This is a genomic window from Nostoc sp., from assembly GCF_036917235.1.
Classification (GTDB): domain Bacteria; phylum Cyanobacteriota; class Cyanobacteriia; order Cyanobacteriales; family Nostocaceae; genus Nostoc.
This window is the reverse complement of sequence record NZ_JBALDU010000047.1, coordinates 1-57671: the sequence shown is the minus strand read 5'-3', so window position 1 is coordinate 57671 and position 57671 is coordinate 1. Positions and strand designations below refer to the sequence as shown.

Genomic DNA, 57671 nt, shown 5'->3' with positions numbered 1-57671 from the left:
TTGCAACATTTCCCGCAGTGTTTGTAGCACTTGGGCTTGAAACTCACTCCAGTTATTATTTTCTTTAGCGGTGACTGACGATAGCGTAGCGTTAGCGAGTCCGCGAGCGTCTAGCGCCTGGGGTGCTACTGAGTCTGGAGATTCCTGATGGGTGTCTTCTGCCAGATCGGGAATATCTCGCCGCATGAAAATTTCTGTAAGTGTGGAGACATTCTCTATAGAGGTTGTGAGTTCTGTTGCGTCATAAGTGCTGGCTACTCCACTCTTCGCTTGTTCTACAAGTAGTTCCAGATGCTGATATAGCCATTGAAAGACTGGCTCAGTTTCTGACATCAAAGTATTAGCTGCATCTTCAGAAAGACCATAAGGCCCACTCAAATGCTCTAACAGCGATTTTAGGGTATCAGAGACACCAAGAAATAAAGACTCTAACTTTTGGTCAATCTGAACCGGATTATCTTTGAGAATTTTGAAACAATCTTCCAGACGGTGGGAGGTATGCTGGATGCTAGTCAATCCAAGCATCGCCGCTCCTCCTTTGATGGAGTGAGCCGCCCGGAAGACCTCACTGATCATTTCCGGGTCGTTTAGAGTACCCTCTAAATTCAGCAAGCCCTGCTCAATGGTATTCAGGTGATCCCTGGCTTCTTCGATAAAGTAACCCAAAATCCGCTGTTGTTGTTCCGGCAGCATAGCAAAAGTTATGAGTTATGAGTTATGAGTTATGAATTATGAGTTATGAGTTATAAGATGTGAGTTGTGATTTTTATTTCTAACTCCTTACCCCTTACTCCTAACTTTTTTCCAAGTTACGAGTTGTGAGATGTGAGTTGTGATTTTTATTTCTAACTCCTCACTCCTAACTCCTAACTTTGTTACCTGGTTTCCATAGTTTCCACTCGGAAACGTTCAACGGAGGCGATCAAGTCACGGGATACACCTACTAAGTGTTGTAGGGCACCTGAAACTCGCTGTGCTTCTTGGGAAGTTTCTTGGGCGGTCAGTTCTACTGATTGCATTACATGAGCAACGGCGCGGGAGGTTTCCGTTTGTTCCACAGTGTCGCTGGTAATGGAGCGCACAAGAATATCGATGCGATTTGCCACTTGAATAATGTTTTCGAGCGATCGCTTGGCATCTTCTGCCAATTTTGTCCCTTTAATTACTTGTTGTGTGCCTTCTTCCATCGCGGTCATTACTGAGCCTGTTTCGCTTTGGATTTGCATCACAATTTGTTCAATTTCCTTGAGGGATTTAGCAGATTTATCTGCTAGCTGGCGCACTTCATCTGCAACGATCGCAAACCCGCGTCCCGCTTCTCCCGCTCTTGCCGCCTCAATACTAGCATTGAGTGCTAACAAGTTTGTTCTCGAAGCAATTTGAGAAATCAACGCCACAATTTTAGAAATTTCTTGGGAAGATTCCGCCAACCGCTTCACTTTGCGAGTGGTTTCGGCAACGGTTTCTCGAATTTCTAAAATCCCTGCTACGGTATTTTCTACTGCTTCGCCACCTTTCAAGGCGATCATACTAGCATCACGAGCAACGGTTTCGGCTTCCCGCGCCGCCTCTGCTACCCGCTGAATCGAGTCGGTCATCACCTGTACAGAATTCAGCGTTACTGCCAACTCTTCTGCTTGCCGCAAAGCATCACTAGATAAGGCTCTGGCAAAGGTTTCAGAGTTGGTTGCACCTTTTGTTACATCCTTCGCCGCCACTTTTACCTGTTGGACAATATCCCGCAGGTTTTGAATTGTTAGGTTAAAGGCGTCAGCTACGGCTCCCAGTACGTCAGCTGTCACTTCCGCTTGGACTGTTAAATCGCCTCTAGCAGCTCCTTCCACATCATCCAACAAACGAATTACCTGACGTTGCAGGTTTTCTTTGGCTTCCTCTTGTTCATCGGCTTTGCGTTGGGCTTCACTTGTGGTTGTGAAAATTACCCGCGCCATTTCATTAAAGCCAGTGGATAAATGCCCCAATTCATCTTCGGAATATACTGTAGCTTGAGCATTCAGATTTCCTTGACGTACAGCCTCAAACTGAGCTTGCAGGTCATCAGTTGTACGCCGAATTTGTTTAAGCGCCAGATTCCCCATGAAGCCTGCGGTAGCAAAACCTGCAATCCCAGCGGCTAGTGACATTGCCCAACCGGTGTTTCGTACTGATTCTCGTTGTTGGGGTGGCGAAAATGTGGTGGCGACAAAGCTAACTGTGGCTACAACCAGCGCTGAGACAATGCCCACACTTCCAGCAATTAGCCATTGTTTCCGTTCGATGGAGGCATTTTCTAATGGTGCTAACCATCCTTGCTCGATGCTGACGTTGGGTTCTAGTTTTGAGACATCTGTTTGGCTAAAGACTGGAACGGCTTCATGGGAACCAGTCATTGAGAACAGTTCCTCTTCGCGATCGCTAGCAGCTGCATTACTTAAAAAAGCCTCCGCGCTTTGAACGCGTCCAGTATCACTAATTTCTACTGGAGCAGAATGGATTGCTGCATTACTGAAGTTAGAATCTCCTTCGATCAGGTCAAACCCTGGAATATTGCCTAAATCATCAAATTCCTCAAAGTCATCTAAAAACTCGATATTGCTCTTAGAATTTTCTCCATTCAGTATATTGCTTGAGTCTTCATAAGAGTTTAAACCCTCTGAGCCAAAGGCAGACTCAAATGCTTCCATATCAAAATTTTCATCGTCATCGAAGCTATTTTTCCCGATGAATTCACCTGATTTAAACTGTTTTTCCTTCTGAGGTAAATTACTATTAAAAGATGATGTCTTATCAGGTAAATTCGGCTGAAAAGCTGATTGTACCTCTACTTGCTTTGGTGTTAGCCAACTATGGGATTCGGTTTCAGACAAGTTATTTTGACTGCCGTTTTCCAAGTTATTTGTTATTGGCGAATCATTGCTTAGTTCTTCTGAAACAATCAGTAAAGTTTCGTCTCCAAAACTAGATTTTTTATATTCTAAATTTCCCATACTCTGAGATGGAGAGTTTGCCTCACTCAACAAATCAGGGAAATTATTCTCGTTATTACCAGTTTGTAAATTAGAAGATGAAGAGTTAGTATTGTCAATATTTGAATTTACGTAAGGAGAATTTATCCCATCATCTGAGAATTGACTATTTGCTAATGATTCTTCGGAAATATCTTCTGAGATACTTTCCTGCCAAAAAGCAGGCAACTCTAATTCTGTGTTCTCCTCCCAGTTTTTATTTGACTCTTGCTCTTGTGACTCTTCATTCATGGCAAAAGGATCATCACCAAAAGCTATAGAAGAATCTGATCTTTTTTCTGTTCCAATACTATCTTCTGTGGGCAGATCGAATGGACTTTTTGAAGATGTATCTTCAATGCCATTCATACTTTCTTGATGCTCTCCAAAAAAGTTCAAATCAAGATTATCGCTGTCAAACTCCTGATTAGCGCTTAAATCTTCTAATTCTGATTCCCTATATGCCAGTGGATCGGATATCTCTGAAGAGTTTATTTCCTCTTGACTTTCTGATGGATCGATCTGCCCACTAAATGACTCTAAATATTGATTGATATTGTCAATTCCATTCTTGGCAAAACCAATAATTTCTCGATCGTTAGTCAAGCCTAACACCTGTTGATATTCTTCTTTTGCTACATCATAGTGCTGTAAAACATAGTAGATGTGACCCCTCAACAAATGGGTATTGGGGTCATCTGGTAAACTTTGCACCACTTGGTCAACTAAAGTGGCCGCAACCTCATAATTTCTTTGAACATAGGCGGTCATCGCCTGTTGATATGTTGGCTCGTAATTATCAATACTTGCTGCCATTTCCTCCTCCAATTTCATCCTGCCCACCTAGCACTTCGTACAATTGCCATTTGATCGAGCAGTCGTAGACACTGATTATTTTTAGCACCTAATGACCACTCTCCACGTAAAAAGGGAGCCATCGTATCTGGAACACTAGTTGGTGGCATCAGATTCTGGACATCCAACCAGTCCATACCACCGATTTCCTCTACTGCTAAACCCACTATTGTGTCTTGCTCTTCAATGGCAATCACCGAAATTTCAGCTCTATCCGTGTTTAATGCACCTGCTTCCCCCAGAAATTGACCCAAGTCGGCCACCCAAATAACTCGACCTCGTAAATTTAGAGTACCCAAAAGTAAAGGAGAAGCATTAGGAATCGGGGTGATTCTATCAGGACTTAGTTCAATTACCTCTCGGATGCCAGTTGCTTGTAGTGCAAACTCCTGATGCGAGGGAATGTAAAACCTCAAATGTAACTCACCTTCAGGACTTTCTACTTGTAATTCTGGTCGAAAGTGGTCTTGACCGCTGCCACTTAAAAAGTCCGGTTTGCTGACCATGTTGTTTTTATCCTTATCCTCGCAGCAGTTGTTTGACTGTTCCTACCAACTCGGTTGGTTGAAACGGTTTGGCTATGTAAGCGTCTGCACCCTGCTTCATACCCCAATAGCGATCGAATTCTTCGCCTTTAGAAGAACACATAACCACTGGGACATTTTGGGTTTTTGGATCGGATTTTAACCGCCGACAAACTTCGTAGCCGTTCATTCGAGGCATGACAATATCTAATACCACTAAATCTGGAGGTGCTATTTGAATTGCCTCTAATGCTTCTAATCCATCACTAGCATGGGTAACTGTTAGGCCAGTTGCTTTCAGGAGGTCTGTAATCATCTCCCTTTGCGCTATACTGTCTTCCACAATCAAAACTGTGCTCATAATTGTCTATTTACCTCCTGATTTAGACGTTCCTAATTGGAACATTCCCTGATTCCTCCGCAAGTATTAACTGTATAAATTAATTTTATGCCTTCACTATTTTCCCGGAGATTGACGTTTCACTCAGTTAACTGACTCTGTGATAACATCTTTTAACTCATCTTTTAGTAGATCAACAAATCTTTGATCTCTTTATATGCCTCATAGGTGAGAGAGATGAGGGAAAAATAATTAATGCCCTATGCCCAATTTTCATTGGTTGTTGAGATATTTTTCTACAAGCATAAGTAACTCCGTATCTGTAAACGGCTTTGTCAAATAATCTGTTGCCCCGACCATCCTAGCTTTGACTCGATCCATAAACCCATCTTTCCCAGTAAGCATGATAATCGGTGTCAGCCGAAATGCTGTTGAATGTCGCAGCATGGCGCAAACCTCGTACCCTTCTAATTCCGACATGGCAATGTCGCATAAAATTAAATCCGGTTTGAGTTGAAAAACCTGACTCAGTGCTTCTAAGGGATTGGTGAGAGCGATCGCTTCATAACCTTGTGGTTGTAGGATGGAATTTATAGTCTCACCGATGGCGATCGCATCGTCAATACATATTATCCGCCCCCTCGGTTTTTCCTTCAATTCCCAGTTATCCGTGTGTGTACTTGGGTAATTAGTCTCTGAATATACTAGTTGTAGCCAACTTTGTTGCACATAAGGATATATTGCCTTAGCGACTGTCAAAATGTCTCGGTTGAGATGGCGAGCTAGTTGTCGCAAGGATGTTTTACCATCAGCCCAATGTTGTAGCTTATTCACGGTTGCTTCTGGTAAAGAAGATTGTAGCTGAACTTTGTCAGATAGCACTGGCAATTGTTCTGGAGACTGAATGTGTGGATAGAGTTGCTTCCACTGTTGCAGCTGCTTAGTGATTTTTGTCACCAATGGAGCAATCTCATAAGTGTTTAATTGCGGGGCAAGTGCTGCACCCTGATGGAAAATGAAGTTACCTTGGCGTAAACTCAGCAAATCAAAGAGAGTTTCATGCACCAAACCGTAAATGATACTACCAGCTATCTTTGGGTTGATGATATTCCGCTCCAAGAGTGCCCAAAGATAGGCATACTCTGGCGCGTCGGTTGGTGTTAGGGAGGCAATTTGTTTGTCAGTGAGTCGCATCTCAACTCGATAATGACGTAAATAATCGCTAATTCTGGATAAACTACTCTCGCCTTCTTGGCAATAAATAATTTGACCATTCACGAAAAAGACGAACCAAGACTGTTGTTTAGGGCGATCAATGTTTGCTCCATCTCCACCCAGTTTGTTGTTATGGTGAGAGCTATAAGCTTCTACCCATAGTTGCCCTGTTCGCTGTCCCAATTCAATCAATTGCAGGATACTGCAAATATCAATTTCATTTAAATTTCCCTGCATTTAGCTAAAAAGTACTCCTTAGTATTGCTGAATTCTGAATCGTGAATTATGACTTCTTCTTTAGTATTGATTATGGAGTATTGAAAAGATTTTTACTTTGTTCTGATTGTCATTAGGGAATACATTAAACTATAAACCTTCATCTTTCGTAATACACTTTGACAAAGCTAGTGTTAACACGGAAGTCATCATCACTGTCATCAGTACAAAATATAAAGGCGCGATCAGATCGCTTCTATAAGTATCAAGACGTAACATCTTGCGTCTATAGTTTTGTCTGTCTTGTTTTCCTAAACCTTGGTTCAGGGAGACAAGTTAACAGAATTATTTAAGGTATATCTCAAAACACGAACTTTAAGTGCATCAATAAAGGACAAACGGTGTGCTGTATTTAGCAGAAGTACAAAAACAGAAAGGTGGTTTACTCAGTGGCGGTGGCAAAACCGAACTAAAACTGCTAGCTTGTCAGCGAACTGACCAGAATTGGAGTACTGTGTCGGAAGAGGTGATTGCCGCTGAGGACGCAAGCAAATTAAATGATGGCGCTTTGGTATTGGTTGAACTGAATCCGAATCGTCAAGTGCAGCGGATTCAAGAAGCAGGGCGTCCACTCGTCAACATTTTGCAAAATTTTTCCCGCCAGTTGGAGAAATTTAAGCTCAAGGAAGATGAGATCGATCAATGGAAACAGTCACTAACATTTCAGGCGCAAGAGTTGAATCGGCGTGAAATGGACATGGAGGTACGCTCGGAACAGTTGCAACAATTGGAAGATGAGGTACAACACCTGGAGGAGCAAAAACAGGAAGTTGACACCTCCCGCCAGGAAATTGAACGATTACAAGGAGAAATTGAGCGCAACCGCCAAGAGTTGGAAGGCGCTTGGGAGCATTTGCGGGGTGAGCAGCGTCGCCTGGAAGAACGCCAAGCGGATTTTCAACAAGGGACGGTTTTGGATGAGGAGCAAAGTCGAGTAATGAGTGAGTTACTCGATCGCTTGTCTAGTCGTGTTGTTCCGACGGAAACAGTCAGAGAACACTTGCATCTAGCCTTTGAATTGGTCGAAAAGCAGCAAGCGACTCTTACCCCGCACTGGCAAAAACTGGAGGAGGAAAAAATTGCGATCGCACAACAGCAAGAAGAAGTTGAGCGTTTGTCACAAACCTTTAGCGATCGCCAAAATGCATTGCAAGAAGCACAAAATTCTTTAGTTCAGCAAAGAGCGCAATTACAAATAAATACAGCAGACCTTACCAGTAAGCAAGAGTATGCTCGGATCGTCAAAGAGCAGTTACGAAACGCCGAAGAGTTATATCAACAGATTCACTCTTTAGCTGCAACATCTGGTGATGTAGTTCTCGGCAAGCAAGCTGATTTGGAGGCTTTGGATAAAATGCCTTTAGAAGAACTACAAAAGATAGTGCAAGACTTGCAGCATAAGTTAGAAATCGATGCTAGCTTTGTTCACGATCAAGAACAAGAACTGAAATATAAACAAGAAGCTATAGAAGAACTCCAAACTAAATTAAATCAAGCATCTGACAATGACCATATTAATTTGGAACTAGAATTAACTGATGAAAAAGACCTTTATCAGATGCTAAATTCCAGTTTAGTGGGACAACGCCGCAATATGCTACAGCACCAGAAGTTTCTCAAGCAACACAAAGCTGTAATGCTGCGACGCCAAGGACATACTGTTGCTGAAGAAGAAAGTAACAACAAAATTAATTTAGAACCGATTCTGCTACAAATTGAAACCCAGCGACAACAATATTCACAGGAAATCCAAAAGCTGGAACGTGAGATTGAGCAGATTCGTTCTGGTGTTGAGCTAAATCAGGGAATGATTGACAATCAAACTCACGATCTAGATGAAAAGCGCCAAGAACTGAAAGCGATCGAGGAAAATTTGCTATCCCTACGAAGAACAACTGCTGAATTATCTGGTCGAGTGAATGTTTATCAAGAAGCACTGCAACCAATTCAGGATTCTCTAGATGGATTACGGCAGAAGCTGCAAGGAATTGCAGAGTCTTTGGATCAATTCCAGGAAACTGGTGATTATCAAGTCCAAGCGATCGCTCAGTTGCGTCATACTCTCCAAAGTTTAATGCCTCAGCCAGTATTACTAGCGTCTTAATAAGTACTTGGGCTTTAGCTTGATTAAAGCCCAAGTACGAACTATAAGCTTAGTTATTATTCTATAAATAAACTAGATTCTATATGAAAAAACTCTCCCAGCTTACGCGCTTGTTATGTATTTATCTTTTCTTGTCCATTTAAAATATTATTAACCAAATCTTCTACCCCGAAAACTGATACTAAATCATCTCTACTTTTCTCAGATTCTTTTAAAATAAATAGCAACATAGATAGAGAATTATTTTCCTGGCTTTGCTGATAATATTCTTGTTCAAGTTTTTCAATTAAAGTAATTAATAACTGATAAACTTCGTCTTCTTCTGGGGTGCGTTCTCGGTGCATTAAATCTTCTACTATCCTTAAAGCTTGCTCATTTTCAGCTTCACTTTTTATCAGCTTGGGAAGATAAGCTGTTAATAATTACTTGTATTTATCTGGATTAAAAGTAAGGGTCATTTTTCCAGTTTTCCTTATCATATTCCGCATGGGTGAGGATATATTTAATATAAATTAACAAATAAAGTTCGGAATCACTGCTCATTTCACCTCTTTATTGACATTCTAGAAATCTAAATGTTAGCTTTGAAAACCGTATACAATGTAACATGAATAATCCTCAAAGAAGCGAAATGGTAACTTGTCCTAATTGTTTTGGTAAAGGTGAAGTTCTTGAACAAGAAACTATTGGTATGCCAAAGGGACGAAGAACTTATACTTGCAAGTATTGTCAAGGAAGTGGACAAATTCCTAATACAAGAAGCTAAGAATCTATAGGACTCATATCTGATTTCTGAACAAGATTTCAGAGCAAACTCTGATAAAACGGGCTTTTGAGTCTCAGTATGTTTTCAGAAATGAAATCGGAGTCCTATATCCCTCTTCTGTCACTCTCCGAAAAGATTTGTCATTTCTGAATTCCAGAGCTTTTGTACAAGAAGCGATCGCCAGATTTTTTCCTAATAACAAATACAAGACCAATTTTTTCCTAATAATATAGCTTGTATTGATTGCCTCATGAGGCTTCTAGCGATCGCCCTCCCTGAAAGTGACAAAAGAGGGATATATACCAATAGGACTTATGTAGAAAATATAAACTGTAGTAACAATTCATGAATTGCTCCTACCCCTGGTAAAGGCTTTCATTTTGTTATTGCATAAGTTTGAACCACTCTCCGCACTGGAAGTGCGGATAATCGGGTAAAGATAATGTACTTATATGTTAAAAGAGTAGGCTAAAAATATGACTAAATTCAATTCCTTTGGTGATAGAGATGAAACTTTGTGGGGATATGGTACGAATCCTGAGTATGAAGGGACAGGAATAACTTCTACAGAAGTAAAGTTGCAACAGTATGTAGAAGACAACTCAGCAATTCTTAAAAGAGGCTTTTGGGCTAAGAGACATCTAGGAGTAATTTTAGCGAGTTTTGATACAAACTTACCTAAATTAATGTTTATAGATAAATCCACATTAGCCATGAAGTTACCTAATAATGTTGCTATTGATGCCCTGAACTTTTTAAACCCAAATGGAAGGTTACATAGTTACAGTGATGGTTTGATTGTTATTGGCCAACTAGGTAATGATTACTCTATTCAGGATTATCCACTTCATGGACGCGATGTAGGGCTACCTTATCTTGTGGAATGATAATTTTTAATTTAGGTATTCTATATTCTATTAGCAATTAAATTCTTGGAAACTCAGGAACTAATATTCCTAACTATTTCAAACAGATCCAGTCGCCTTCTACTTGAGCGATCGCACCGCCAGGAAAGGGATCGGTTTGCGATCGGTTGGGCGCTATAATTAAAGCCGTTAATTTTTCGATGTGTTCAAAACTGGGCGCATCAGTTAGTATTTGCTGCAATATCTGACGCATCACCCGACGTTGCAACGCCAATGGTGCTTTTTGTAATACCCGACGATTTAACCTCAAGGAAAGAAGAGGAGTAAGAGAATCTTCTTCATGCCCAATCCCCGTTTCCATAGCCTTTTCACGCAACTCCTGGGCAGCTTTTTCCAAATATTCCACTTCCGCTTGTAAAAGTTCTGCTGTTTGGGCTAAGGCTGATTCTACTTGGGGGTTGAAATTATCTCGCAAATATGGTATGAGTTCTTGGCGAATGCGGTTGCGGGCATATTGCAAATCTTGATTGGTGGAATCTTCCCAAATTGGTAATTTAAATTCTTGACAAAATTGCTCTGTTTGTATTCGAGTAATTTCTAAAAGTGGACGCACTAACACAATGCTTGTAGTTAGAGGGCGTTGCCAAGTTAGGGCTTGCAAACCATCAGCACCAGTACCACGAATTAAATTGTAGAGGAGAGTTTCGGCGCGATCGCTAGCGGTGTGTCCTGCCACTATATATTGATAATTATTTGCCTGAGCGATCGCACTTAAAGCTTGATAGCGCCAATCGCGTGCAGCAGCTTCACTATTTATCGGTTTGTTCGCTGTTTCTAAATAAAAGGATATACCCCAAGTTTTAGCTAAATTTTCGACGTGGTTAGCATTAGCTTCGGAGTCAGAACGCCAGCGATGATCGCAGTGAGCAATACCTAAATACCATCCCCATTTGGGTTGTAAATCTAAAAGTAATTTTATTAAACACAGAGAATCTTGTCCGCCGGAAACAGCGATTAATAGACGCTGGTTGCGCTCAAATAAGTGGCGCGATCGGATGGTGCGATGGATTTTTGCATGTAGGGGAGTCCATACCATTTTATTTTTTTAGTACTGTTAGCGGTAGCGGAGCGTTGAGCAAGTGCTGAGTAGCGATCATCAGCTTGAAGATGAGGCGATAGAAATAATTTACTTAAAAGTAATAGTGCTAATTAAAACTTAGTATCTATCTCTCACCCAAGGGTAGGGGACATTATACATCATAAATTTCTGTTGTAATTAGTGCCGAGTAGAGCTAGCGTAAAGTGGACAATTTGACAATCTTTAATACTCAAACTACTTGGCGTATAGTCATAATCTGTCCGCACGCAAGAAGAACGCAAGACACTTAATATATGGTTCAGAATCTCGAAAGAACACGCCAGAGTGCAAGGTTTCCAGAAACTGCACCGGCTGCTAATCCCGTATTTTTTAGAACCTATAGCCGCCGTACAAAGGCGGGACTTAGGGAAACATGGGATGAGGTATGCGATCGCACTATACTCGGCTTAGTCGAATTGGGAAAGCTAACTCAAGAAGAAGCTGCCACACTGGATAAGATGCAGCGCAACTTGAAAGCTATGCCCAGTGGACGCTGGTTATGGGTTGGTGGTACAGATTGGATCACCAAGCCAAAGAACTTTTCCGGGGCTTATAATTGCACTTCTACCAATCTCGAAGACTGGAGTGCCTTCGGATTAATGATGGATTTAGCAATGATGGGCTGTGGTACTGGAACCGTCCTAGAACCACAATTTATTAACCAGTTGCCCCCCATCCGTAATCAACTGAATGTCACTGTAAAAGGTGAAATTGGCAGCACTCCTGTCCAACAGCGACGTGAATATACTGAAACTCATATAGAAGGCAATAACGTCACTATTCACGTTGGAGATAGTCGTGAAGGTTGGGTTGAATCATATCAAGCCTTATTAGAACTCTCTACTGATGAACAATTTTCAGCAGAAGTTGAAGTATTAGTTGATATCAGCGATGTCCGAAAAGCAGGAGAAACTCTCAACGGCTTTGGAGGAGTTGCTAATCCTGTGAAATTGCCCGGACTTTATCAGCGTTGTGCTTCCATTTTGAATAAAGCTGTAGGACGACAATTAAATTCAGTTGAATGCTGTCTGTTAATCGATCAAGCGGCCGTTACAATTGTTGCGGGTAATATACGTAGAAGCGCGGGGATGCGTCAGTTTGATTCTGGCGATGACTTAGCAGCCACCGCCAAAGATAACTTATGGCAGCAAGATGAAAATGGCAACTGGCGAATCGATCCAGAGCGTGATGCACTCAGGATGGCAAACCATACCAGAGTTTTTCACGGCAAGCCGACCTTAGAAGAATGTGTTGGTGCTGTCCGCAAACAATATTACAGCGGCGAGGGAGCGATTCAATGGGCTGGTGAAGCCGTAGCGCGATCGAACATAGATTTGCTACCAACACAAGCTCTGAAAGTTGAGTTTTTACAAGCTTATGAACAAGGAACAGCAAAACAGTGGTTAGAAGAACGTTATTCAAATCTTGATGCTAATGAGTTAGAACATCGTTTAGCTCGCTATGGGCTAAATCCGTGTGGTAATTGATTTTGCCTCACGTTAAAAACCTCGCAAAAACGGGGAAGGCTGAGATGCTAATCCCGTGGTAATCAAAGGAATTAAAAAGTCTTTGACACCGTACAGCGTAGAGAGTGAAACTAGATTACATCCGAAATTGGTGTCTAGAATATAATCTCTCCAAGAGTGCGGGGGCAGATGTGAAAAACACTTTTATTATCTGAAGTCACATCTGCAAAATGTACGCGGAGCTACTGCAAATAATCAAGCAGTAGAACTAGGGGATAAAAAGCCTCTAGGGTAACAAATCTGGAAATCATCGGCTCTAATTTCCACTGTAATTTGTCAGAGGTTCACCTTAATCAAATTGACCCACATAACTACAAAGAACAAGAAGAGGCTTTCACTGCTGGGGCGCTATCTGTAGCGGCACTTTTAAATCACAAATTCTTGGAACCACGCTATCAATACAGCCGTGAATTAGACCCAATTGTGGGAGTTTCTTTTACAGGTTTATTTGATTTCTTTGTCCATGCTTTTGGTGTTGATTGGCTGCGCTGGTGGGAAGCAGGAAGACCTGCAACTCCACAAGGATTAGCTTTCAAGCGTGAGGAAGAGAAATATCTAAGTTCTTGGAGAGATATTGTACATCGGGTAGTTTGGGATTATTGCGATCGCCACAATCTCAAGCGCCCAAATCGCTGTACCACAGTGCAACCCAGTGGTACTAAGGCTTTATTAACTAATGCTAGTTCAGGATGGCACCCCCCGAAAGCTCAAAGATTTATTCGTCGAATCACCTTCGGTAAAAATGACCCAGTAGCCTTAGCTTGTATTGACTATGGCTACAATGTTATTCCTTCTCAATCAGACAAAGATGAACAAGGTAATTTGCTTAACGATCCCTTCGATTCACGGGTGAGTGAATGGCTAGTGGAAATTCCTGTTTCTGTGACTTGGGCTGATTTACCAGGGGCTGATGAAATTGATGTTTCTAAGTTTTCAGTCTTAGCTCAATTTGATTTTGTCCTCCAGGTTCAACGTTGGTACGTGACTCACAACACATCAGCAACTTTGGAACTGCGCTCTGATGAAATCGAGCCTTTGGGACAGCGCATTTACGAAACCATCCAGAATGATGAGGGATATATTTCAGCAGCTCTTTTAGCTCGTTTTGACGATTTGCAATCATTCCCACGTTTGCCATTTGAACCAATAGATAAATCAACCTACGATCGCTTAACTCAAGAAGTGAAAGCACGGCGCAAAACAGATGATTTCTGTGCAGTACTAAGCCGCTACGATTTAGGCGAAATGACAGAGGCTGGCCCTAGTGGTTGTGATTCTGATAAGTGTATGTTTCCCGATCAGCAACCAAGCTCATAAGGTGAAGTTAATATCATGTCCGTATAATTAGTTATGATTTTCACAGTCATTGCACCCCACCCCCAGCCCCTCCCCGCTTGCGGGGAGGGGAGACAAAGCATAGCTTTGGCGGGGTGGGGTTCTTCAGGTTTAATAAGTAATCTAGCGGACATGATATGACTGGGTATTGGGGACTAGGGGCTAGGAACTGTAAAGCAGAAGATGAATAATCAATGCCCAATACTTCTCTACGAGACACTACGCGAACGCGGTTCCTGAACGTAGTCGTTCGCGCAGCGTCTCGTAGAGAAGGGCAGTAGAAGTGCCCCATGCCCAATCCCCAATGCCGTAACACGTTACGATCAATTAAGAAGTAATAATTTTTTACGGCAGTGCCAGGAGTCTTTTTATGTTCATTAATGAATTGTCACCTATATTCAGAGAATTTACTCAGCATCCAGTCTCATTTGTGGGTGGGTTATTCTCTGGTGTGCTTCGGCTCAATCTTGCAGACGATCCCGTTAAAAGCTGGCTGGATAAACAGATCCGCTCAAATAGTTACACTAGCAACACAACGGATGCACATAACGGCAAAGCCACTGGCCCTCAGCAGATTTCTATTGACTAAAAACTCCAACCATACATAGTTAAATTTACTACAGAACAGGAGTCAGTGCTGCCGACGCAGCACTGACTCCTAATTTCTACAATAATTATTTTATTTTTTGGAAGTTATTTACCCAAGAAAGGCAGAGGGCAGGAGGCAGGGAGGCAGATCGCTTTTAGCGTCTCCCCTTGGGAGAAGGCAGGAGGAAGAAAATATATTTTTTGCCCTCTGCCACAGGGTTTAAGAGCAACTAAATTTATTTACGGGGATTCCCTCCAGCAAGAACTGCCTTGTCTACGACACGCTGCGCGAACGTCCTCCGGCCTCCTTAAGTCGCTAAAGCATCTGTCTTAACATGAGTTGGGCAAACAACCCTGGTTGATTTGCCAAATCAGTAAAACTACCTTGCTGTACTACCTTGCCAGCTTGGAGTACGTAAATTCGGTCAGCATTTTGGATGGTACTAAGGCGGTGAGCGATCGCAATTCTTGTCACCTTTAACTGCTCTAAGCTTTGACTAACAATTGCCTGGGTTCTATTATCCAAGGCACTCGTCGCTTCATCAAATAGCAAAATCCGGGGTTTAAACGCCAACGCCCTCGCAATCAACAGCCGTTGTCGTTGTCCGCCAGAGAGATTACTACCTCCTTCACTCACCACTGTATGCATTTGCATTGGCATTGCGGCAACATCATCCGCGAAACCTGCCATCTGGGCTGCTTGCCAAGCTTCATCCATCGTCAGCACTGCGCCACTGGCAATGTTCTCAAAAATGGAGGCTGACATCAAGCGACTATTTTGTATGACAACACCTAATTGGCGGCGTACAGCATGGACATCCACAGAAGCTAAATCTTGCCCATCGTAGTAAATGCTGCCAGTTTTCGGGAATTCAAACCCTAAAAGTAATCTCAATAAAGTTGATTTACCACTACCAGAAGGCCCAACAATGGCAATAAATTCTCCGGGTTGGGCGTGGATGCTGACATCATCCAACGTTAAAGGCCCATCATCGCGGTAGCGGAAACTTACGTGGTCTACAACTAATTTACCTGATAGCCTTCCCGGATCTGCCTGACTGGAATTGATTTCTAGTTCCCCTTGAAGAATTGGCTGGGCCCTTTGCCACAAGGGTAAGACTTGCAAAACTTCCACTACTGTACTGCTCAAGCTCGTAACCCCGTGGATAAATGTACCAAAAGCCACGTTAAATGCTAAGAAAGTACCCGTAGATAAACTAGTCGCTCCTGGGGTTTGAGACTGTCCAATTAAGGTAGTAGCAAACCAGAAAATCGCCGCAGTAGTTAACACAGGTAACACTTGATTAATGACTGCAAGGCTATCTTCAATGCCTTGAGTACTCAACATTAGTTTCAGTTGATGGGTATATTTTTTTCCCCAGTAAGCAAAGGCGCGGGCTTCAGCTTTGGCAACTCGGAGTTTGGCTACTCCATTAATCAACTGCACCATCACGCCAAAGATTTGTCCTTCTTGTTCTAGTAGGGGACGAACTTTACGGACAATGAGCATACCGGAAATGATGGTGACGGCAATGTTTATCAGTGCTACCACACAAGCTATCAGAGCTAAATAAATACTGTAGTAAAACAACAGTCCCAGGTTCAGCAGGGAGAACATACTGGAAAAGATGGTTTTGAATACCGTATTACCCAATCTTTGGCGAATTTGACTAATAGCTGTGACTCTCGAATTTAAATCCCCAACCGAGAAGGAGCGAAAAAAAGTCGCCTTTAAGTTCAATAATCGATCCCAGACTGCGGCTTCAGTGGCAGAATCGGCAAAAGTTTCCAGCCGGATGGTAGCAAACCCAAGAGCTAATTGAAACAGCATTCCGCCAAAGGCAGCAGCTAGCAAACCGACAACAAGTTGGCTCAACAACCCCCGATTAGCATCTGGGATAGCTTTGTCGATGAGGATAGCTGTAGCTTGAGGCGTCAGCATTCCTAAAAGGCTGATGGTAATTCCCATCACTACAATTACAATTAGTTCTTTGGAATGTCCTTGTACGGCAAATTGAAGCAAATCAAAAGTTTTCAGCTGTTTATTCGGTAAAGGTCGATAGAATACATAGCCAGTGGGAGCGAGAGCTGCGGCAATTGGGGCATCTACATAGACGCGCTTCTGTTGCCAAGGAGCGTAGAGTTGATAACGAGTATCAGATATTGGTAACAGTGCCACTGGTAGGTTGTCCTGAAGCGTAAATGCCAACATTGGCCCGGAATCCTTTTGCCACCAGTTATCCCGCAACTGAATCCGCCGCACTCGAATATGTGAAGCGCGGGCGATCGCTTCTACAGGATCTTGCACTCGTTTCACGTCTTCTGACGCGGCTGGGGGACGAATCTCAACTCCTAAGGCTCGTCCCACTGCACCAGCAGCAACTAGCAAGGCTCGATCTGGGTGATTTGCATCGACACTATTACTGAATTCTGAGCTACTACTTAACCTGTTTAACTTTGGCTGTGGCAATACAGATGCTAGTTCTGCCAAAGTCTCTTGCATCACTTGCCTTTCAAGACTTTCCCTAGCTTCAAATCTGAGTAATTCTGCATCCATTTCCTGGCGTTGCAGCAGTTCAATGCAGTTCAGGAAATAAGTTTGTAGTTGAGACAAACCCCCTAACAAGCAATTCACATCTGAAATTTCTAAAGTGCTAACAGTTTTCAATTCAACTGTGTCACTTGCCTCTAGCCACATATTTGGATGTAGAGGTAATATCTCAGAGACAGGAGTTAACAGCAGATCGCCAAACCCCATCCATTTAGTACGCCCTTGGAGGATTTGCACCCATGATACATGACCCGGCGGTTGGAATATTTGGTTTTTAGCTAAGGAATAGTATTGAATTCCTTGGGGTAATAGTGGTGTCGTTGGGGTCGTGATACCTGCAATTACCGAACCTAATTGATAAATCCAGCCCTCTATGAAAGCTACTGCTTCTCTATTGGCATCAGCAAACAACTGATTAAACTCCGTTCTCGATACTTTCAGAAGTTCTGTTTCCTCAAGGAACACCGCTAAAATCTGGTGCTGCTTACCATCTAAACTTGGGGCAGTGCCAAACATCGCCTGTCCTGGGGTGCTGCTAAATAAGTAGCGACGAGTTCCTTCAGCAATGCCATCATTGAGAGCGATCGCAAATAGTGCCAAATACCCAGATTTTACTACCCAAATTGTCTGCGGATCGTTTAATAGTAGCGATTGATTACCCTGAAAACGATAGCATTCTCTCTGGTTTAAAGGGGAAAGGGGCAAAGGGGCAGAAGGAGACAAAAAAGTATTTTCTTCCCCTGCTCCCCCTGCCTCCCCTGCTTCCCCGTCTCCCTCGCTGCGAATCAACTGTAAATAAAGCCCCTCAATCTGTTGTAATTCCTCATGGGTTCCCCGTTGGACTATCTGGCCGCGATCGAGGACAATAATTTCATCGCAATCTCGGATAGTCGAAAGTCGATGCGCGACGATTATGCAAGTGCAACCGCGCAAACGCAGATTACGAGTCACATTTTTTTCGGTTTCAGCATCCAAGGCACTAGTAGCTTCATCCATCACCAGGATACTGGGATTATTCACCAAAGCACGGGCAATTTCCAATCGTTGCCGTTGACCACCGCTTAAATTGGTAGCACCTTCTAACAGGTCGGCACTATAGCCTCCTGGCAATGAGAGAATGACATCATGGACTGCTGCATCTTGACAAGCTCGCACGAGATGACTTTCGGGTATAGTAGTATCCCAAAGCGTTAAGTTGTCTCTGACACTGCCAGCAAACAACAAAATCTCTTGCTCTACCGCAGATATAGAATTGGCTAGTACTTGGCGGGAAATTTGCTCTTTGGGTTTACCGTCAAACAAAATTTCTCCCTGCCACGGTTGGTATAGCCCACATAAAAGTTTGGCAATAGTAGACTTACCAGAACCACTCCCACCCACCAAAGCAACTCGCTGTCCTGGCTGGAGTGAGAGACTAAAATTTTCAATCAGTGGTGGAGCAATTTTGCTATAGCCAAATGTCACATTGTCTAATTCAACATATCCCCGGAGTTTAAAAAGAGGGTTGAGGGATGAGGAGAACAAGGAAGAAGAATTTACTCCCATGTCTCCCCCTGCCTCCTCTGCCCCCCTGCCTCTTCCCTGCAACTGCGAATCAATGGGGTTACGCAAGACATCATCAAGGCGAGTCAAATTACCTTCCATCTCTTGTAGGTCACTTCCCAGGTTGACGAGATTACTTATCGGCTGGAAAAAATTTTGCATCATGCCGAGAAAGGCTATTAACATCCCGATGCTCATGGTTCCATCCATGACTCGCAAACCACCTACAGCCAAAAGCAGCATGGAAGCGATCGCAGACAAGAAATCTGGTAAAACTCCTAATGTCTGGTTTGTTGTCTCTAATTCTTGCTGGGTATTAATGGCTTTGGCATAGTAACCGGCCCATCGAGAGAAGAAATCTGACTCTAACCCAGAGGCTTTAAGTGTTTCCATACTCTGAAGACCAGAAATTGCAACGCCGCTAACTTTGCCATGTTCTTGGAGCAGTTTGATGTTGGCATCGACGCGCCGCCCTCTCACCCACTGTAAGGCAGCAAGGTTAACAGCGACAAAGGCGATCGCAATTAAGGTTAGCACTACATCATATTGCAGCATCACTACTACATACAGAAATATTGACGCTGTGGCGATCGCTGTAGTCGCTAATTTACCCGAAAGCATATTAGCTATACTGTCATTGAGTTGTACCCGGCTACTGATTTCTCCAGCAAACCGCTGATCGTAAAAACTCATGGGTAGGCGTAAAATATGCCAGAGAAATTTACTTTCCATACCCACCGACAACTTAATTTTCAGCTGACGCAAAAACTGTAACTGTAGCAGCGTCAAAAATCCATTGAGTCCGGCTGTGAAAATCATCCCTAAAATTAGGGGACGCAACCACTCATTCCGATGCCCAATTAATACGTTGTCTATAAATACTTGAGAAAATGCAGGTATGGCCAGTCCCGGAATTACCAACAAAAATCCTGCCACCACACAGTAGATCAATGCCCCAATCGAGCCTCGCAACCGCGACCATAAAGCGAGGATAGTGCTAGGTTTCCGTCCTCCTTCCTGAAATTCGGAACTCGGCTCTAAAGCTAGCACCACACCTGTGTAAGCACCGCTAAATTCTTCTAGAGAGACAGTGCGCCGCCCAGTAGCGGGGTCATTGAGATAAACTCGCTGTTTGCCAAATCCCTCTACTACTAGAAAATGGTTAAATTGCCAAAATACAATGAAGGGAAACTTTAACTGCGACAGGGCAGCTAAATTTGTTTTAAAGCTCTTAGCGGTTAATCGATAATTTCTGGCAGCCTTCAAAATATTTAACGCACTAACTCCATCGCGGGATACACCACACGCTTGTCGGAGTTCTGTCAGCGGCACAATGCGACCGTAGTAACTCAGAATAATTCCTAAAGCAGCAGCACCACACTCAACTACCTCCATTTGCAGCAGAGTTGGAGTGCGACACCGTTTGTTTTTAGGCTTTAGTAGGTTTTGCAGATTTCGCCACAATATCATAGGAGCAACGCGAAGAAGTGAAATCATCATTTATAGGGAATTGGGCACTTATACTGAGTTTCGACACTTCGACAAGCTCAGTGCATCGCTGCGCGGAAATCGAGCGAAGTCGAGATTCAACTACCGCGTAGTCGTTGGCATGGTAACAAAGCGTAGTCGTACCCCTCCGGGGAAGCAAGCTACGCGCAGCGTCTCGTAGAGAAGTGCTGCCTCTCCAAAAGTTGTATTGGGCATTAGGAATAGTGAATGAGTCTTTGAACTCCATTAATGAGCCTTTTATCTCCATTAATGAGCCTTTGAACTCCATTAATGAGCCTTTGAACTCCATTAATGAGCCTTTGAACTCCATTAATGAGCCTTTGAACTCCATTAATGAGCCTTTGAACTCCATTAATGAGCCTTTTAGCTCCATTAATGAGTCTTTGAACTCCATTAATGAGTCTTTGATACTCGTGAATAAGTTTTTTAACTCCACTTTTGCGCCCCTCCGCTCCCCTGCCCTTCTGCCCCTCTGCCCCTCTCTTACCTGCTCAATAAACCCCACTCCACGATCGCAAAATTGGCAGTACAAATGTAATTGGCGCACGTTCTTCGACGGTGACTTGTACAGAGGTAGTAGTTCCAGAAGTTACTTTCGTCTCTGGCCCTTTGGAAGAAGACCATTTGTAGCGGCTGACTGTGGAAGTGTCTGGTTGCAGTCGGGCGGTAATTAAAATCTGTGGTCCTTGTGACATCAAACCTTGGACGAATTCGGAACTGCCTACTACACTTAATGCACCTTCTTTCGTCACGGGAAAAGCTGAGACATCTGTGACAGCACCAATGATGCCACCAAAACGTTCCCGTTGCACTGTACTAGGTGTGACTTGTAATTTCATCCCTGGTTGAATTTGCTTACCATCACCAACGGGAAAAAATGCCACACTCTCCAGTTGCACTGATCGCTTTTGTGCGGCGATCGCTCCGATGGGTGTACCCTGTAAGACAACCTGCCCTGGTGTTGCTGAGATTTCTAAAACCCGTCCTGAGTAAGTGCTTTTGATTAAGCTGTTACTCGATAATTGCAGCGCCAATTGCGTAATATTCCGCCGCACTTCCTGAATTTCTTTCTTGCGGGTTGTTACGGCTTCTAAATCTTGTTGTGCCAATGTCGCTTGTTTACTATCTAGTTGCTTTAACTGGCTTTCTAAATCTTTGATTGAGTTGATATTTTCTAAATATTGGCGTTGGGCATCTGCTTCTTTGACATCCAATTGCTTGAGTTGGGATTCGGCTTCGTTAATTTGTCTGACAGCATTTAAGTAATCTTGCTGTGACTGTAGGACTGTATCCCCAGAAATCGCTCCCTCTCCTAATAGCTGCTTCCGGTTGTCTAATCTTTGTTTAAAAGTTGGCAGCAGTTCCCGCAAAGATTCAAGGCTTTGTATTTGGCTAGTGCGATCGCGTTGGATCGAGTTCAGCCCTTTTTCCCTTAAAATTGGCGTGAGTTTTTGTACTGTTTGGAGATTTTGCTGCAAACTTTGGCGTTGCTGTATCAGCGCCTGTTTATCTGCATTCTGCCGCAGTAGTTGCACTGAGTTAGCATCGCGATTCTCTTGCTGTAGTTGCTCTAGTTTTGAGCGTACTAACTGTAGCTGTTTCATCAGTTCGCTTTGGTCTAGAGTCGCCAGCACATCTCCTCTGTTGACAAAATCGCCAACCCGAACGTTGACTGTTCGCAATCTGCCTGCGATCGGTGACTGAAACGAAGTAATTGTACTGGGATAGACTATGATGCCAGTACCCATCACCGTAATTGGAATTCGACCTAAAAAACTCCAAGTCAGCCCAGATGCCACCAAGGAACCAACAGCAACTAGAGGTAGCCACTTTTTGGGGCTGACTACCTGCATAATTTGATCTAGTTCTTCTGGGGAAGAAATACGCTCTAAAGCTTCTTTACGGAATAGATTGTTTTTTTGATTAACCATCACAGACCATCCCAATTTGCATTGCAGTCAGAAGGAAATTGGGTATTAGGCTGAAAACTGATGAATAAAAAATTACCTTCCGCTTTCAGAGGAAGGCAGATATATTTTGTTTGCTTTGGGATATTAATATTCATATATAAAATTCAACCTACCATCTGATGAAAGGTCGAAAGCTGAGAAAATCAATTTTTGATTTTTGCGTAGACGAGGAGTAATTTCTGTTAAAGTAACGATTTTGTAATCTTTATATGAAAACATTGACGGGTAGGTAAGAAGTAAGGGATAATAATGAGTGGTCGCTTACTATTTGACCTTTCGTTTTTATCCGGCTTACACCCGCCAATGTTCGTGTAACGTTGTAGAAGGTTGTGATGCCAGAAATAGTCAGACCACTATGTTATAAGATGTCTGTAGCTTATTCGTAAGGGTCGTTTGTAGTCCTTTGTCAGTTGTTCGTAGCAATTGGCAAAGGATTACTGTTTAATAACTCTCTTAACGAAGTAATGCATAACTTACATGCTTGCTAGCTTAGTGTTGTTTTGATTTGTAATGATTATACAAATCATCATAGATAAATTTTTGGCAATACAAACCGTTAAAGTGACTTTTGGTTGAGGTATTAACTCAACATCAGCGTGCTATGGAGATAACCTAGCATCTATTGGTACTAGAAGCGCACACGGTCTCTGCTATTATCAATCCCTTGATTTGATTTTTGAATAACCTTAGCATCTCCTCCACCAATTGCTATTGCAACACCAATTTGATTGGATACTTGTACGTTCTTACCTTTGGTATTAACGTCAATTTTAGCCTTGGTATCGATATCTACATTTCCGCGTCCTCCGACAATTCCACTGATTTCTTCATCAGCTAACTCGGTCATGACTGCGAGTGTTTCTTGTTCAAGTGTTACAACTGACATCAAAATTCCTTCCTTGTACAAAATCGTTAAAGTAACTTTTGGTTGAGGTGGTAACTCAACATAAGCGTACTATGGAGATAACCTAGTACCTATTATTAATAGAAGTACACACGGTCTCTGCTATTATCAATCTCTTGATTTGAATTTTGATAAACCTTAGCATCTCCTCCACCAATCGCTGTTCCGTTACCAACTTGATTGGATACTTGTACGTTCTTACCTTTGGCATTAACGCCAACTTGAGTCTTGCTATTGACATCTACACCTCCGCGTCCTCCGACAATTCCACTGATTTCTTCATCAGCTAATTCGGTCATGACTACGAGTGTTTCTTGTTCAAGTGTTACAACTGACATAAAATTCCTTCCTTGTACAAAATCGTTAAACTAACTTTTGGTTGAGGTGGTAACTCAACATAAGCGTACTATGGAGATAACCTAGTACCTATTATTACCAGAAGTACACACGGTCTCTGCTATTATCAATCTCTTGATTTGAATTTTGATAAACCTTAGCATCTCCTCCACCAATCGCTGTTCCGTTACCAACTTGATTGGATACTTGTACGTTCTTACCTTTGGCATTAACGCCAACTTGAGTCTTGCTATTGACATCTACACCTCCGCGTCCTCCGACAATTCCACTGATTTCTTCATCAGCTAATTCGGTCATGACTACGAGTGTTTCTTGTTCAAATGTTACAACTGACATAAAATTCCTTCCTTGTAAAAAATGGTTTTAGAATAGTGAAATCTTTCTTTTGCTTAACCAAATAATAAAAATTATTAGACGCTTAGAATAATAAGTATCTGACAACTTTTATTATAAAATCTTTTGTTAAAACACACTAAATATAATATGAATAACGAAATTTATTTTTGGTTTGGTTTGTAATTTCACTATGTTTAAACAATACATTCTTTTTTTTAAAAAAAATATAAAGAAATGATAAAGTTAGCAGAAAGTTTTTAAAGATTAGTGTTTTAAGAAATATCAAATATCGGCATTAATTCAAATTAATAAAGGTAGGATAAGTTGATGCTGTATCTAAAAATAAAATTTTTTAAAATTACTATTAGGTATTACTAGGTATTACAAAACCTTGCAGAATAAGCGACGGATAACATATTAAATTATGCATAAAAGTAATATCCCCAACTTCTTTAGAAGTTGGGGATATGTACCTTCAAATGGGTACATAAACCGTGAGTTCAGTTTGATTTACCGTGAATGCTAAATAGATGAAGTCACTGTTGAATCTATTGTTTGTACTACTCCATTTATAAGCGAAAATCTTCTTCTTGTGCGTGTTCTTTGATTAGTCTTCGTATTTACAATGTCCTGATTTGAGTCTTGAACAGTAGCATCAGTTCCATCAGTTGAAGTCGCATTTATCTGTGATGAAAAATTCAAAACAATGTTTCCTCCCACGATTCCTTTTAATTCACTATCTATCAGTTCCTCGACAATAACTTTTCGATTACAGATAGATTTGAAACTCATTTGATTGATATTAGTCATAAATTTCTCCAGAAGTATGCAGACAATTTGTGTCTGAGATGTATTTACCAATAACAGTTTATTTAATAATTTGTCAACAGATTATAAAAAATATCTTACTTTTGGTAACTAACTTACTTTTCTCATTTTTTAGTTTTCATTTCTCCAATTTTTTCTAGTTGTATTATTAATTTTTCTACGATATAGCGCTTCTCGGTTGAGTCCAATACAGACCTAACCCCCAGCCCCTTCACTACTAGCGTTGGGGAGCAAGATTCAAAGCCTCTCTCCTTAAAGGAGAGAGGTTTTGAGAGAGGTAAGAGTGTATTGCATCCACGCGAGAACTGCTATATACAAGTTTAATACTATGACTTTTCATGAAAAAAGATTGTCAGCTAGTCTTTGCCATCCGACAAAAGTGAACTATCAATAAAAGCTATGAAAATCTTTGTTATACGCTTGCCAAACTACTGTTGATGTTGGCAGCATCACGCATCTTTATTACAGCACTGAACCGCTAAAATCTCAATTCTTTAATCTCAATTCAAAATTCTGGCACAAATAGATTCTTTGTGAACACAGAAAGAAGTGACATAAGAAAGTTCAGAAGTCAGATATTCTGACTTCTGACTACAGTACCCAACAATGAGGAGTGTATAATTGAGGTTATACTAAATATTGGTTGAGCGACAACGAAGGTGAATTTGTAGTATTTTATTAGGTCAACAAACTTTTATAAAAGTCACAACCTTTATAGGCTAATCTTTTTATAATAGCTGCTTCCCTGCTTTTATTTACTTCTCAAAAATCACCTTGAGTTATTTGACGATGCTGATTCGCTCAAATTCACCTCATGTATTAGAAATTAGATTTCTTACACTTTACTTTCGTCGAATTTAGCAGATCAATTACCTTAGGGAGTCGTTGAAAGCTGTCCAGTAACTATATCAAGAGATGTGCCCACGTTTCCGAGTAAACCGCCCACTACATCTCCGAGTAAAAATGCGAAAAATCCTCCTCCCGCTACTCCTTCTAATTCTTCCTCGCTAATTTCCTCCAAAATAATTTCTTGATTGCTGAGTTGTGTCAAGTTCTTATCGTTAGTCATAATTTTCTCCAGAAAGTACGTAGGTGTTTGTTCCTTGGATGTACTTACAAATATCAATTTACTCAATATTTTGTCAATGCAAAATAAGAAAGATCCTACTTTTCCCACTTAACCTACTTAACCTACCTTTTCCCACTTTTTAACTTTTCTCCCTATATTTTCACGATGTCCAATATCTGATAAAACCGCAAAAATCTCATACCAAAGTAGGATGTTTTATATAAAATTTTGATAGTTTAAGTAAGAGAGCTTTTGCACACATGGAAAAAGCATGATCTATTCGCGCAGCGCCTCGTAAGAGGTGGACACAAAGAAAGAAGTTAAAAGGGTTTGGCGCAGCCTCACAAAGAAATGGTAGGGAGCATCCCACTTTTTTGCCTGTCATTGCGAGCGCAACGAAGTGGAGCGTGGCAATCCCATCAACTGTTGCTTAGTAAGAGATTGGGGGATTGCTTGTCTGCGACACGCACTTGCGTTCGTCGTCCCTCCTCTCTACGAGACGCTGTTCGCGTTCGCAATGACAAGTTATTCTCTGATCGCAAAGTAAAAACTGGGATGCACCCGAAATGGTATTACTCCTGTAAAGCGGCAAGCTATGTAGAGAGTGTCATGATTTAACTGCGTTGCCAAATTTTAATTGTCTTATCCAAACTCCCACTGACTAACATCTCACCGGAAGCTGTGAAGGCTAATGCTGTGACTATATTCCCATGACCTGTAAATGTACCCAGCAATTCCCCGGTTTGTAAATGCCACAACTTGATAGTTTTATCAGCACTACCGCTGGCGATAATTTGTCCATCGGGACTTAAAGCGATCGCATATACCCTATCTCGATGTCCTTTAAGGGTATGAAGTAATTCCCCAGTCTCTAATTGCCAAACTTTAATCGTTTGATCCCAGCTACCACTCACGAGCAGTTTACCATCTGCACTGATTGCTAAGGAACAAACGATGTGAGAATGACCCATGAGGATATGCAGTGGTTGTGCATCTTTTAAACTTTTGATTCCCGTTTGGGGTGAGGTGCGCCAAACTTTGATTTTGCGGTAGCTACCTGTAACTAGAGTTTCGCCGTCTCGACTTAAAACTAGGGAATGAGCAGCTGTATCATCTAAGGAAAGTGCGATCGCAACCTGACGTTGCATCAAATCCCAAAACAGAATTTTTCTGTCATCTCCGCCTGTTGCTAACATTCTGCCATCTGGGGTGAAAGCAGCACACCGCACTACCCCATTATGTTTGTGCAAAATATCTATCAAGTCTAAAGCGCCTACGTGCCAAAGCTTAATTGTCGAATCTGCACCGCAACTCACTAAAGTCTGTCCATCTGAACTAAAAGCTAGGGAATTCACTTCATCCACCAGCCCAGATATTACCCAAGGATACTCTGATAAGGTCTCTATTAATTCACCCTTGCTTAAATCCCAGAGTTTAGTTTCTCCACGACTACCACTTGCCAATATGGGTAAGGCTTTGCCATTGTTGCACGCGGAACTGAAAGCTAGGCAATTAATGCCTCTGGTATGTCCTTGCAAAGTCTGCCAGCATTCCCAGTCACCGACTATACCTTTGAGACAATGTTCTGATGGTAGAGTCTCTATTGTATCTGCGATCGCTCTCTCGTTAATTACTGGCGATGTGTCTTTTTTACCCATAAGTGATTCTAAATACCAGTTCAACCCTCCCGCATATAACAAATTACTCGGAGTGACATAAAGTTTTGGTTCGCTAAACTCAAGCTGATTTGTAGGTAAAAACCCTGTTATTATGCTTTGTTTTTCGTAACCTAAATTACCTGTTGATGGATAAAACAAACACAGAAAAATTAATACTTGGTGATTTTTTAAATCTTCTTGAGTAACAGACCACCTAATTTTGTCTTTCTTAATACCATTAAAACTTTCTCCATCAGCAACGTAAACTTGAACACTTACCTGAGGATGATTTTTGATCGTATAAGGAAATTTACTTTCGCCACCCAAATTTCCTTCATCATCTAGAATCATGGTTTGCAAAGTATCTTGTGACACCTTTTTTACTAACTTGCCCAAGCGTTCAGTTATTACCCCGTCAACAATATGTTCCCGTAAAAGATAATCTTGGGCTTGTTGTTGGAAGTATTTGGGAAAAGGTATCGTCCAGTCAGGAGGCTCAGGATATTCCGGCGGCGTCGGCGGCGGATTTTTGGCGAGAACTTCTGCTTGTTGGCGAGAAAGTTCTTGGAGTCTAGCCAAAGGCTCGCCCCAAAAGGCCATAACTTCAGTGTGACAACCTTTAACTTGACTTTCCAGCAAAGATAAGTCATAAGTCTTAGGTTTTTTCACACGTTGAAGGAAGTCAGTTTGTTGAGCTTTGAGTAAGCTAATCCAATCCATCTACATTCCTACGGCAAACTATTGCATACCTACGGTAAGCTATACAAATGCAATTACTCAAGTTTATAACCTTAGTTAATTAAAAATTCAGTAATATTAACAGTCTAATAAAACACAGCCATTGACAAATGTTTCCGTGAAATAGATAGATGGATAGTACTTAGACATTTCATGAACTGATGCGTTGAAGTATATAGAATTAGATGATATCAGTCAATTCTAACGGAGATGGATAAAGAGATACTGTTTCCCTAGAAACACTTCTAGCTGTAAAAGAAAGTTGAATTTGAGACGGATCAAAGATTACAGTAACGTTAAGTCAGCAAATAGCTAGATAAAAATAACCTAGTAACGATAATTCTCCGAAATATCGTCTGAAATCGAAATAAATGGTGAAGATTGGCTTATTTTAACCTTTGCGTTTTGGTTGTCTGGGTGTAGTACTTACATCAGAGGAGTCACCAAAAGTATCCCTTGCTTCGATCTGTTTAATTTTCATTTGCAAGTTCAAGTCATCACTGCTAACAATTGTTTCTAAATTCGCTAATCTCTGCTCTAGCAGTTCTATTTGCTGCTGTTGCAAATAGTTAGTTTTTGATTTTTTGTCATCAGAACGCCAAACTGCAACTGTACCAACAGCTGCGCCACCAATAGCAACTAAAGGAAGAATAGCACCGCTTCTAGTAACGGCTGACAATGGTACGCAAACTCCCAGAATGGCTACTGTAATTACCCAAATTCTTGTAGTGGCAGATAATCTGACATCTTGGTATGGTTCTACATTGGGTTGAGATTTTTTAGCCATAAGTAAATCCATTGAAAAGTTATTTGCTACATTGACATAATTGCTGATTAAAATACTTCCTACCATTGGGTTAGGTATAATTGCTATCTTATATATTTTTGTAATTATAGTTACTCAGTTATTTGCGATCGCTAGATTGGGATTTTACCAGACTCGCTACCACTTCTACTGATGGGAGGAACCTAGGATGTAGTTATTGTAAACAACAGCGCGCTACGGTGTAAGTTTATTGACACTTATGTTCGCCACCAACCATAAGCATCTCAGGGACTTGAGCAATTGTCTGATAAAATCCTTTGAGCGTAAGTAGTTAAGTTTATTATGACAAGTGCATCTTATATTTTTCTGGCTGGAGCAAGTCGCGGTGTTGGTCGAGAAATTGCTCAATATCTCACAGCACAACAGCTAAAAGTCAAAGCACTCTTGAGAACAACAGTTGCTAGTGAAATAGAAACAATGGGTATTGAAGTAGTTCAGGGAGATGCCTTGAATCTTGGCGATGTAGAACGCGCAATGCTGACAGATAAAGCTATTCACACCGTTATCAGTACAATTGGCGGTTTACCATCAGATGTAGAAAGACCGGATTACCCTGGTAATAGAAATCTGATTGATGTAGCAATTAAAGCTGGGGTGCAAAAGTTTATTCTTGTATCTTCCATCGGTGCTGGCAATAGTGTTGTTGCTGCCTCACCCCAAGTTTTAGAGGTACTGGGAAAAGTTTTAGCTGAGAAAGACAAAGCCGAACAACACTTAATTGCCAGTGGACTTACCTATACAATCATCCGTCCTGGTGGACTAAAGTCAGAACCAGCAACGGGTAATGGCGTTTTAACCGAAGATCCGCACATTATTGGTAGCATTAATCGTGCAGATGTGGCGCAGTTAGTTGGTCGCTGTTTAAATAGCCAACGCGCCAATAATAAAATATTGTCAGCCGTAGACCGAAATATGCTGTTCGGACAAAGAGAATTTGCCGAATTTACTTTGGAGTAATTTAAGCACGCCAGCGGAGTATTTGACTCTTGACAGGATTGACAAATTCTCGTCCTTCAGCAACAGATCGAGCATACTCCCGCTTTAACTGGTAATACCACTGTGCCTGCATATCTGAGTCTTTAATCAGCCGTAGCACAGGGTTATATTTCAAACCAATCTGCTGCTTTTCTACCACCGTTCGGTCTTGGCCAATGAAAGTCCGCGCCAGGACGTGTAGCAGTGGCTTGAAAAATCCCACCCAAGGAAGTGTCCAGTAAAGAGCAAAAGTTACCTCCGTTTCTGTGTCTGAAATTGGTGTAACTGCCGTCAAATTAACGACTCGATTATTACCAATGGTGGTTTCCTCGATTCTAACTCCAGGTAAACGAAAAGAAATCTCCGTTTCCGGGACACCACCGCCAATCAGCCAATATAAACGACCCCCATTTGCTGGTAATCGGTGTCGTCGCATCGTGAAACCGTAGGGCGAAGCATCAAATTGCTTCACTTCCTCATGCAATTGCTCATTTCGCCACCACCAAGCACGATGAACATAAGGTGAATGAGCCGGGTCCATCAGACCTACCACTGCATGATCTATAAAACAAGGAAATTTTACCACCTCTACGAACTGGTGAGAGCGATCGCCAAACCCTGGGATTACCGGAATTTCCATCTCAGAAGCCGGTTGAGGGTTATCGGGATCGGGCATATATATCCAGATATTTCCTTGGGCTTCGCGGATTGTGTATGACTGCACGTCAAAGCGACTCAAATCCATTTGCTGCTCCTCTACAAGAGAAGGTATCGCAGTACAGCGCCCAGCAGAGTTAAAGCGCCAACCGTGGTAACAGCATTCAACTTCTTGCCCATTGAATCTCCCACAACTCAAGGGCACACCACGATGGGGACAAATGTCCGTCATTGCAGACACTTTGCCATCCTGGCTACGAACTAACAGCACCGGTTCTCCTAAGAAAATGCGGCTGATCATCATACCTGGCTTGATTTGATCGCTAGGCAGAGCATAGTACCAAGTATTACGTAATACAAAATTATCGTTATTTTTCATAACTAATGGCCTCTGCCTTTGACACAACGAAAGTCCTGGTTTGTGGAAAGGAAGGTGATGCTTGAAAACATTCTTTCAGGTTTTTAATTGCTGTAGGTAAGTTTAACTGATGTACTTATTAGTCGTGTTCGTAATTCTCTCAGATTTAGGTTGCTCAGAGAGGATTGCAGGTTTGAGATTGCATTATTCGCCAGAAATTTGTACAAATACTGTTCTTTTACGCGGGCCATCCAACTCAAAAAACAACACAGATTGCCAAGTTCCCAAAGCTAATTTACCATCCACAATGGGAATTATCTCACTAGTGTTCAGCATCATTGCCATTAAATGAGAGTGAGCATTAATCGGCTCATCTTCTGGGACATCTCTTAAATGCAAGTCATTATGCAAATAGCTGTCTGATTCTGGTGCTATTTTTTGCAAGAATACTTTTATATCTTCTAATAAACTGACTTCATTTTCGTTGATAGATAACGCTGTTGTAGTGTGTTGAGAAAATACTAAAACTTGTCCATTTTTAATTGATGTTGAGGCAATAAAATCTTGAATTTGTGGGGTAATATGATGAATATTAATTTTTGGCTCAGTTTCAATTTCAATTAACTTATGAATAGTTGGCATCTGTTGAATTTTATATTTGGGATTGCAGGCAGGAGGCAGGTGGTCACTGAGCGTAGCCGAAGTGAGGCAGGAATTGAATGACTTTTAACTCCTAACTATAGTTTCCAAACCTTGTACTAATCTTTCTATCCCTTCTTTTGCCGTCTCTTTTTGCAACGCCCCATAGGCGACGCGTAGATAGCATCCGTCATCTATGCCAAAGGTTGTACCTGGAATAACTGCTACTTTATGTTCTTGGATCAGTCTTTTGACTAACTCAAAAGCATCCATCTGGGTATGAACTTTCAGGAAAAAATAGAAAGCGCCATTGGCAGGGATAATACTACATAAGCCTTGTAGACGATTAAGGGAGTCTAATACTAGTTGGCGTACCTGAGCGATGCCTACGGCGGGCTGCGCCAACGCTCCTATATGACTCTTCAAATAATCCTCTTTTGCCTGCAATGCCCCTAAAGCTGCATATTGAGAAATGACTGGCGGACAAATCAAAATTGTATCCTGGACTTTTTTAACAGCGACAAGTAAGTGTTTAGGAATCACCATGTAGCCAATGCGCCAACTCGCAAAACCGTATGCTTTAGAAAAGCTATACAGAGAAATGGTGTACTCGCTGCTATTACCAAATGAGCCAGGTGAAACGTGTTTTACACCGTTATATGTAAAGTATTCATAAGCTTCATCGCTGATGTGGTAAATACTGTGAATAGCACAAATTTGATTTACTTGGCGCAATGCGGCTTCAGAATAGACAACTCCAGTGGGATTATTTGGTGAAATCGTCACTACAGCCCGTGTTTTAGGAGTAATTGCTTGAGCGATCGCTTCTTTTCGCAGTTGGTAATTTTCATCAGTCGCCACTAATACCGCACGACAACCAGCCATTGCGATCGCCATTTCGTGGTTGAAGTAGTAGGGCGTATTCAGAATAATTTCGTCGCCTGGGTTAGTAATAGCAAGAATGGTATTCATAAATCCCATATTGCTTCCTGCTGTCACAACGATGCAGTTTTCCCCGTTGATTTCAATCCCGTTGAAGGCTTGCAATTTTACCGCAAGTGCTGTGAGTAAAGGGGGAATTCCCTCAACTGATTTGTATAAATTATTGGCGGGTTCGGCTAAGAATTTGGTTAAAAATTCTATCGCTTCATGTGGTGGGTTGTAAAAAACAACACCTTGTCCTAGAGAGATGGTTCCAGGAGAGTTGTTAATCAGTTCCCCAACCACAGGAATAATTGGCGATTGTACCGCCTGCATACGAGAGGTTAGGGATTCCATATTTTCTTGCCTATGTACCTGCTTTTAGTATCTCTTAGTAGGTGAACAATCAACTAGTACAGCATGGTGGAAATAAACCACCCCTGACGCTCGATGACTCACCATCGCTTAAATTTAATATTTTAGGAGTTAATCTAGCCACATCCTGATTCCTCGATCCGCGCCCCAAAATGGATGGGTTTTAACCTGATTATGTATTCTCTCACCAATATGGTCTGTTTATTTCCGCCGACCTATACTGCGTTCTAGTACTGATTTAAATATCAAGTTAATAGATGTATAACAATCCATTTTCTACATTTAATTTTAGGGTTGTATGAGTATAAAATCCGATATTTATGTTGTTTTTTGCTGTATACATCTCTTTTCTTTAATCTATCTATACCTTTAAAATGGTATTCTAAAGTCAATCAATTAGGTTTCTTTAAACAGACTTCAATAAAATTTCGACTATGGTTTACAGACACTTTACACAGAATTTAAGCTTAATTGATATTAGTAGATATCTATCTTTTGGCGTATTAAGGTAGAATGCAATTACAAAACGAAAGCTTAGATACTGTTAATTAATAAAATAATGTTTATTTCACAACGTGGCATTATCACCTATGCTTACGGAGCATCTTATTATCTTGAAATGGCAAAGTCATTAGCACGTTCTCTACGGCTTCATTCACCAAATGTTCCGCGTGCTATTGTTACCGATCGTGAGAATGATAAAGATTTACTAGAGCTTTATGATTGCGTTATAAACATTAGAGATGAATACGGTTCTAACGTAAAACAAAAGCTTCATGTCTATGATTATTCTCCATTTAAATATACAGTTTGTATTGATAGTGATTGCATAGCAGTAAGGGATATTAACTTTATTTTTGATGATTTTAAAGGTAAAAGTTTTAGTGTGGCAGGTAATGTATATCTTCAAGCAGGCGATAAAGATACATTCATTGATGTAGATGACACACTCAAACGATTTAATCTAACAAAATTACCTAGATTTAATGGAGGTCTCTATTATTTTGAAAAAAACGATACTGCTAAGGCCTTTTTTGAAACAGCACTAGAATTGGCAAAGGATTGGCAAAAGCTAGGTATTAGCGAATTTCGTGGTGATGGTCCTAATGATGAACGTATTTTTGGTCTAGCTATGATGCTACACAATCAAAGTATGTTTGAAGATAATGGTCAGATGATGCGAACACCTATAGGTCTTCGTGGTTCTTTTAATATAGATGCTATTAAAGGTCAATCGACTTTTCAAAAATACAATCAGGTGGTGTCTCCTGCTCTTGTACACTTTGCCTGCGTTTGGGGAGAGCATCCCATATATCATCGTGAGGTAACAAAGTTAAAAAACCTAGAGAAAGGTTCCACTAAGCAGATTAATTATAATATATTTTCCGCAATTAAATATAAGTTTGGCTATCAGATTGCTTTCTTAAGATATATAGCTAAACGTGTACCTAAAAATCCTAAATATATTCAAGCTAGAGTGAAAAAACTTTTGATACAATTGGCTGAGTTGGTTAAAGCTAAATATAGAATTGAGCCAGTTCAGAGCAAATAAATTTTGCTAAAACTCTGCATTCTTTTGCGCTTAATTTAAATTATTGAAAGGCTGCTTTGGTTATTTTCTATAAAGCTTTGATAGTGTATAATGTGCTGTCTGAGGTTCAGGCAGTACTAACAAAGTGTAATAGCGATCGCGCCTCATATCCTTCGCTCCTGACAGGTAATATAAATTATATTTTTGTGAAAACTACAAGGATTGTATCTGTGGGTTTATTCTAGAAACTACACGGTACAGCGCAAATTTGTATGTACCATAAAAATCTGTATTGCCGTACTTTTATGGAAAATCAACTAGGATTAATTCTAAAACTGCTTTTACTCTCGGCTTTGTTATCGGTATTGATTAAGTATGCAGGGCCAAGTCTACCAATTACGGCGACAGCAAGCAACGCGCTGATTATAGTATTCTTGCCGATTGCGATCGTAGCGATCGCTCTACTATGGCGATTTCAAGCACAAAAACAAAATTAACTCAAGAGTTTTACGCACAAGTTCCTAAAATCAGCTAACCTAGCTTAATTACAAAAAAATTCCATCTCGCCAACCGTTGGGAGTTAGCCTGTGAACTTGGGTCAATGGATCGGCTTAATCGCCATACTTCTTTGTTTATACATCCTGTGGCAAATTCGGGAAGTGCTTTTGTTGATGTTTGCCGCAGTTGTGTTAGCCACCACCTTAAATCGTCTAGCGAAACGCTTCCAAAGCTTTGGGATGAAGCGCGGATTCGCCGTACTCCTAGCAGTAGCTATCTTTTTCGCAGGTGTCGTGGGTTTTTTCTGGCTAATTGTGCCGCCATTTGCCCAGCAGTTTCAAGAACTAACATATCAAGTTCCTAAAGGGTTTGGACGCTTTAATAGTTGGCTTGATGCCCTGAGAACTCGTATTCCTGACCAGTTAGTTCCTTATATCCCAGATATCAATAGCCTCATTCAACAAGTACAGCCCTTCGCCAATCGGTTACTGGGAAACTCCTTTGCTTTTGTATCTGGCTCTTTAGAAGTCGTCCTCAAGATTTTGCTAGTGTTGGTTTTAACAGGAATGATGTTAGCCGACCCCGTGGCTTACCGCAAAGTATTTGTGCGGCTTTTCCCTTCATTTTATCGACGGCGGGTAGATGGGATTTTAGATAAATGTGAAGTCTCTTTGGAGGGATGGATTACAGGCGCTTTCATTGCCATCTTTGTAGTGGGGGTGATGAGTCTGATTGGCTTATCAATTTTGCATGTCAAGGCAGCACTTGCTTTAGCGGTTTTAGCGGGATTTTTTAACTTGATTCCCAATTTGGGGCCAACAATGAGTGTAATCCCAGCAATGGCGATCGCTTTCTTGGATGAACCTTGGAAAGCGATCGCTGTCTTGATTCTCTACTTTATTATTCAACAGATTGAGAGTAATTTCATCACGCCTGTTGTCATGGCGCATCAAGTCTCATTACTGCCAGCCATAACCTTAATTGCCCAGCTATTTTTCGTCACGTTCTTTGGCTTTTTAGGATTATTCCTAGCACTACCTTTAACTGTTGTCGCTAAGATTTGGTTACAAGAGGTGTTAATTAAAGATGTTTTAGATGAATGGGGAAATAATCATAAAAAAGAGACTGAGTTTGTGATAGTTTCTGAATCTCCTAGAACAGATGATAATTGGACGGCAGAAAATCCAGATATAAATGAGAATCCCTCGATTGATGATGATATCTTGAAAAAACAAGATTAGTCACTCGACTTTTAATGCGGCAATACGACTAGGTTAAGGTTTGTTGATAAAAATTTTCGATCAAAAAAATGCTATAAATCGCCGTCAAGACGAAAGACTATTTATTGTAGAGACGGCGATTCATCGCGTCTCTTGCGTTAACCGAAGATAGTAACAATAATCTCTGGAAAGCAAAAAAACTCAATGACACGAGTTATATGAAGTCTTACAAATTTTGAAGCTATTGGGATAATGAGTGCTGGAATGAAAAAACAATAAGATTCCCAGCTTCTTAAAAAAGTTGGGAATCTCATACTTTTGAGTCAGTCTGAAGAAGTCATCTTTGAAAGAATAGCCATGAGTATGGACACAATTAGCTAATCAGCTATTGTTTCTTCTGGTTTGTTACCTCTGCTTCTGCTTTGTTTGACTCATTAGATGAAGCTGATTCTGTCTTCTCTGATTGCGTCTCACTAGTTTGTTGCAATTGGTTGAGATGAATATTGTTCACTTGAACAATAAAATATTCTAATGCCTGACTTGCCTTTTGTTGCTGTTGGGTTTCGTCAGATACATCATAACAACGATAAGGCGGAGTCACGCCCAATATAAATTTCTCTTGTTCCGCTTCTAATAATTCAACGGCTGTATTGGCAGCAAGCGAATTCTTCTGAAAAGGAAAAGAGGTAACTATACTAGCAACTATAGAAGCAATAGCTGGACAAAGCACAGGTAGCCACTTCAGCCAAGCTTGTCCTGCTTCTAATTTGTCTACCAGAACTAAAATCGGTGTGACTCCTGATAAAATCACTGTCGCAATTTGCAAACTATAGTAAAGGTTCTTTGATAAACCCCTAATTTTTTTATAATCGTCAATCAAGTCTTGGCTGTATTGTAAAGCCTTCCCTCTTGTCAGAGTCAGTGTATCTTTATCCCAGGAATTAGGATTGGTCAATAAATAACTATAGAGTTCAGCTTTTTTGGTAAGTTCAGATTTATAAGCGGCTTGCTTATAGTTCTGATATACTTGTCTGTTGATAAGCAATAAAAAAAACAAAAAAGTTAGAGATACTGCTCCAGAAATTACAACTGTTTTATCATCTGAAAGAAAAATAATAAAAAGTCCAGCAGAGACAAAAGCTGCAAGTAATAAATACTCTATTACCTTCAGGTTAAATAACTTTTTTTCATCTGATGAAGAGGATAAATTTTCAATCCTATCGGAAATCTTACTTTGGTTTCTTTGCTCAAGATTAGCTAATTCTGAAGTAGTCATTGCCTCTTACTCAATTCACTATCGGGTCAAATGTAGCAATAAAATCAATAGCAATAAGTAGAATTGCTTTGAGGAAGTAGAAGTCAGAATAAGTCCGCCAGAAAGCAACTTATTTTTACTTATACTTCGCTTCTGTTAACGCTCTAATTTCTACCTTCTCAAAACTTTCTAGTATCTGCTATGAACTCGCACTTTGCGATTGACTAGTTGGCTTATAATGCTTTACAAAAACCAGAAATGTTTCTTTCGGTTGACGTAAAATTATTTAAGTCCAGTAAGTCCACTTAATCCTAACCATACATACATTTGATTAATAATGCAAGGCTTCGTTTATGGTAACTTTACGTAGACTCAAAACTATTTTGGATACAGGCAGCTTGTTTGCCCCAAAAAATCTATCATTTTAATTTTGCAATACTTGAATTATTTTTTGGAATTTATCTTTATTCGGGGTAAGCTGTCGCGCAGAGATTGGCGATAACTATTTCGAGATGAAATTATCCAAGAGTCTCGATCGTCTGCGCTCACAAGGAGCAATGAAAATTTCTTTTCCCTACTCCCTAATTCCCATTTCCCACTCACCAAGAAGCGTAAGCACTGATAAGATGCGAACAATTGCAGAAATTAACGAGAAAATTAAGCGCCAACGTGCGGTGGTGTTGACAACTGAAGAATTAAAAGCACGAGTTGTAGAAATCGGTGTTACTAAAGCTGCTAAAGAAGTCGATGTAATTACCACTGGTACTTTTGAGCCGATGGAATCAAGTGGTGCAATTATCAATCTGGGACATACCGATCCCCCAATAAAAATTCGTCGTTGTTGGTTAGATGGCGTGCCAGCATACTCTGGTTTTGGGGCAGTAGATTTATATTTAGGTGCGAGTTGCGCTGTGGAGACGACGGACGGGGAAGAAGTGCGAGAACGTGGTGGCGGTCATGTAATCGAAGATTTGATCGCTGGTAAATCTATACACGTGAAAGCGCAAGGACAAGTAACAGATTGTTACCCCAGAGCAAATTTTGAAACTACAATTACTAGTGACACAATTAATCAGTTTTATTTATTTAATCCGCGCAATCTTTATCAAAATTTTATTGTTGGTGTCAATGGTGGCGATCGCCCCCTCTTCACCTATCTCGGCCCTTTACAACCGCGTCTGGGGAATGCTGTTTATTCTAACCCCGGTGCGATTTCTCCATTACTCAACGATCCAGATTTGCAACTCGTTGGTATAGGTACTCGAATTTTTTTAGGCGGCGGTATTGGCTATGTCGCTTGGGAAGGCACTCAGCACTTCCCCTTACAAAAGCGTTTAGCTAATCGTACACCGATTGGGCCTTCTGCCACTTTAGCTTTAATTGGTGATGCCAAGCAAATGGATGCTCATTGGGTGCGGGGGTGTTATTTCAAAAGTTATGGTCCCTCATTAATGTTAGGGGTTGGTGTACCACTACCTGTATTAAATGAACAAGTAATTGAACACTGCGCCGTCCAAGATCGAGACTTAGTAGCCCCAATAGTAGATTTTTCCATTCCCCGGCGTGTCCGTCCCACCTTTGGTTTAGTCAGTTACGCCCAACTCAAATCTGGGCGGATTACTATAGAGGGCAAAGCAGTACGCTCTGCCCCCTTAGCGAGTTTGTTTTTTTCTAGGCAAGTCGCTCTAGAGTTGAAAAAGTGGATCGAAGCAGGTACGTTTACCCTTACAGAACCAGTTTCTCCAATTCCGATGGAGCGATCTTTTCTACCCCAAGACCGTCGGACGGATTTTTGATTGGGGGGAGTGGGGAGTAAGAATTTTAGATTTTAGATTTTGGATTTTAGATTGGAATTTAATCCAAAATCTAAAATCCAAAATCTAAAATTGAATTGCCCCATACCCTACTCTTGAGTCGGTTTCGGTCGCTTGATGGGTTTAGGAGCGGGTGTTCTTGGTATAGGTTTTGACACCACTGAAGGGTCGCCGCCTGTACTTGTTTTCTTGATGGGACGAGGGGTTTCGCCAGTGCGTCTGGGGGGGAATGGTTTTCTACCACCAGCACCACCAATACCAGCACGAGGCCCACCTTTAAATGGTGGTTTGCGTTTTTTGGGCAAATCAGCGATCGCCTCGGCTTTTTCTACTATCAAAACGTCAGCTTCTCGCTTGGCTTGGAAATCCCAGAATTTGCCCACTGCTTTGGTGGTTAGCACACCCCTTAATTTCAACTTAAAATATTTGGGTTTGTCAGTTGATTTGCGTGGAGCTTGCCTAATTTTAACTACCAAGCTTTTAGCATCAAAAGATTGGTATACTACTTCACCACGAACAGAAAAACCACCATCTGCAACTTCTGATGAAGGTTTGGGGGCAGTTGTATTTAGTTCAGAATTCTCGGATAAGCCATCATCGAGTGTCTGTAATTGCAACTCCAAATCCGATTCGTCCTCATCTGTTGAGTTTTTAGCCAGATTTTCTGGTTCCCAAACTCCGACGATTTGGATGTGCAAGGTATCATTTTCTTGTCTAGTACGTGGATATACTACCCATAAGTGTTCTTTTTCTAAGTCTAGATGATTCTTGACTAAGCTCATAATTCGCCCTAGGAGGACGGCATTGAGTTCTACACCATCTGGAGTCAGCAGAGTACCTTGAGTAAATTGTTCGCTGCTAGCATGATAGCGACCCCGGACTAAGCCGATCGCTCGATACTGCATCGGTTCGCTGGGAGGCGGAATCGGTTGCTGGCGATTAATCAAGTTCCCATTTGAGTCAGTTTCACTGGGGTTGACAGGCAAATTGTCAACTTGTTTAGAGGACTGGGCTGCTATATGAACATTAGCGGCTGCCTCTACGTTAGTTGGGCCCTGGTTAGAGGCAGAAGAATTGGAAGATTCAGGCAACGGCATCAGGTCGGAATTCATAAAAACTCCTTGCGGCGGAGACACATCCCATTGTGGGATTTTACAAAGGCAGCTGGAAAGAGCATTTGTGCGACTGATGAAAGTATATTGGCTTTTCACAAAATCACACTAGGGTACTCTATACAATCCTAAAGGCGCTAAATTTAATGTATAAACACTAAATGTCTAATTTAGCGGCTTTACACTAGTTTCGGAAGCATATCATAGCTACAATTCTGACGGCTCCTCCTAAAGTCATCACTTACTTTAGCAGTGTGGATAGTTAATTGTTATAAAATTCACAGGCAATTGGCGGTATTCCGCAAAGTTTTGGAAATTTTTAACTTTACGATTTGTGTAAATGATAATGTCATTAAAATTTAGGAGAAAGACAAAACCGTGTCTCAACCGCGCAATCGTTGGATAGTTCAAGTCGTCTTAGCGGTGGCAATTCTTGCTTTTGTGGGTGTTTCGGTGATTCCCATAATTGGAGCATTTAATAATACGCCACCCTCAAGTCAAAATACCGCTAGCACCAGAGGCAGTTTGTCCTCCGCTGACCAAAAATCAAAACTGGAAGACGAAGCACGGGGTTATGAACAGGTTTTGCAACGAGAGCCAGAAAATCAGACTGCGCTTAAGGGTTTATTACAGGCGCGGCTGCAATTACTAAGTCAAAAAGATAAAAGTGAAGTTAAACCAGCTGATATCCAAGTTGTCATTGAACCTCTAGAAAAGCTAGCAAAGCTGAATCCCGAACAGTCAGAATATTCAGTGTTACTAGCTCAAGCCAAACAGCAAATTGGCGATCGCGAAGGAGCCGCTCAAGCTTATCGCTCGATTTTGTCCACGAAACCAGGCGATTTGAAGGCTTTGCAAGGAATGGTGGCTTTATTGATCAGTCAGCAACGACCCGAAGCAGCCATTGGTTTGTTGCAAGAAACCCTATCTAATGCAGCCCAAGCAAATACAATTCAGCCTGGAAGTGTAGATATAGTAGCCGTGCAGGTGCTGTTAGGTTCTGTTCATGCTTCCCAGAAACGCTATGCTCAAGCTAGCTCTGTATATGACCAGGCAATTAAGAAAGATCCCAAGGATTTTCGCCCCGTTGTGGCAAAAGCGATGCTCCTGAAACAACAGGGCAAAGACGCAGATGCAAAACCTTTATTTGATAGTGCCGCAGCTTTAGCACCTGCTAAGTACAGAGACGAAATTAAAAAGGCAGGAACGGTTTCTCCCATTCCTAAATCTGCGACCTCTCCCGCGCCTTCGGTGGGAAATAATCCCAAGTAATGGGCATTGGGGAAGAGGAGGCAGTGTTTCGACTACGCTCAACAACTAGGCAGAAGTTTTTGAATTTTGAATTTTGAATTGATTCCTCCCCTGCTTCTTCCCCTTACGCTCCTTCAATGGCAGCAACAACACCAAATACTAAAAACAGGCATCCGCCAATAAAGGTTAGTTGACGCTCAGAAATTCGTCCGGCAATCATTTTGCCGCCGATAACTGCGATCGCAGCACAAATGGAATGTCCTAAAATTGCACCTATTGTCACTCCAATGGGGTTATTACCTGCTGCTAGGGCAATAGTGGCAATTTGGGTGCGATCGCCCCACTCTGCCATAAATGTCAACGCAAAGGCTTCTATAACAATTGCTAAGGCAGTCTTTTGCTTTGGTAACTGCAAATCTGCTTGTTTCACCGCAGCTTGGGCTTCTTCTACAACTTCTGTATCACAACTAGCAGGGGACATCTTACTAGCGTCGTACAGCAGCTTGATACCAAAGGCTGTAAATAAAGCTATTTCGGCGTAATGAATATAAACTTTTGGTAACAAAGATACCACTTGTCCAAATAGCACCGAAAGGATTGTCATTGCGGCTAAAGCGGCTGTCACACCTGTAAATACTAGTCGCCGTGGGTGGTGCATTGCCAAAATCACAGCAATAAAAAATGTTTTATCGCCTAATTCTGAAACTGTAATTAGTAATAAAGCTGCGGTAAAAGCTGTTAACACTCTCTCAAGCTCCTGAAGATATCGTTTACCGATGTGAAGCTTGATGAGAACCAAAAGACCTCACCAAGTTTACACTTTTCGGTGTGAACTTAGTGAAGGTCTCGCTTTCAAATATTTATTATTTGCCATCTGAACCAGGCTCATCGCCAGTATGTTGATTCAGATGTACTGGCTTTTATGTTTTTTGCCAGCAGCTACTCCCCTTCTATGCGTTCATAATTATACATATTTTCCATGTATTAAGTCAATAGAGTAGCCAATATAGAAGTATAACTGTAGAGTGAAGCGGTACATACAGACCGATTCAGGGCTTAGGGATCTGCGGGTTAATAGTGTCGAAACTCGGTTTATTGGTACTTGATTTTCACGCAAGTCCCTTACTGAGGTAAAAACTCATCATCTGTGACTTCTGTTAGCTGGTATGGGCAGTTCAGAGGAAAGGATTCCATTGACAAGCCAGTTTCAGCTTTTGCTTGCTTAACCGCTTGTGTGTAACACTCAGCAAAAACTATCTCAAGATAGGATTTGAGACTAGGTGAATCATCTAGAGCTTCTTTGACACGTCTACGATGTTCAATTATGCTTCCTTCCCAGCTACCACTTCTTTTGTCGGGCTGAAATTGCCATTTGAGCAAATGCATCAGAATTACAATCAGATTACTCTTCAGACTCCGGCGCTCACTCCTTCCCATCTCGGCAATTTCTTCAATTAGGTTCTCCCACTCAACGTTTGCGTAATCCTGACTTTGCAATTTTTCTACAGTCGTTTCTATCCATTGCAAGTAATCAGTTTCATATAGGGTTTGGGAATGTGCCTTTAGGGAAGACATAGCAGTTTCCATCACAAATCTTTAGATAATATCTCACATATCTTTACAATTAACATCGGTGCGTTAAAGTCTAACGCACCCTACGGTCTAAAGTAATTGCCAATTGTCTACAACTTTACTAAAGTCAGAGGTGACGTAATAATCACCTCAAGCATTACTCACCTGCACAATAATGCCAATTCGTTCAAAAAAATGAATTTATGAATCATGCACAAGGGTAACGCCACCTCCTGTTCCGTCATGCAAGTCCAACCAATTTGGCACTTAGTTCCCATAAGCGATCGCCTTTGTCGTCATCACGAGCTTGAGGAGAGACTTTTTGTACAAAAGACTTGCCATCTTTCTTCTGGCGATTTCCCCAACTCCAATAAACACCAGATTGATTATACTCAGGATCGGCAACCACGGCAGCAACCCGTTCTCCCGCCAACTCCTGAGACACATATCCCCCAGTGATGTACTTCTGGAATAATGGAAAGATTTTCTGAAACAGGGGATAGTGGTTTCTAAATAGCGGCGTTTCTGCAACACATCCCGGATAGAGAGAATTGAAGATGATATTGGTTGACTTGTGATAGCGCTCGTGCAGTTCCCGCATAGTCAGCACGTTGCAAACCTTGCTATCTTTGTAAGCTTTAACTGGTTCAAATTTTTTGCCATCAATCATCGATATTGGCTCTTGAAACCCTTCTGCAAAGCCTTCCAAATCGCCCAAGTCGGGACGTGGTGGAATCTTTCCACCTAGTTCGTCTGGATTGTGCGTGACTGTTCCTAAAATTACCAGCCTTGGTTCTAAAGATGATTTCTTCAGATCCTCTATCATCAGGTTGCACAATAGGAAATGACCCAGATGATTGGTAGTGACAGTTAACTCGTAACCTTCTGGACTGCGTAACGGCTCTTTGATTAAGGGCATATAAATTGCAGCGTTGCACACCAAAGCGTCTAAAGACTTGCCAGTGGCTCGGAAGTTCTTCACAAATTGTCGAACACTTTCCAAAGAGCCAAGGTCAATATGTATGCTGGTATAACTGTTGTAGGGGATTTCCGCATCTTGAGCAGCTTTTTGTGCCTTCGCTAAATCCCGACAGGCCAACACCACATACCATCCTTTATCAGCAAGAGCTTTTGCAGCATACAAACCCACCCCCGAAGAGGCACCCGTAATTACAACCGTTGGCTTTTGATGTTGTTCCATTGTGTTCGCACTCCATTGACTGTCTCTAGGATCTCATACCAGTGAGCCATGATTGTCACCAGGTTTTTCAGGGCTGTATTTAGAGGATGTTTGAAAAGTTTTCTTCTCGGTAACAAAATGTTCTAGATCCCCCTAAATCCCCCTTAAAAAGGGGGACTTTTATTCCGATTCTCCCCTTTTTAAGGGGGGCTAGGGGGGATCAGTTAGTGCCTAAAATCACAGCCAATCACTTTTCAAACAGCCTCTTAGGCTGAACTAACGCCCTTCCATCACTCTCAGAAAACAATAATCGAAGCAGAAAACTGAAACTATGACTAAATCAAGGTTTGAGGCTTTATCTAATATAAATTCAAAAATGTAGCCAAAACCTGGAAAGTGAGGTTTCGTAAGTCTTGCAGCGATTGCTTTCTCCAAGAGTGATGGAAGAGCGCTAAGTAAGTGGGCGAGAAAATCCTCAAGTATTTTACGAAATGTAAATATAGCACATACTTTACAAATTCGTTATTTAACCGTTTTTACAAAACTAAATATAGATTGGTTTTATCGTGCTTACCGACTTAACCTCTATACAAAAAACCTTCAAAAAAGTAATTACAATAAGATTTTTAGTATAGTGATGAATGCCATATCAACTTTTTTTGTTTTCAAATATTTTTTTTTCAGATATATTTCAGATGTATATTATTACTAGGCTGAAAAGTATAAGGAAATTGCCTAGCTGTTTAACAATTTATATGCTGTGGATGAGCTTCTACAATCTGTAAAAAAAATTCTCCAAGATAAGCCTCTCGATTCAATTCAGTGGTTTGTGCTCTATCAATCGTGGTTAGGCAAAACTTACGGTGAAATGGCAGAGGTATCAGGCTACGGCAACAATTACATCAAGGAAGTTGGTTCTGAGTTGTGGCAAGACCTTTCTATAGCACTTGGAAAAAGAATAACGAAAAAAAATCTGCATTTAGCCTTGAATAAATACTTGCAAGACGAAATAGGTAATCAAGAAAATCAGAACCAACAAAACTTCGGTGCAGAATCTAGCTTAGAAATGGTTTCTCCAGACTTGTTTTCAGCAAGTAACATAGAATTTCCTAGCGGCCCTGTAGCATTAGATTCTCCTCTTTACATTAATCGCCCTTCCCTGGAAGAAGTTGTTTGTAACGAGATTTTACACCCTGGTTGCTTAATCCGGATCAAAGCACCTAAAAAGATGGGAAAAAGTTCCCTGCTCAATCGGATGATTGCTTATGCTAAAGAGCAAGATTATCAAATTGTCTCTTTAGACTTTCAAGAAGCTGACCAAGACGTTTTTGCTTCCCTTGATAAATTTTTGCGTTGGTTTTGTGTCAATGTCACTAGACAGTTAAATCTCCTTCCTTGTATAGATGATTTTTGGGATATGGAAATGGGCAGCAAGGTCAGCTGCAAAATCTATTTTGAAGCTTATTTATTGCAATATATTGATGATAGTCCTGTAGTTTTGGCTTTGAATGAAGTCCATCGGATTTTTGAACATCCCAATATTGCTCAAGACTTTCTACCAATGCTGCGATTTTGGCATGAACAAGCCAAGCAAGATCGGACTTGGCAAAAACTGCGGATGGTAGTGGTTCACACCACAGAAATTTATATTCCGCTTAAACTAAACCAATCGCCTTTCAATGTAGGGATAACAATTACACTGCCACCATTTACCCTCAAGCAGATACAGAATTTAGCATTACGGTACGGACTAGATTGGGCAGGAAACTCGGAAGGGGAAAAACGCCTTGCACCCCTACAATCAATGGTAGGGGGACATCCCTATCTGGTGAGCCTTGCATTTTATCATCTATATCAGGGGGAAATGACGCTAGAGGTGTTATTAAAAACCGCATCTGCACCAATGGGAATTTACGGACAGCATTTACGAGAACTGTTGACATTACTGCAAGAAGAACCAGCATTAATGTCAGCTATGGAACAGGTAATTACAACAGATGAAAAAGTAGAATTAGACGCGATCGCTGCTTACAAACTAGAAAGCATGGGCTTGGTTCAACTAAACGGCAATCAAGCTAGCGCCATGTGTGAGTTATATCGTATTTATTTTAGCCAACAGTTGGGAAAGCAAAATAGTGCTAATGCTTCTCGTGAATTTACCAGCTAGTTTTGAGTGTTTATAGTAAACACTAAAGTCCTGACTACGAAACTCATTAGTCATCTATATTCTCGGAATTTTCTCAACCTTCACAATACAAATTTCTGGATTGAGATATAGAAGTAATTTAAAATTAAAAATCAATTAAATAAATGAAAAATTATCGATATCAAGTTGGTGGTACTCTCACTAATGATGATCCTAGCTATGTCGAGCGCAGAGCGGATATGGAACTTTACGAAGCTTTGAAACAGGGTGAATTTTGCCAGATCCTAAGCTGTAGACAAATGGGTAAATCCTCACTCATGGTAAAAACAAAGCACCGCTTGCAAAAAGAGGGCTTTAAATGTGCCACCGTTGACATGACTAATATTGGTTGTGAAAATATAACTCCAGAGCAGTGGTATAAAGGAGTTGTCGGTGACTTATGGTTGAGTTTTAAACTGTTAGGAAAAGTTAATTTAAAAACCTGGTGGCAAGAACAAAACGATCTTTCTTTGGTTCAGAAAATCAGTCGGTTTATTTCGGAAGTTTTATTAGCTCAGTTTCCTAACGAAAGGCTATTTATTTTTATTGATGAAATTGATAGTATACTCAGCCTCAATTTCTCTGTTGATGACTTTTTTAACATGATTCGATTCTGTTATAACCAACGAGCAATTAATCCAGAGTATCATCGAATAACATTTGCAATTTTTGGGGTTGCGACACCTTCAGACTTATTTATATATGGTAATAATACTACCCCGTTTAATCTTGGTAAAACTATAGAAGTTAATGGTTTTACCTTTGAAGAAGCTCAAGCACTTTCTTTAGGACTAGATATTAAAGACAATCATCCTCAGAAAGTTCTGAAAGAAGTATTAGCTTGGACAGAAGGACAACCATTTCTTACTCAAAAGCTGTGTCGGCTACTTGTGAGTTTATCTCAAGACGATATGGGTAGAAAGCTGAAAATTCCCCCTGGCACAGAAAAATTTTGGATAGAAAATGTGGTGCGATCGCACGTCATTGAGAAATGGGAATCACAAGATGAACCGGAGCATTTGCGAACTATCCGCGATCGCATCCTCAGAAACGAAAAATTTGCTGCCAGATTGCTAGGAATTTATCAACAAATCCTCCAAGGATTGAAAGTACCAGCCGATGATAGTCGAGAACAGGTAGAACTTTTGCTATCTGGTTTGGTAATCAAAAAACAAGGTTTTCTCCAAATAAAAAATCGAATCTATGAAGAAATTTTCAATTTAGAATGGGTTGGGAAAAAACTAGCTTACTTGCGCCCCTACTACGAAAATTTCAATGCATGGATAGCCTCAGAGGAAAAAGATAAATCTCGCCTATTACGCGGACAAGCCTTGATAGATGGCCAAACTTGGGCAAATTGTAAAAGCTTGAGCAACTTAGATTATCGATTTTTAGCTGCTAGTGAAGAATTAGATCGGCGAGAAGTACAGCAAGCATTAGAGGCTGAACGTGCTCAAGAAGTCGAAGCACGACTTGCAGAACAACAAAAAAGGCTGGCTCAACAAAAGAAAAATGCCACTATTGTGGCACTTTTGCTCGTGGGTATGACTATCAAATTGGTGATTGCTATAGTGTGGGGAGTATCACTTTTACGAAAAATTGATGTTTTAGAATCACAGCTAAAATGTGCCGAGCCGACTACACCCCTTCAATTTGCTAACTGTCCAAAGTCAAAAGCTGCTAGGGAAACCTCAGAATAACGATCGTTAAAAAAACTCTCAATAACCCAAGTGCAGCCGATGTATAGGTTAGTTATCACGAGCAAATTTAAAACAGCTTTTTGAAAATTTACTTATCGTAATGCTGACTTACTTGTGACGATGTTTATTAGCTCAATACAAGTGCGATCGCTAATATTGTAGCGACAGTCTTTAAAGTCAAGCGTAGGCGTAGCCCGTCGTAGACATCGCTCATGTATAAAGGTTGATTTAGTGCAATAAGTTAATATGAGTTTGAGGAAGCTCAAAAAGCGATAAGGATAAGACTTTTAAGTTTTTTATATCTTACGAGTTCTGTTATCAACCCAAATAATTAAGAGGATCAAGCAATTGAGTAACCTAGATAGAGTTTTAGATGCTGCAATGGAGCTTACTTTAGAGCAGCAAGAAATGCTGGTACAAATTCTCAAAAACCGAATTATTGAAAGTCGGCGAGATGAAATTGCGTCAGATGCAGCAACTTCCATTGCTGAATTCCAAGCAGGTAGGCTCAAAGTCCAGACTGCTGCCGAAGCAATTCAAGAATTACGGGAATATCTCAATAACCCAAGTGCAGCCGACGTATAAGTTAGTTATCACGAGCAAATTTAAAAGAGCTTTCCGAAAATTTACTCGTCGTCATGCTGACTTACAGGCCAGAATAGAAGAAACTATTGCTGCTATGGAGTAATGACATATTTGCAGTCAACTTGGGCACTCACAAGCTAGAGGGAAAGCTCTCAGGGTTGCTTTCATGTTCTTGTGGATATGATTGTCGCGTTGTTTTCTCACTGAAAACCGATGACAATAGTGGGGAACAAGTTGTTCTTTTGCTAGACATTGGTACTCATGATGATGTTTATTAGCTCAATACAAGTGCGATCGCTAATATCGCTAATATTGTAGCGACAGTCTTTAAAGTCAAGCGTAGGCGTGGCCCGTCGTAGACATCGCTAATGATGATTGATTTAGTGCATTAGCGTTCGCGGAGTGTCTCGTAGAGAAGCTCACCGTAGGTATCGCCAACAGAAACGCAGGTCTAACCAACACTGCTGATGATGTGAGTTAAAATCCTGATATCTTCAATTACTACTCACGCAGACAGTCCCCGAAAAAGCGATCGCTATGCTTCAGTATCCCCATCTCGAACAAGCGCTAAAATATCACTTTGGTTATGACCAATTCCGCCCCGGACAACGGCAAATTATCGAAGATGCGCTGCAAAATCGAGATTTAATGGTTGTGATGCCAACTGGTGGGGGTAAATCTCTATGTTTTCAGCTACCAGCATTGTTGAAAAATGGACTAACTGTGGTAGTGTCGCCGTTAATTGCTTTGATGCAAGACCAAGTAGAAGCACTGCGAAATAATAATATTAATGCGACATTTCTCAATAGCAGTTTGAACGCTTACCAAGTGCGATCGCGGGAAGAAGCTATCCTCAGTGGTAAAGTAAAATTACTATACGTTGCCCCGGAACGTCTCCTCAGTGAAAGGTTTCTCCCATTTATCGATTTAGTTAAAGAAAAAATCGGTATTTCTAGCTTTGCGATTGATGAAGCGCACTGTGTTTCGGAATGGGGACACGATTTTCGTCCAGAATATCGCCAGTTAAAATCTCTGCGGAAACGTTATCCTGATGTGCCTACAGTCGCTCTCACCGCCACAGCAACCGATCGCGTCCGTAGTGATATTATTCAACAACTAGGTCTAAAGCAACCAAGCATTCATCTTGCCAGTTTTAACCGTGAAAATCTTTATTACGAAGTTCGTCCTAAAACTAAATATGCTTACGCTGAATTATTAGAACTAATTCGAGAAACTGAAGGTTCGACAATTATTTATTCTTTAACTCGTAAAAAAGTTGATGAACTCACTTTTAAACTCCAAAATGATAAGGTTGGTGTTCTGCCTTATCACGCCGGATTAACTGATGAGGAACGTAGTAGTAATCAAACGCGATTTATTCGAGATGATGTCCGGGTGATGGTGGCAACAGTTGCCTTTGGGATGGGAATTAATAAACCCGATGTGCGGCTGGTAGTTCACTTTGATATGCCCAGAAATATAGAAGGTTATTATCAAGAATCGGGTCGAGCCGGTAGAGATGGAGAACCATCCCGGTGTACAATCTTTTTCAGCTTTGGTGATGTTAAAACAATTGAATGGAGTATCGATCAAAAAACCGATCCTCAAGAACAGTTGATTGCCAAACAACAACTGCGGCAAATGATCGATTACGCTGAAGGTACTGATTGTCGGCGAACGATTCAACTAGGTTATTTTGGCGAAAGGTTTCCTGGGAATTGCGGTAATTGTGACAATTGTCGTCATCCCAAACCTATGCAAGATTGGACAATTGAAGCTATGAAGTTTTTATCTTGTGTGGCGCGTTGTAAAGAAAGATTTGGGATGCTGCACATAATTGATGTGTTGCGGGGGGCAAAAAAAGACAAAATTATCCAGTACGAACACGATAAACTTTCTACTTATGGTATTGGTAAAGATAGAACTGTAGATGAATGGCGAATGTTGGGGCGATCGCTCTTACATCAAGGGTTAATAGAGCAAACTAGTGATGGTTACTCAGTTTTAAAACTAAATGCCCACAGTTGGGAAGTAATGCGAAAACAGCGTACAGTTTCGCTAGCTGTAACTATAGTCCAAAAGATTACCTGGGAACCGGAGAGTGAAAAAGCAGAAGTTGCAGAAATATTATTACAGAAGTTGCGATCGCTACGTAAACAATTAGCTGATGAGCAATCTGTACCACCTTACGTGATCTTCCACGACTCCACTTTAAAATTGATGGTACAGGTGCAACCCCAAAACTTAACTGAATTTGCCAAGCTTTCTGGTGTAGGTAGTCACAAACTCGCTCAATATGGCGAAAAGTTTATTACAGAAATTCGCGCCTATCGCCAAGAAAAGGGTTTGCAAAATAAATCTGTCACTTCCGCTTCTGTATCATCTTCTAACTCATCTTCTTATACAGAATTACAGACATTACAATTACATCAACAAGGTTTAAATATTGCTCAAATTGCCCAAAAACGCAATCTTAGTCCAGCAACAGTTAGCAGTCATCTAGAAAAACTAATTGAAAAAAATCAGCCAGTTGATTTAAATCAATTAGTACCTTTAGAACATCAGCAAAAAATTTGGCAAGTTTTAGAAGTACTCGGTGACATTTCCCTCACTCCCATCAAAGAACAACTAGGTGAAAGCTACACTTTTGATGAAATTCGTTTAGTGCGGTGTAAGTGGCGGCGTGAAAATCGCAAGAGATAATTTGCTGACGACAAATAATACAAAAAAATATTTTTTTTGTTATGAATGACAATCAAGAAAATAACGAGAGAGATAAATCAAAGCTCTTAAATATGCCAGAATAAATACACTACTTTAACTTTATATATTTGCTTTTTTGTGTTTCGCTTATTGCATTTGGAGTCAAGTTAATATCTGCACCGGAGAAGATTACAACTTTCTCTTGTGAGCGAACACCAAAACACATCAATTGTCAGTTGACTATTCGAGATTGGTGGGAGCCCTCTGTAAAAATCTATTCTGAATTAGATTTGTGGATGGGCGTAGAAGTTAAGGCAATTAATGATGATGGAGACAAACGATATTATGTCAGTCCTGTTATTAAGGATGGGGAAGACTATCGCATTTCTCAACCCACCTTTTGGCAATCAACAGCACAAAAACTTACTGACAAAATTAATGCCTTTCTAAACGATTCTCAACAGCAATTTCTGACGCTCACTCAAGATAACTCTAACCCTCTCATACTGGTTGGCTGGTTTTGCCTTTTATTTGCTGCATTTTGTTTAAGTCTGACTATTTACTCATATATTTATTTTTTGAAAAACTAGATAAGGAAGCTAAACTTAAATCTTATGAGTAAAATACAAGAGCAAGATTAAAGGAGTTAGGCGATGAGTCAGATGCTTAATACAGGAGTACGCTGGACAATTCATGATGTTGAACTCATGGCAGAAAATGAAGGGACACGCTACGAGATAGTTGATGGAGAATTATTCATGACCAGGGCACATCACTTTAAACATCAGCAAACCTGTGGCAAGATTTTCCGACAACTTGATGTTTGGTCAGATTCTACTGGTTTAGGAGAAGCTGTAATCAATCCCGGCGTTTTGTTTTCGGAATCAGATAATGTGATTCCTGATGTAGTTTGGGCAACAAAGGAAACCTTAGCACTAACATTGGATGAAGAGGGACATTTAACTGGGGCACCAGATTTAGTAGTCGAAGTCTTGTCTGAAAGCAAGTCAGACGAAAGACGGGATAAGGAAGCTAAACTTAAACTTTATTCTTCCAGAGGAGTAAAAGAATATTGGATTGCGGATTGGCGATCGCGTAAACTAGAGGTCTATCGGCGCGAACAAAGTCAACTTAACTTGGTAGCAACCTTATTTAGTAAGGATAATATAATTTCTCTACTATTGCCTGGTTTTAGCTGTACTGTAGACCAGTTTTTTCCTGTATAAATTTTAGGTTGAATGGAAAAACAACTTTCATTCTTTTCCCAAAACAAAATGTGTATAATTTATTGTTCAGATATCGCCTTGCACCAATAACTAAGTTTTCTCCTCATCGAGGCGATATCTATAGATCATCAGTTTACATTAAGAAAAACTGGGAATTTCAGAGCTAGAATCTTGTGATGTCATAGCAGACTTTGAAGACTCAGTGTTTCGGTTGTTGACAGGCAGAATTACAGATAGCAGCTTAGGCAGTGCTAGACAGGCAACAGCATTTAATATCGTCAGAAATATACCATCTATCAAACTCATGTATTAATCTTCTCCGTTTGAAAATTGGTGGTGACTATATTTATTAGTTTGAAGCAAATTCAGTAGAATTGCGTAAAAACAGAATTTAGATTTCTTTTAGAGAATATAAGCTCAATATATATATTTTTATAAAAACAGAATTCAGGAGTTAGGTGGTCGCCGAGCGCAGTTGTACCCCTCCGGGGAAGCAAGCTACGCGCAGCATCTCCGGCAGGAGAGGTGAGCCAGAATTCAGTTGGGTATTTTGAAAAAAAGAGCGGATAGCGTAGCGCTAGCGAGTATTTTTGAGTCGCGTCTTGATTCTGAATCCTGTTAGCGCAGCGGGGTGTAAGCGCATTCTGAATTATGACTTCTTTTTCAAGTCTTCTGACTCCCTGCTCTGATATATGCTGTAGGGTCAAACCCCCTATTCACCAGATATATCCTCACAGAAGTCAGGGATCTGAGTCTCTAGGTAGAGAGCAAATTAAAATTGCCATATCTATGAAATTAAAGCTAGAGAAAATCTCATTTTTATCTATCAAAAGTATGAGATACGGACATAAAAATTTCCTATATCTAAAGAAACTAAATATTTGTATTTAATCTAAAAGTATACTTCTGGCAGAGGATGTAAAAAAATATTAGACATAATAAATTAAAATCAATATTAATCAAAGTTCCTAAACAATTCAGGCAAGTGTGCTATACACGAGCTTGGAACAGACTAAAACTTTGTTAAAATCAGCAACACACAAACTATGAACTCTACCACCGAAAAACGTATCGCCTTGATTTCCGTCCACGGAGACCCAGCGATTGAAATAGGGAAAGAAGAAGCTGGGGGACAAAATGTTTATGTGCGCCACGTGGGTGAAGCACTAGCACAGCTAGGATGGCAAGTTGATATGTTTACCCGCAAAGTGAGTCTGGAGCAAGATTCGATTGTTAAACATAGCGACAACTGTCAAACTATTCGTTTAAAAGCTGGCCCCCTTGAGTTTGTGCCGCGAGATGAAATTTTTGAATATCTGCAAGAATTTGTGGATAATCTCCTCCAATTTCAAGTGGAAAATGAGATTACATACCAATTGGTTCACACTAACTATTGGCTCTCTAGTTGGGTGGGGATGGAGTTAAAGGAAATCCAAAAGAGTAAACAGGTTCACACCTACCACTCCTTAGGAGCAGTCAAGTACAACACTATAGAAGATATTCCTTTGATTGCTAGTCAGCGATTAGCCGTGGAAAAAGATGTGTTGGAAAAAGCAGAGCGAATTGTAGCCACAAGTCCGCAAGAACAGGAACACATGCGATCGCTAGTTTCCACAAAAGGTAATATCGACATCATTCCCTGTGGTACAGATATTCAGCGATTTGGTTCGATTGCACGAGAAGCAGCCAGAGCGGAATTGGGAATTGACAAAGAAGCCAAAGTCGTATTGTATGTAGGGCGTTTTGACCAACGCAAAGGTATAGAAACCTTGGTGCGGGCCGTAAACGAGTCTGAGCTACGCGACTCCAACAATCTCCAGCTAATTATTGGTGGTGGTAGTACTCCAGGTAACAGTGACGGCATTGAGCGCGATCGCATTGAGCAAATCGTCAACGAATTGGGCATGAGCGACTTTACCATCTTTGCTGGTCGTCTAAGTCAAGATATTTTACCAACCTATTACGCAGCTGCCGATGTTTGCGTTGTTCCCAGTCACTACGAACCCTTTGGACTAGTGGCGATCGAAGCGATGGCAAGCGGTACACCAGTTGTAGTTAGTGATGTCGGCGGACTTCAGTTTACTGTAGTTAATGAAGAAACTGGTTTATTGGCTCCACCGCAAGATGTAGATGCTTTTGCATCTGCCATAGACCGAATTCTCTTAAATCCAGAATGGCGAGATGAATTGGGTAAAGCCGGTAGAAAGCGCGTCGAAAATAAATTTAGCTGGGATGGTGTAGCAAATCAACTGAGTGAACTTTACACCCAACTGTTGCAACCACAGCCAGTAGCGCCAACAGCAAAAGAACTAGTGCAGTCAACATCCGAATTAGTGCAGTCAACAGCAAAAGAACTCATGGAATCAACAGTCGAATTAGTGCAATCAACAGCAAAACAGCCAGTTTTGATTGCTAAATAATTCTCTTGGGTAATAGATAATGGTGAGTGAGTAACTAGGATAATATTTTGGGTTTAACAAAACAGAATTCAGGAGTCAGAAGCCAGAATACTCTTTCAGAGAAGCAAGCTACAGAATTGAATTCTGTGAGACTGGTGGATAGCGGAGCTTTAACTAGTTCGGTAGTGTCTGAATAAACGGGTTTAAGTTCCGCATGAGAGTGATTATGACCGGAGGCGGAGTGTCTCCGGCTCCGCTCCTGAATTATGAATTCTCGCCTGAGCTTGGAAAACTCAACACCAAAAACAAACTGTATAAAAAACTAACTTATTACTTAAACGCAGAAGCTTATCTTATGATAATTTCTGCGTTTTTTGATTCGCAGCTATCACCAAACCAAGTAACCGCTATGATAGTTGAGGTCTGTTATGCTTTAACTAAACAAAAATAAAAGCATAGCGATCGCTACCATTTGAATGTTAACAAGTAATCGCTTTGCAACCAGTTGACTTTACCACTCTCACAGCTGCTTGTAGCGAAATCCGCGCTAACTGGCTACCATCACGCTTAGAACAGGTTTACCAGCGCGATCGCTACACGATTGCGATGGCATTACGCACGCTGCAACAGCGAGATTGGCTACAGATTTCTTGGCATCCCCAAGCTGCACATATTTGTATTGGCGATCCGCCACCGCGATCGCCAGATACCTTTACCTTTAGCCAACAATTAATACACCAATTGGGTGGTTTGGCACTGGTGGCGATTGAAGCGATCGCTCCTTGGGAGCGTGTGATTGATTTACAATTTGCCCGTCGTCCCGGAGAAAGCGCCCTATATCATGTCTATGCAGAAATCATGGGCAAGTATAGCAACGTCATTCTCACCGACGCTAACAATATAATTATCACCGCCGCCCATCAAGTCAGTCAGCAACAATCGAGTGTCCGTCCCATCCAAACCGGACAGCCTTATGAAACACCACCGAAACTGACTGGAACTGTCCCCAGTTTGAGCGAATCTCAAGAACGTTGGCAAGAACGGGTAAGTTTAGTACCAGGAGCAATCAAGCGGCAATTGCTCAAAAGTTATAGTGGTTTGAGTGCAGCACTACTGGAGTTAATGCTGCTAGAAGCAAATATTGCACCAGAAACATCCACCGATACTCTCAACCCCGACGACTGGCGACGGCTGTTTGAGCGTTGGCAACAATGGCTGCAAGCCCTAGATTCCAAAGAATTTCAACCCGCTTGGACAAAAGATGGTTACACCGTAATGGGTTGGGGTGCAGTTGAAAAGGTCAAAAATATCCAGGAGTTGCTCAACCGCTATTACAGTAACCAAATTGACCAACAGTTATTTTCCCAATTGCGCCATCAATTGAGTCAGAAATTGCATAATATTCTGGCGAAATTACGCAATAAAGCTCAAACCTTTCAGACGCGCTTGCAGCAATCAGATCGAGCGGATGATTATCGGCAAAAAGCTGATTTATTGATGGCTCACCTGCAAAACTGGGAACCGGGGATGAAAGAAATTATCCTGGCTGATTTTGAGACAAATTTGCCAATTGCGATCGCACTCCAGCCAGATAAAAACGCTGTCCAAAATGCCCAAAGTCTTTACAAACAGCACCAAAAGCTCAAACGCGCTCGTGCTGCTGTGGAACCGCTACTATTGGAAGTGCAGACAGAAATTGAGTATTTAGAACAAGTAGAAGCTGCGATCGGTCAAATAGACACCTACCAAACAGCAGAAGATTTACGAGCTTTAGAAGAAATCCGCGAAGAGTTGATTGGCCAAAAGTATCTGGAAGATCCAGAATACCGCAGCCGCAGTGCAAACGAACCCCCCAGTACCAACTTTCATCGTTACCTTACCCCCGGCGGCTTTGAAGTATTAATAGGTCGCAACAATCGCCAGAATGACCAATTAACCTTTCGTGTAGCAGGGGATTATGACTTATGGTTCCACGCTCAAGAAATTCCAGGAAGTCATGTGTTACTACGTCTAGAACCGGGTGCTGTTGCCGAAGAAGCTGATTTGCAATTTGTAGCTAATCTTGCCGCTTACTACAGTCGTGCCCGTCAGAGTGAGCAAGTGCCAGTAGTTTACACTCAGCCAAAACACGTCTACAAACCTAAAGGAGCAAAACCGGGAATTGCTATTTACAAGCAGGAAACTATACTTTGGGGAAAACCACAATTAACAATTCAAAATTCCAAATGACACTCTCTACTTCAGCAAAACCTAAATCAGTTATTTTCGGTTTTCTCTGCTTGCTTTTTTCTCCGGGTGCAAATTGATTAAATAAATCAGCTTTGAGTTGCCCGTAGATATAGCAGTTTCTTTTTCTTGGTTATGCGCGTACTTTTTCTAAATGGGAATTTACTGTGCCTTCAAGATGATGTATTTTTGGATTTTGAGCATATATAACAGCTTGCTCAAGTTGCTTACTGCCCAAAGAGAATATACCATAACCTTCTTGCCAAGCAAATTTTTCTGATGTAGGGCAAAGATTGTGGTTGAAATGGTGAGAACTACTTCCTTTAATTTTTTTTTACAAACTCTGCGATCGCGATTGTTGGCGGGATAGATACAGCATTTACGGCTGTTATGAGGTACAGTAGCAGCAACTAGCAAACCAGTTTCTTAAATGTTGAGGATTTATTAAATTGAGTGCAACTGA

General features: G+C 41.1%; 42 protein-coding genes and 3 pseudogenes (1 of these 45 running past the window's edge). 18 read left to right on the top strand and 27 right to left on the bottom strand.

The window, feature by feature from the left end:
• From V7K44_RS15910 to V7K44_RS15890, 5 genes are all read right to left on the bottom strand, one after another.
• Window positions 1-693 carry part of the coding region annotated (locus V7K44_RS15910) for an Hpt domain-containing protein (RefSeq protein WP_334932916.1) on the bottom strand (this coding region is incomplete at its 3' end). The annotated region extends 2210 nt beyond the left edge of the window, so 693 of the 2903 annotated nt are shown.
• Between the two features lie 182 nt (window positions 694-875).
• On the bottom strand, window positions 876-3821 hold the full coding sequence (locus V7K44_RS15905) for a methyl-accepting chemotaxis protein (protein ID WP_334932915.1): 2946 nt from the start codon (window positions 3819-3821) through the stop codon (window positions 876-878).
• 14 nt (window positions 3822-3835) lie between these two features.
• Window positions 3836-4366 carry a chemotaxis protein CheW gene (locus V7K44_RS15900; RefSeq protein ID WP_094352320.1) on the bottom strand — a complete coding sequence of 177 codons (531 nt, stop codon included), beginning with the start codon at window positions 4364-4366 and terminating at the stop codon, window positions 3836-3838.
• Window positions 4367-4379: 13 nt separating this feature from the next.
• Window positions 4380-4745: a response regulator transcription factor gene (locus V7K44_RS15895; protein WP_069073698.1), complete on the bottom strand. Its 366-nt coding sequence runs from the start codon at window positions 4743-4745 to the stop codon at window positions 4380-4382.
• A gap of 252 nt (window positions 4746-4997) precedes the next feature.
• On the bottom strand, window positions 4998-6176 hold the full coding sequence (locus V7K44_RS15890) for a response regulator (RefSeq protein WP_334932914.1): 1179 nt from the start codon (window positions 6174-6176) through the stop codon (window positions 4998-5000).
• Between the two features lie 382 nt (window positions 6177-6558).
• Between V7K44_RS15890 and hmpF the strand changes: the two genes are divergently transcribed.
• Window positions 6559-8319, top strand: a complete 1761-nt coding sequence (gene hmpF / locus V7K44_RS15885; RefSeq protein WP_334932913.1) for a pilus motility taxis protein HmpF — start codon at window positions 6559-6561, stop codon at window positions 8317-8319.
• A 113-nt stretch (window positions 8320-8432) separates the two neighbouring features.
• Here the strand turns inward: hmpF and V7K44_RS15880 are convergent, their stop codons facing one another.
• Window positions 8433-8663 (bottom strand): hypothetical protein, encoded by a 231-nt coding sequence (locus V7K44_RS15880; protein ID WP_334932912.1) that lies wholly within the window; start codon window positions 8661-8663, stop codon window positions 8433-8435.
• A gap of 898 nt (window positions 8664-9561) precedes the next feature.
• Here V7K44_RS15880 and V7K44_RS15875 point away from each other — a divergent pair.
• Window positions 9562-9972 (top strand): hypothetical protein, encoded by a 411-nt coding sequence (locus V7K44_RS15875; protein ID WP_334932911.1) that lies wholly within the window; start codon window positions 9562-9564, stop codon window positions 9970-9972.
• Window positions 9973-10045: 73 nt separating this feature from the next.
• On the opposite strand, the gene tilS is transcribed toward V7K44_RS15875, so the two are convergent.
• Window positions 10046-11047 carry a tRNA lysidine(34) synthetase TilS gene (tilS, locus tag V7K44_RS15870; protein WP_334932910.1) on the bottom strand — a complete coding sequence of 334 codons (1002 nt, stop codon included), beginning with the start codon at window positions 11045-11047 and terminating at the stop codon, window positions 10046-10048.
• 296 nt (window positions 11048-11343) lie between these two features.
• Here tilS and nrdJ point away from each other — a divergent pair.
• A pseudogene (nrdJ, locus tag V7K44_RS33215) lies at window positions 11344-13932 on the top strand (ribonucleoside-triphosphate reductase, adenosylcobalamin-dependent).
• Between the two features lie 388 nt (window positions 13933-14320).
• A complete protein-coding gene (locus V7K44_RS15855) occupies window positions 14321-14539 on the top strand; it encodes a hypothetical protein (protein ID WP_334932909.1) in 219 nt (72 codons plus the stop codon).
• Between the two features lie 315 nt (window positions 14540-14854).
• Here the strand turns inward: V7K44_RS15855 and V7K44_RS33210 are convergent, their stop codons facing one another.
• The 10 genes from V7K44_RS33210 to V7K44_RS15800 all read right to left on the bottom strand — a co-directional run bounded on the left by V7K44_RS33210 (window position 14855) and on the right by V7K44_RS15800 (window position 28787).
• A complete protein-coding gene (locus tag V7K44_RS33210) occupies window positions 14855-20101 on the bottom strand; it encodes an NHLP family bacteriocin export ABC transporter peptidase/permease/ATPase subunit (RefSeq protein WP_442940696.1) in 5247 nt (1748 codons plus the stop codon).
• The gene (locus V7K44_RS15840) at window positions 20061-20534 is read right to left on the bottom strand and encodes a hypothetical protein (RefSeq protein ID WP_334932908.1); all 474 of its coding nucleotides are present in this window, start codon (window positions 20532-20534) and stop codon (window positions 20061-20063) included. Before V7K44_RS15840 ends, V7K44_RS33210 begins: the two co-directional genes overlap by 41 nt.
• Before the next feature lie 97 nt (window positions 20535-20631).
• Window positions 20632-22071, bottom strand: coding sequence for an NHLP bacteriocin system secretion protein (locus V7K44_RS15835; protein ID WP_334932907.1), 1440 nt, complete (start codon window positions 22069-22071; stop codon window positions 20632-20634).
• Window positions 22072-22738: 667 nt separating this feature from the next.
• Window positions 22739-22996 (bottom strand): hypothetical protein, encoded by a 258-nt coding sequence (locus tag V7K44_RS15830; protein WP_334932906.1) that lies wholly within the window; start codon window positions 22994-22996, stop codon window positions 22739-22741.
• A 95-nt stretch (window positions 22997-23091) separates the two neighbouring features.
• Window positions 23092-23352 carry a hypothetical protein gene (locus V7K44_RS15825; protein ID WP_334932905.1) on the bottom strand — a complete coding sequence of 87 codons (261 nt, stop codon included), beginning with the start codon at window positions 23350-23352 and terminating at the stop codon, window positions 23092-23094.
• A gap of 94 nt (window positions 23353-23446) precedes the next feature.
• A complete protein-coding gene (locus V7K44_RS15820) occupies window positions 23447-23707 on the bottom strand; it encodes a hypothetical protein (RefSeq protein WP_334932904.1) in 261 nt (86 codons plus the stop codon).
• A gap of 522 nt (window positions 23708-24229) precedes the next feature.
• On the bottom strand, window positions 24230-24517 hold the full coding sequence (locus tag V7K44_RS15815) for a hypothetical protein (protein WP_334932903.1): 288 nt from the start codon (window positions 24515-24517) through the stop codon (window positions 24230-24232).
• Between the two features lie 892 nt (window positions 24518-25409).
• Window positions 25410-25604 (bottom strand): hypothetical protein, encoded by a 195-nt coding sequence (locus V7K44_RS15810; RefSeq protein WP_334932902.1) that lies wholly within the window; start codon window positions 25602-25604, stop codon window positions 25410-25412.
• A gap of 614 nt (window positions 25605-26218) precedes the next feature.
• Window positions 26219-27982 (bottom strand): WD40 repeat domain-containing protein, encoded by a 1764-nt coding sequence (locus V7K44_RS15805; protein ID WP_334932901.1) that lies wholly within the window; start codon window positions 27980-27982, stop codon window positions 26219-26221.
• A gap of 409 nt (window positions 27983-28391) precedes the next feature.
• Window positions 28392-28787 (bottom strand): hypothetical protein, encoded by a 396-nt coding sequence (locus V7K44_RS15800; protein WP_334932900.1) that lies wholly within the window; start codon window positions 28785-28787, stop codon window positions 28392-28394.
• Window positions 28788-29108: 321 nt separating this feature from the next.
• On the opposite strand from V7K44_RS15800, the gene V7K44_RS15795 reads away from it, so the two are divergent.
• Complete coding sequence (locus tag V7K44_RS15795) at window positions 29109-29783, top strand: SDR family oxidoreductase (protein ID WP_334932899.1); 675 nt, start codon at window positions 29109-29111, stop codon at window positions 29781-29783.
• Window position 29784: 1 nt separating this feature from the next.
• On the opposite strand, the gene V7K44_RS15790 is transcribed toward V7K44_RS15795, so the two are convergent.
• The 3 genes from V7K44_RS15790 to V7K44_RS15780 all read right to left on the bottom strand — a co-directional run bounded on the left by V7K44_RS15790 (window position 29785) and on the right by V7K44_RS15780 (window position 32733).
• Window positions 29785-30837: an aromatic ring-hydroxylating dioxygenase subunit alpha gene (locus tag V7K44_RS15790; protein WP_334932898.1), complete on the bottom strand. Its 1053-nt coding sequence runs from the start codon at window positions 30835-30837 to the stop codon at window positions 29785-29787.
• A gap of 183 nt (window positions 30838-31020) precedes the next feature.
• A complete protein-coding gene (locus V7K44_RS15785; protein WP_334932897.1) occupies window positions 31021-31458 on the bottom strand; it encodes a secondary thiamine-phosphate synthase enzyme YjbQ in 438 nt (145 codons plus the stop codon).
• Window positions 31459-31542: 84 nt separating this feature from the next.
• Entirely contained in the window at window positions 31543-32733 is a 1191-nt protein-coding gene (locus V7K44_RS15780) for a pyridoxal phosphate-dependent aminotransferase (protein ID WP_334932896.1), read from the bottom strand.
• Window positions 32734-33310: 577 nt separating this feature from the next.
• Here V7K44_RS15780 and V7K44_RS15775 point away from each other — a divergent pair.
• From V7K44_RS15775 to V7K44_RS15765, 3 genes are all read left to right on the top strand, one after another.
• On the top strand, window positions 33311-34303 hold the full coding sequence (locus V7K44_RS15775; RefSeq protein ID WP_334932895.1) for a hypothetical protein: 993 nt from the start codon (window positions 33311-33313) through the stop codon (window positions 34301-34303).
• 284 nt (window positions 34304-34587) lie between these two features.
• Entirely contained in the window at window positions 34588-34779 is a 192-nt protein-coding gene (locus V7K44_RS15770) for a hypothetical protein (RefSeq protein ID WP_334932919.1), read from the top strand.
• A gap of 90 nt (window positions 34780-34869) precedes the next feature.
• Entirely contained in the window at window positions 34870-36021 is a 1152-nt protein-coding gene (locus V7K44_RS15765) for an AI-2E family transporter (protein ID WP_334932894.1), read from the top strand.
• Window positions 36022-36385: 364 nt separating this feature from the next.
• Here the strand turns inward: V7K44_RS15765 and V7K44_RS15760 are convergent, their stop codons facing one another.
• Window positions 36386-37276 (bottom strand): DUF4231 domain-containing protein, encoded by an 891-nt coding sequence (locus V7K44_RS15760; protein WP_334932893.1) that lies wholly within the window; start codon window positions 37274-37276, stop codon window positions 36386-36388.
• A gap of 605 nt (window positions 37277-37881) precedes the next feature.
• Between V7K44_RS15760 and V7K44_RS15755 the strand changes: the two genes are divergently transcribed.
• Window positions 37882-39051: a homocysteine biosynthesis protein gene (locus tag V7K44_RS15755; protein WP_334932918.1), complete on the top strand. Its 1170-nt coding sequence runs from the start codon at window positions 37882-37884 to the stop codon at window positions 39049-39051.
• A gap of 107 nt (window positions 39052-39158) precedes the next feature.
• On the opposite strand, the gene V7K44_RS15750 is transcribed toward V7K44_RS15755, so the two are convergent.
• The gene (locus V7K44_RS15750; protein WP_334932892.1) at window positions 39159-40181 is read right to left on the bottom strand and encodes a hypothetical protein; all 1023 of its coding nucleotides are present in this window, start codon (window positions 40179-40181) and stop codon (window positions 39159-39161) included.
• Window positions 40182-40559: 378 nt separating this feature from the next.
• Here V7K44_RS15750 and V7K44_RS15745 point away from each other — a divergent pair, with 378 nt between their 5' ends.
• Window positions 40560-41453 carry a tetratricopeptide repeat protein gene (locus V7K44_RS15745; protein ID WP_334932891.1) on the top strand — a complete coding sequence of 298 codons (894 nt, stop codon included), beginning with the start codon at window positions 40560-40562 and terminating at the stop codon, window positions 41451-41453.
• Window positions 41454-41556: 103 nt separating this feature from the next.
• On the opposite strand, the gene V7K44_RS15740 is transcribed toward V7K44_RS15745, so the two are convergent.
• From V7K44_RS15740 to V7K44_RS15730, 3 genes are all read right to left on the bottom strand, one after another.
• Window positions 41557-42177 carry a TMEM165/GDT1 family protein gene (locus V7K44_RS15740; protein ID WP_334932917.1) on the bottom strand — a complete coding sequence of 207 codons (621 nt, stop codon included), beginning with the start codon at window positions 42175-42177 and terminating at the stop codon, window positions 41557-41559.
• 377 nt (window positions 42178-42554) lie between these two features.
• The gene (locus tag V7K44_RS15735; RefSeq protein ID WP_334932890.1) at window positions 42555-43007 is read right to left on the bottom strand and encodes a DUF29 domain-containing protein; all 453 of its coding nucleotides are present in this window, start codon (window positions 43005-43007) and stop codon (window positions 42555-42557) included.
• A 238-nt stretch (window positions 43008-43245) separates the two neighbouring features.
• On the bottom strand, window positions 43246-44205 hold the full coding sequence (locus V7K44_RS15730) for a protochlorophyllide reductase (RefSeq protein WP_334932889.1): 960 nt from the start codon (window positions 44203-44205) through the stop codon (window positions 43246-43248).
• A 739-nt stretch (window positions 44206-44944) separates the two neighbouring features.
• Between V7K44_RS15730 and V7K44_RS15725 the strand changes: the two genes are divergently transcribed.
• The 6 genes from V7K44_RS15725 to V7K44_RS15700 all read left to right on the top strand — a co-directional run bounded on the left by V7K44_RS15725 (window position 44945) and on the right by V7K44_RS15700 (window position 52583).
• Window positions 44945-46351 (top strand): AAA-like domain-containing protein, encoded by a 1407-nt coding sequence (locus V7K44_RS15725; protein ID WP_334932888.1) that lies wholly within the window; start codon window positions 44945-44947, stop codon window positions 46349-46351.
• A gap of 143 nt (window positions 46352-46494) precedes the next feature.
• Window positions 46495-48069, top strand: coding sequence for an AAA-like domain-containing protein (locus V7K44_RS15720; protein ID WP_334932887.1), 1575 nt, complete (start codon window positions 46495-46497; stop codon window positions 48067-48069).
• Window positions 48070-48417: 348 nt separating this feature from the next.
• The gene (locus V7K44_RS15715; protein ID WP_334932886.1) at window positions 48418-48654 is read left to right on the top strand and encodes a hypothetical protein; all 237 of its coding nucleotides are present in this window, start codon (window positions 48418-48420) and stop codon (window positions 48652-48654) included.
• 537 nt (window positions 48655-49191) lie between these two features.
• Window positions 49192-51357 (top strand): DNA helicase RecQ, encoded by a 2166-nt coding sequence (recQ, locus tag V7K44_RS15710; protein ID WP_334932885.1) that lies wholly within the window; start codon window positions 49192-49194, stop codon window positions 51355-51357.
• 296 nt (window positions 51358-51653) lie between these two features.
• Complete coding sequence (locus tag V7K44_RS15705) at window positions 51654-51947, top strand: hypothetical protein (RefSeq protein ID WP_334932884.1); 294 nt, start codon at window positions 51654-51656, stop codon at window positions 51945-51947.
• Between the two features lie 63 nt (window positions 51948-52010).
• The gene (locus V7K44_RS15700) at window positions 52011-52583 is read left to right on the top strand and encodes a Uma2 family endonuclease (RefSeq protein ID WP_334932883.1); all 573 of its coding nucleotides are present in this window, start codon (window positions 52011-52013) and stop codon (window positions 52581-52583) included.
• Window positions 52584-52721: 138 nt separating this feature from the next.
• On the opposite strand, the gene V7K44_RS15695 is transcribed toward V7K44_RS15700, so the two are convergent.
• The gene (locus V7K44_RS15695) at window positions 52722-52889 is read right to left on the bottom strand and encodes a hypothetical protein (protein WP_334932882.1); all 168 of its coding nucleotides are present in this window, start codon (window positions 52887-52889) and stop codon (window positions 52722-52724) included.
• Window positions 52890-53629: 740 nt separating this feature from the next.
• On the opposite strand from V7K44_RS15695, the pseudogene V7K44_RS15690 reads away from it, so the two are divergent.
• Window positions 53630-54865: pseudogene (locus V7K44_RS15690) on the top strand (glycosyltransferase family 4 protein); the annotation flags it as partial.
• A 612-nt stretch (window positions 54866-55477) separates the two neighbouring features.
• A complete protein-coding gene (locus V7K44_RS15685) occupies window positions 55478-57211 on the top strand; it encodes an Rqc2 family fibronectin-binding protein (RefSeq protein WP_334932881.1) in 1734 nt (577 codons plus the stop codon).
• Between the two features lie 130 nt (window positions 57212-57341).
• Here V7K44_RS15685 and V7K44_RS15680 read toward each other — a convergent pair.
• Window positions 57342-57582: pseudogene (locus tag V7K44_RS15680) on the bottom strand (transposase); the annotation flags it as partial.
• Window positions 57583-57671: the final 89 nt, after the last annotated feature.

Excerpts from the sequence above, each read along its gene's own strand:
- V7K44_RS15905 (WP_334932915.1), bottom strand. The coding sequence starts at position 3,821 with ATGGCAGCAAGTATTGATAATTACGAGCCAACATATCAACAGGCGATG.
- V7K44_RS15900 (WP_094352320.1), bottom strand. The coding sequence starts at position 4,366 with ATGGTCAGCAAACCGGACTTTTTAAGTGGCAGCGGTCAAGACCACTTT.
- V7K44_RS15895 (WP_069073698.1), bottom strand. The coding sequence starts at position 4,745 with ATGAGCACAGTTTTGATTGTGGAAGACAGTATAGCGCAAAGGGAGATG.
- V7K44_RS15890 (WP_334932914.1), bottom strand. The coding sequence starts at position 6,176 with ATGCAGGGAAATTTAAATGAAATTGATATTTGCAGTATCCTGCAATTG.
- V7K44_RS15880 (WP_334932912.1), bottom strand. The coding sequence starts at position 8,663 with ATGCACCGAGAACGCACCCCAGAAGAAGACGAAGTTTATCAGTTATTA.
- V7K44_RS15875 (WP_334932911.1), top strand. The coding sequence starts at position 9,562 with ATGACTAAATTCAATTCCTTTGGTGATAGAGATGAAACTTTGTGGGGA.
- tilS (WP_334932910.1), bottom strand. The coding sequence starts at position 11,047 with ATGGTATGGACTCCCCTACATGCAAAAATCCATCGCACCATCCGATCG.
- V7K44_RS15855 (WP_334932909.1), top strand. The coding sequence starts at position 14,321 with ATGTTCATTAATGAATTGTCACCTATATTCAGAGAATTTACTCAGCAT.
- V7K44_RS33210 (WP_442940696.1), bottom strand. The coding sequence starts at position 20,101 with ATGATATTGTGGCGAAATCTGCAAAACCTACTAAAGCCTAAAAACAAA.
- V7K44_RS15840 (WP_334932908.1), bottom strand. The coding sequence starts at position 20,534 with ATGGAGTTCAAAGACTCATTAATGGAGCTAAAAGGCTCATTAATGGAG.
- V7K44_RS15835 (WP_334932907.1), bottom strand. The coding sequence starts at position 22,071 with ATGGTTAATCAAAAAAACAATCTATTCCGTAAAGAAGCTTTAGAGCGT.
- V7K44_RS15830 (WP_334932906.1), bottom strand. The coding sequence starts at position 22,996 with ATGTCAGTTGTAACACTTGAACAAGAAACACTCGCAGTCATGACCGAG.
- V7K44_RS15825 (WP_334932905.1), bottom strand. The coding sequence starts at position 23,352 with ATGTCAGTTGTAACACTTGAACAAGAAACACTCGTAGTCATGACCGAA.
- V7K44_RS15820 (WP_334932904.1), bottom strand. The coding sequence starts at position 23,707 with ATGTCAGTTGTAACATTTGAACAAGAAACACTCGTAGTCATGACCGAA.
- V7K44_RS15815 (WP_334932903.1), bottom strand. The coding sequence starts at position 24,517 with ATGACTAATATCAATCAAATGAGTTTCAAATCTATCTGTAATCGAAAA.
- V7K44_RS15810 (WP_334932902.1), bottom strand. The coding sequence starts at position 25,604 with ATGACTAACGATAAGAACTTGACACAACTCAGCAATCAAGAAATTATT.
- V7K44_RS15805 (WP_334932901.1), bottom strand. The coding sequence starts at position 27,982 with ATGGATTGGATTAGCTTACTCAAAGCTCAACAAACTGACTTCCTTCAA.
- V7K44_RS15800 (WP_334932900.1), bottom strand. The coding sequence starts at position 28,787 with ATGGCTAAAAAATCTCAACCCAATGTAGAACCATACCAAGATGTCAGA.
- V7K44_RS15795 (WP_334932899.1), top strand. The coding sequence starts at position 29,109 with ATGACAAGTGCATCTTATATTTTTCTGGCTGGAGCAAGTCGCGGTGTT.
- V7K44_RS15790 (WP_334932898.1), bottom strand. The coding sequence starts at position 30,837 with ATGAAAAATAACGATAATTTTGTATTACGTAATACTTGGTACTATGCT.
- V7K44_RS15785 (WP_334932897.1), bottom strand. The coding sequence starts at position 31,458 with ATGCCAACTATTCATAAGTTAATTGAAATTGAAACTGAGCCAAAAATT.
- V7K44_RS15780 (WP_334932896.1), bottom strand. The coding sequence starts at position 32,733 with ATGGAATCCCTAACCTCTCGTATGCAGGCGGTACAATCGCCAATTATT.
- V7K44_RS15775 (WP_334932895.1), top strand. The coding sequence starts at position 33,311 with ATGTTTATTTCACAACGTGGCATTATCACCTATGCTTACGGAGCATCT.
- V7K44_RS15770 (WP_334932919.1), top strand. The coding sequence starts at position 34,588 with ATGGAAAATCAACTAGGATTAATTCTAAAACTGCTTTTACTCTCGGCT.
- V7K44_RS15760 (WP_334932893.1), bottom strand. The coding sequence starts at position 37,276 with ATGACTACTTCAGAATTAGCTAATCTTGAGCAAAGAAACCAAAGTAAG.
- V7K44_RS15755 (WP_334932918.1), top strand. The coding sequence starts at position 37,882 with ATGCGAACAATTGCAGAAATTAACGAGAAAATTAAGCGCCAACGTGCG.
- V7K44_RS15750 (WP_334932892.1), bottom strand. The coding sequence starts at position 40,181 with ATGAATTCCGACCTGATGCCGTTGCCTGAATCTTCCAATTCTTCTGCC.
- V7K44_RS15735 (WP_334932890.1), bottom strand. The coding sequence starts at position 43,007 with ATGTCTTCCCTAAAGGCACATTCCCAAACCCTATATGAAACTGATTAC.
- V7K44_RS15730 (WP_334932889.1), bottom strand. The coding sequence starts at position 44,205 with ATGGAACAACATCAAAAGCCAACGGTTGTAATTACGGGTGCCTCTTCG.
- V7K44_RS15720 (WP_334932887.1), top strand. The coding sequence starts at position 46,495 with ATGAAAAATTATCGATATCAAGTTGGTGGTACTCTCACTAATGATGAT.
- recQ (WP_334932885.1), top strand. The coding sequence starts at position 49,192 with ATGCTTCAGTATCCCCATCTCGAACAAGCGCTAAAATATCACTTTGGT.
- V7K44_RS15705 (WP_334932884.1), top strand. The coding sequence starts at position 51,654 with ATGGGCGTAGAAGTTAAGGCAATTAATGATGATGGAGACAAACGATAT.
- V7K44_RS15700 (WP_334932883.1), top strand. The coding sequence starts at position 52,011 with ATGAGTCAGATGCTTAATACAGGAGTACGCTGGACAATTCATGATGTT.
- V7K44_RS15695 (WP_334932882.1), bottom strand. The coding sequence starts at position 52,889 with ATGAGTTTGATAGATGGTATATTTCTGACGATATTAAATGCTGTTGCC.